This is a genomic window from Pseudomonas sp. TJI-51 (assembly GCF_000190455.2).
GTDB lineage: Bacteria > Pseudomonadota > Gammaproteobacteria > Pseudomonadales > Pseudomonadaceae > Aquipseudomonas > Aquipseudomonas juntendi.
Genome location: NZ_AEWE02000036.1, coordinates 1 through 56,687, shown reverse-complemented (window position 1 = coordinate 56,687; position 56,687 = coordinate 1). Strand labels below are relative to the sequence as shown.

The following is a 56,687-nucleotide window of genomic DNA, read 5'->3' as shown; positions in this document are numbered from 1 at the left end:
CCGCCTCTCCATCCAATGGAAGATCACCTTGCTGGCCGGCCTTTGCCTGCTGGCCATCGTCGCCTTGCTGGTGGCCACCTCGCTGACTCAGGCACAGCGCAGTGCCACGCTGGTCAACCAAGCCAACACCGCCATGCTCGACAGCAGCGCGCGGCAGCGCCTGGAGGCCCATGCCGAAACCCAGGCCCTGCGCATTCAGCGCTACTTCATGGACGCTTATCAATACGGCAATGGCTTTGCCCGCCTGGTGCAAGTGCTGCAAGCCCGAGGTGGCAACGACCTGCGCGCCGAACTCACCCGCCAGGCGCGAGCCAGCCTGGCCGGCAAACCTGACATGATCGGCCTGTACCTGGTGTTCCAACCCGATGCACTGGACCAGCAAGACAGCCAGTACCGCGGCCAGGACGCGGTGGGCAGCAACGAGAGCGGGCGCTTTTCGCTGTACTGGTCGCAGCCGCGCCCGGGCACCCTGGAGCGCGAAGCCATGCCAGAAGCGCTGCTCGGCGACGCCAGCATCGGCAGCAACGGCGCGGCGAAAAACCGCTGGCTGACCTGCCCACTGGAGACCGGCAAAACCTGCCTGCTGGAACCGTATCTGGACGAGGTCAACGGCAGCCAGGTACTGATGACCAGCATCGCCCTGCCCTTGCTGGAACATGGCAAAGTGGTGGGCGTGGTCGGCCTGGATATCAGCCTGGACAACCTGCAGCAACTGAGCACAAACGGCCGCCGCGAGCTGTTCGAGGGTCAGGGCCAGGTGAGCATCGCCAGCGCGGCCGGCCTGCTGGCAGGCAATAGCCGCGACGCCAGCATGCTCGGCAAACCCGTTGAGCCTGCAGTTGCCGCTGGCCAGTTACGGGTTGCGCACCCCTTCACGCCCATTCCCGACGCCGCCCCGTGGCAGGTATTGCTGGAAGTGCCGGAAAGCGTGCTGCAGGCGCCCGCGGTAGCCCTCAATCAGCGCCTGGATGCGCACAACCAGCGTGCCAACCTGACCAGCCTGCTGATCGGCCTGGGCGCGGCAGTGCTGGGCTTGCTGCTGGTGTGGCTCACGGCCCGCGGGGTAACCCGCCCGATCCTGGCGGTGGCTGCCCGGCTTGAAGACATCGCCAGCGGCGAAGGCGACCTTACCCGCCGCCTGGACTACGCCCGCCAGGACGAACTGGGCCAGCTCAGCGCGTGGTTCAACCGCTTCCTCGACAAACTGCAGCCGGTCATCGCCCAGGTCAAAGGCTCGCTGCAGGAGGCCCGAGGCACCGCCGACCAGTCGGCAGCCATCGCCAGCCAGACCAGCGCCGGCATGCAGCAGCAACACCGTGAAATCGAGCAAGTGGCCACCGCGGCCAACGAAATGAGCGCCACCGCGCTGGATGTCGCCCATAACGCCGCGCAGGCGGCCCAGGCGGCACGTGCCGCCGACCAGGCCAGCCAGGAAGGCCTGCAGTTAATCGACAGTACCCGCCAGGGCATCGACCGGCTGGCACTGGACATGGACACGGCCATGGCCGACGCACGCGCCCTGGAGAGCCGCAGCACTCAGATCGGCACGGTACTGGAAGTCATCCGTACCATCGCCGAGCAGACCAACCTGCTGGCACTGAATGCGGCCATTGAAGCAGCCCGTGCCGGGGAAGCCGGCCGTGGCTTTGCCGTAGTCGCCGACGAGGTGCGCGGGCTGGCACAGCGCACGCAGGTGTCGGTGGAGGAAATTCGCCAGGTCATCGAAGGTTTGCAGCAAGGCACCCAGGATGTCGTGGGCGCCATGCACGAGGGCCAACGCCAGGCGCAAGCCAGTGCCGCACGCATGGAGCAGGCCCTGCCGGCACTGCAACGCATTGGCGAGGCGGTGGCGGTGATCAGCGACATGAACCTGCAGATTGCCTCGGCCGCCGAGGAACAGAGCGCAGTGGCCGAAGAGGTGAACCGCAACGTAGCCGGCATTCGCGACGTTACCCAATCGCTGGCAGGCCAGGCAGACGAGTCGGCTCGCATCAGCCAGGCCTTGAACCGGCTGGCCAACCAGCAACAAGCGCTCATGGAGCAGTTCCGCGTCTAATCTGTAAGGGCTTCTTCGCGGGTAAACCCGCCCCCACAGGGACCCGCACTGGCCTTTGAAGCCATGCCCCTCTGTAGGAGCGGGTTCACCCGCGAAGAGGCCCTCACAGGCACCACAGCATCATCGTTTTTGCCGAGCACACCTTATGCAAACCGCCCCCCGATCTTCGTTCTTCGACATCGCCAGCGAACAGGGCCTGCTGCGCACCTCGATCGCCGTCACCCTGTTCATCGCCAGCATCGGCATCGCTTTCGGCGTGGCCTCCGGGTCGTTCTCGATCATGTTCGATGGCGTTTACTCACTGGTCGACGCCAGCATGAGCGGCCTGTCGCTGGTGGTGGTCAAGCTGATCACCTCGCATACCACCAGCGTGCAGATGTCGCGCAAGCTGCGCGAGCGTTTCACCATGGGCTTCTGGCACCTGGAGCCGATGGTGCTGGCACTCAATGGCATCCTGCTCAGCGGCGTGGCGGTCTATGCCCTGATCAACGCCGTCAGCAGCCTGCTGCAGGGCGGCCGACACCTGGAGTTCGGCATTGCCATGGTCTACGCGGTAGTGACCGTGATCTGCTGCGTGACCATCGCCCTGGTCGAGGCCCGCGCCAACCGCCAGCTGAAGTCGGACTTCGTGGCCATGGACGTCAAGGGCTGGGTGATGTCGGCCAGCATCACCGCGGCACTGCTGATCGCCTTCTGCTTTGGTTACGCGGTTCAGGGAACCTCATGGGAGTGGGTATCACCGTACATCGACCCGGCGGTACTGGCGCTGGTGTGCCTGGTGATTGTGCCGCTGCCGATGGCGGTGGTGCGCCAGGCCCTGGCGGACATTTTCCTGGTCACCCCAGGCGACCTCAAGCTGCACGTGGACGAAGTGGCCAAGGCCTTTGTCGCCCGCCACGGGTTGCAGTCCTACCGTGCCTATGTTGCCAAGGTCGGGCGCTCACGCGAGATCGAGCTGTACTTCATCGTACCCAAGGCCATGGCAGCGAAGACCATCGATGAATGGGACGCGTGGCGCAACGAGATTGGTGAAGCCGTGGGCGGTGAAGGGCCGAACCGCTGGTTGACGGTGGTGTTCACGGGCGACCCGGAATGGGCGGAATGAGCTTTCGAGAATGCCGGGCTGGCATGGCACGGCCAGCCCTGCATCTGAAACCCTGCGGCACCGCCCGCCACGGGCAGAGCCGCCTGGCGGCACGTGTCAGCGGTTGCCCATGCGCTGCAGGGTTGCAGGCTTGTAGCGGTCTTCGGAGGGCACTGGCTGGCTGAAGTCGAGCGTTTTGCTTTCCTCGTTTTCCAACTTCTGAACCATGTAGCGGCGCGCCTGCAAATCATAGAATGCGTCGACGGTGGTCCAGGTGGTGGGCACGTTGTAGAAGTTGCTCATGTAGCCTATCGATACCCGCCACAGTTCGCCGTGGCTGTCATAGCGGTCGGCAAGCGCGATTTGCCAGCTGTCTTCGTCGAGGTAGAACACCCGTTTCGAGTAGATATGCCGCGCCGTTGGCCGCAACGTGCCCTCTACCACCCACACCCGGTGCAACTCGAAGCGGGTCGGCGCACTGAGCAGGTGGCCGGGCTTGATGATGTCATCGTACTTGTACTGCGGGCTGGCGATTCGATAGTTGTTGTAGGGAATGTAGATTTCTTTCTTGCCGACCAGCTTCCAGTCATAGCGATCGGGGGAGCCGTTGAACATATCACGGTCATCAACGGTGATCAGGCCATCGGAACCGCTGTCCGGCGTGTCGTAGGAGATGGTAGGGGCGCGACGCACCCGCCGCAGCCCTGGCACGTAGCCCCAGGCCATGCGTGGCTCCGCCACCTGGTTCAGCGTTTCGTACACCAGCGACGCCTCACCCGCCATACGGGCCGGGCTACGGGCGGCACTGAGGTAATAGAAGAGGATGTTGTTCAGCGTCGAGTAACTGCCGCCTTTGACGTAGTACTTGAACAGGACGTCCTGGTCATAAGTGGCCAGGCTGTACTGCCCATTGGCTTGAACGGTGGCTTCCGAGAGTTTGCGGACCACATAGGTACCGCGGTAGCGAGCGATATGGTTCCACAGGGCCTCCACGCCGCTTTGCGGGATCGGGAACGGGATACCGCCAAATGCGTGGATGAAGCCGTTGCCGCCTTCGGCCAGCTCCGCCGTGGTCGCGTTTTGCCGGGTGTTGTCGTACACCCACTGTGGCTCGGCAGCACTGCGGCGAGTGGTATAGACCGGGTAAGACATGGTTTGCGGGTAGGCTTTGAGCAGGGCGATCTGCCCGGGGCTCAGTTTGCTTTTGTACTGCTCGACATTTTCCGCGGTGATGGTGAACAACGGTTTGTCGTCCGGGTACGGATCAACGTAATGCTGGCCTGGCACGTAACCGGCCGGGGGTTTGCTCAGGCCGCCGGTCCAGGCGGGGATGCTGCCATCGGCGTTGCCCGCGGTTTCGCCGCCCAGGGGGGTAAGGTCTTTACCCAGCCGGCTTGCCTGTTGTTCAGACACAGCGGCGTGTGCCGCGCCGAAGGCGAACAGCATAACGGTGCCAACGACGAGAGAAAGACACTTGGCATGCTTGACGTAGTATTTCATGGTTAGCCCTGCTTGAAAGAATGAATACCTCGTTAGAACGAGTACTTCACGTCCATGCTGACGTTGTCCCTGTCACGGATCAGGTTGCTTTGCCCCGCACCGGTAAACAGGGTGTATTGCAGGCCGGCTTCAAAGCGGCTCAGGTAATCAGCCTTGATGCCGAAGGTGTAGCCTTTTCGGCCTTCCATGAAACTGCCGGTCAGGTCGGAGTTGCCTTTGAAGTTGTTGGTGTGGACGAAGAACGGCGAGAGGTTCACGCCAGCGTATACGTTGGTCCAGGTGCCCTGCATGCTGAGCGTGTAGCCATACGCCTCGCGGGTCATGGGGTTGTCGGTGGTGTCTGGGGTGCCGGCGAACTTGCGCTTTACCGGGGTGGGGTTGTACCCGGTATAACTCAAGTCGCTGCCGTGGTAGGACTGGGTCGCGATTTCGGCAATGCCGACCAACGAGTTGAAGCCCAACGACGGGCCAAAGTTGTAGATGGTGCCCAGCGAGGCGTTGATCGACTTGACACGCTCGTAGTTGGAATAGACCCCGCCCCGGCAGAACGGCTTACCGCCCAGCGAGGCACACGCCTGCGCGCCGCCGAGGTTGGCGTCGTACAGCCCCGACGTACCCGCCACGCCTTGCGCGAGAAGGTCACCCACCAGGTCGTTGGTTGCACTGATTGCAATCGGCAGATTCGGCCGATAGGAAATTTCACCGAAAACCGACGCATTGTTTATCGTGGTATTGAAGCTGAGGCCGTACATGCGAACGTCCTCGACATACTCACGGCGCACATTGGCATTCTGTGACAGGTCCAGGGTTGCCAATGCCCGCGCGGCGCTGGGGCCGATTAGCGAATCAAGCGTGGTCAGATCGACGCCACGGTAGGCGCCGGTGTCGATCTGCTGCACGGGCTCCTTGGCGTGGTAATTGGCAAAATAGAAGCCGAAGTCGGTGGCATTCAAGGCCTCGGCAATATAGTGCAAGCTGATACCGTATTGCCCGCTGGCCCGAGCCTTGTCGTCCGACTGCACGTTGCTGACCTTGAAGATGCCAGTGGCGGGGTCGAGGTAGCGGCTGGCATTGAAGGGGCCTTGGCCAAGGCCGCCCGGGATCTGGGTGGCCATGCCGTACGCTGCCATTGCCGGAACCAATGCAGGGACCTGGGCGTACGCAGTGTTGCCACCCGGCCCGAAGATATCGGTGGTGGAGTAGTAGCTGCCAACCGGGTCAAGCGCCGTTTCTTTCCATTTCAACTGGTAGTAAGCGTCCATGGACAGGTTGTCGGTCAGGCCGAAATTCAGGCTCAGCGCCTCAACCGGCACAAGCACTTCCTTGACCTGAGAGCCAGGCAAGCGGTACTTGACCGCATCCACGGGGTTCGAAACGCTCACGCCTCGATAGAACAAGGACTCACCCCAGTTGAACACCTGCCTGCCGAAACGCACCGTCAGGGGGTGATCGGCCACGTCCCATGCCCCGTATACGTAGGCATCCAGAATGTCGGCAGAGCGGCCGGCGAGGTGTCGGGTACTGCGGGTAAAGCTGTCATCCTTTGGATAATTCTGGCTAGGCTCTACCACCGCCGGGTTGTTGTAGTAGTCACTGCGTTTATCCATTATCTGCGTGTCATAGAACGCCGACCCACGAACGAACAGCCCATAATTCTGGTACTTGGCCTCAAGCTCCGAGGTCAGTTTGAACACCTGCGAAACAAGCCCGGTATCGAAGTTGCGGTTGCCGTCGTTGCCATTGAGCGCATCGTTGTTTTTCGCCTGGCCTTGAACTCGCCATACCTGGCCGAAAGACACGGTATTATCCAGGGTGCCGGTGATATCGCCATCGGCGAGGGCAAATTCGAGCGCTGCAGCGGGCTGGGTGAAGGTGATAGCTGACGCAAAGCCGAGCCATGCAACCCTGCTTTTCGACCCACAAGGGTCAGCAAAACGGAAAGGTTTCATCAGTACTGCTCCTGGGATGTCTTTTTGTTTTTTTACGCACCGGAGTGACGCGACCAGAGCAAGGTCCAAACTCGAATTATCTGACGATGCATGTCATCAAGATGCGTCCAAGGCTGGCTGCTGTCAATCGTCTAGCGGCGCTGACCATTCAGTTTCGTACGCGGCTTTGTTGCTTAAATCAGTGCCTTTTTCCGTGACTGAACGGCACAGCGCTGTGCGACAGGGCCGCGCTTGTCGTGATTTAAAAATTTTGACTACAATGGAATTCAGTTTATTAGAAGGGTGGCCACAATGAGCAAAACCTCCGGGGGTGCCGAGCGCTCCTACCGTGGCGTCAGCCAAGAGCAGCGCATCAAGGCCCGCCGGGAGGCCTTCATGAAGGCGGGGATGCAGCTTTTCGGCACCCAGGGCTACCGCGCCACGACCGTGCGCGACCTGTGCAGCGAGGCGAAACTCACCGATCGGTACTTCTACGAGTCCTTCGAGGGCACGGAAGAGCTGCTGTGCGCGGTGTACGTATCGATCATGGACGACCTGGAACAACGCCTGAACCAGCTCTACCAGGACCACGACCAGGTACACCACCACGCAGGCCGCAAGTTCCTCGCCACGTTTTTCGAGGCCATGCAGGACCCGCTGGTGGCGAAAATCGTATTGGTCGAAGTGCTCGGGGTAAGCCAACGCGTCGACAACCTCTACCAGCAGAACAACTTGCGCTTCTGCAACTTCCTGTTGTCCGCGATCAACCGCACCTACGGTGGCTTCAAGCCGGTCGCCTCGGAACTGTACATGTGCATGGGCATACTCGGGGCAATAAACCAGATTGCCGTTTACTGGACCTTGAGCCAATACCGGGACCCTGTGAACGTGCTGATCGACACAGGGCTTGCCCTGATCGAAGGCTGCGCCAAGGTGCCTGGCGCAGCCCTGTACGATCAGCAGGGTGGGAAAACGGACTGATAGCTGCCCAGTTCAATGAATACCGATTTGGTCCGCGTGTGCTCGAGCAGTGCCTCGATGCCGTTCTCCTGGCCGATACCGGACAGCTTGCTGCCGGAAACGGGCATTTGAGGCGGCACCTGGCCCCAGGTATTGACCCAGCAGATACCCGCCTCCAGCGCGTGCACGATACGGTGCGCCTGGGAGATGTTCTGGGTTACCACGCCGCCCGCCAGGCCTAGTACCGAGGCATTGGCACGCGCGATCACCTCTTGCTCGCTGTCGAAGGTCAACAGGCTCATCACCGGCCCGAATATCTCTTCCTGAACAATCTGCATGTCGTCGCTGCAGTCCGTAAACACAGTCGGAAGCAAGTAACTGCCTGCCGCGAACGCCTGCCCTGCCGGCAGGTGCCCGCCACACAGCAATGTCGCGCCGGCGTCGCGACCGCTTTGAATGTAGGCCAGCACTTTCTCGCGGTGCGCCTGGCTGACCAAAGGGCCGAACCGCGTGCGCGGGTCACTGGGGTCGCCAATCGCAATATTTTCAACCCGTTTCAGGATTGCGCGCTGCAGCCTGGCCTGGATAGCGCGGTGCACGAACACCCGCGTACCACTGGTGCACACCTGGCCGCTGCTGAAGAAGTTAGCCATTACCGCAATATCTGCCGCTCGCTCGATATCGGCGTCGGGCAGAATGATCAACGGTGATTTGCCACCCAGTTCCATGGTGACCTTCTTCAATGTGCCGGCGGCGCTGGTCATCACTTTCATGCCGGTCGCGACGCTCCCGGTGAACGAAATCTTGGCGATACCTGGGTGCTCGCTGAGCGCCTTGCCCACGGCCTGATTGCCTTGCAGCACATTGAACAACCCTGCGGGTACGCCAGCCTCGACCAGCAGTTCGGCCAGGCGCAGGGTGGACAAGGGTGTCAACTCGCTGGGCTTGAACACCATGGCATTGCCAGCCGCAAGCGCGGGCGCCAGCTTCCACATGGCAATCTGAAGGGGGTAGTTCCAGGCGCCTACCCCGGCCACCACACCCAGCGGTTCTCGTCGGGTATAGGTGAACGCTGTTTCGCCCACAGGTGACTGCCGGCCTTCGATAGCCGCCATCAAGCCGGCAAAGTAGCGCATGACCGCTACCCCGCCTTTGATGTCGACCCTGGAGGTATCGAAGATTGGCTTGCCGGTATCGAGGGTTTCCAGCTGCGCCAGTTCGTCATTGCGCAGCAAGATCAGCTTGGCTGCATCCAGCATTATCGCAGTGCGCTCAGCCACCGGAAGCTTGACCCACTCGCGTTGCGCCGCGCTGGCCGACAGCACGGCGTCGTCGACCTGCCCTGCGCTGGCTTGCTCGACAGTGGCCAACAGCTGGCCGTTGGCTGGGTTGATCGAGTCGAATGTGCTGCAACCGCTGGCGTAGACCTGCCTGCCATCGATGAACTGCCCTATGGTTCTGTGCATGTTGGTGATCCTCTTGCTCAGGCAGGCTGAGTACGGGCCGGCAGGAATTTGCCATAGTGGTGCGCTACGCCAAGGTCCTTGGCGAACCCACCGTCCCTGGCATAGGCCACTCGCCCATTGACCAACGTGGCCAGCACTGCCTGGTCGTTGCGGTTGACCAACCGCCTGAGCGGGGTGTTTTCGATGAGGTCTTCGCTGACCGCGTCCAGGTCACTGTTCAAGCCCTGGGGGTCAACGATGGCGATATCTGCCCGGGCGCCCGGCCTCAGCCTGCCTGCGTCGAGCCCGTACCAGTCGGCCAGTTCGGAAGTGACACGCGCCACCCCCTCGCCCACACTCATGAAGTGGTTACCTTCCAGGTGGGCATCGCGGATATATTTCAGGAAGCGCAACGGGAAATTGTAGAAAGCCAGGCCACGAATATGCGCCCCGGAATCAGCGAAGCCGACATGGACGCTGCGGCTGCGCATGAGTTTGTGCATGACCTCGACCCGGCTGTTGCCCATAAGCGTGGTCCAGACAAGCTCGGATTTGTACTGCACCGCCAGATCGAGGAAGCAGTCGATAGGGTCCTGCTCGCGCGACCTGGCGATTTCGCCGAAATTGCGGCCAATCAGGTTTGGGTCCGGGCAGGCTGTGACATAAGCGTCGGAAAAGTCCCGTTGCCAGAGCCCTACTTTCAATACGCTGCCCAAACCCTGTTTGAATAATTCACGGAACTCGGGCTTGGTGGCTTCTGCGTACTGGTCCTCTTCGTTCTTCAGGTTGCGCAGCACCAGGCCGCCGGCAAATTCGTCGAAATTGTTGAAGTTCAGCCCCGCGCTGTAGACCCGCAGTGGCGCCGGTAGAAACTGCCATTTGAGGTTGCCGCGCAGCAGCTTTTGGGTAACCCAGCCACTCAGGCGAACCATCTTCTGCAGGCTGGGCTTCACCTTCAGGTCCAGCGCCGTGAGCAACGTGGTTTTCAGCTTTGGCCGGAACCAGCCCGAGGCAGCGAGCATCAGGCGTACCGCACTGGAGGGCTCGGCCACATCCGGGGCGCCCTGCAGGATCGCCCCGCGAGCGCGCAGCCGTTTGAACAGCCGGGCCATTTCGGCCCAGCTGGCAAAGGTCGAGGGCAGTGGGCGCGACCATGCACGTTCGCCGGCCACCCGGTCGATCTTGGTTTTCATGACCGACAGGCCAAGGAACCCCTGGTCCAAAGCTTCATCGAGCAGGGCCTCCATGCTGCGCAGTTCCTGCTCGGTCGGTGGCCGCGGCGTGGTGGCCTCGAGCAACCCCATGGCGGCAGCCCTGATATCGGAGTGGCCGATGTAGCACGCCACGTTCGGCCCTAACGGCAACCCTTCGAGGAAGGTGCGGTACTGGGCCGGCGATGACCAACGCTTATGTGTGGTTAGCAGGTCCAGTACATGGTCATGCGGGATGGACTCCACACGGCTGAACAGATCCGCGCAATCCTGCGCCGAAGCTGAAACCATGCTCAGCGAACAAAGACCCGTCGCCACGGTGGTGACACCGTGGCGGATGGATTCTTTCAATGCAGCAGAACTCAATATCTCCGCATCGTAGTGCGAGTGCATTTCCAGAAAACCGGGCATCACCCAGCAACCTTTCGCATCCAGTACCGCTGCCGCCACTGCCGGGTCAAGTGCTGATGCACTGACGGCAACAACACGCCCGCCCTGGATGCCAACATCCGCCGCCACGCCATTGTGGCTGACGCCATCGAAGACCAGGCCGTTCTTGATGATCAGGTCATAATGCATATTATTGTTCTCACATTTTGACTACGCTTGTCATCAGAATACAGGCGCGACTTGCCCTGTCAAGTGCCATACTTGCGTTTACTTGAAAGCCTGCATCTGCGTTGTCAGCACTTGCAGCATGCGCGCAGCCGCCGAGGACAACCGGCGCCCAACACGCGTTACCACGTGGGCTTCGGCCGTCAGGAAAAGTGGATGGCCCACATCCCGGCACAGCAGTTCCCCAGCGTCCAGCTCTGCTTTTATGGCGAATGCCGGCAGGAAGGCGATACCCAGCCCTGTCTTGGCGAACTGGGTGAGCGTGGCGATCGAGTTGGTGGTCATCATCGGGTCGAACCTGACTTTCTCGGCCAGCTCCAGCACATCCACCAGTTGCCTGACGCCATGCGTGGAATAGGTGACCGCCAGCGGATAGTCCAGCAACTCACGGGCACGCAGGGGCCCGTCGCCCTTGCGCAGCGGCGAGTCGGGGCTGAAGATCACTTTCATCGGCTGCACACGGCAGGCGCGAGAGACCAATTTGGGGTGGGTCGGCGGGTTGTAGACCAGCCCGATTTCGGCGTCGTCTTCCAGCACCTTGCGAATCAGCTCGTTGGTACCCGCCGAGTCGAGGCTGATTTTCACGCCTGGGTAGGCTTTGCAGAACCGCGGCAAGGGGCCGTTGAGGATGTCGTTGACGAACCCCTCACCCAGAACCAGGCTCACGTGGCCGGTTTTCATCTCCCGAAGCGACTGAAGCCGGCCCAGAAGGTCACCGAGATGCGCCTCCTGTTCGCGGTGAAACTCGATGACCTGCTTGCCCGCCTCCGTCAGCGCCACGCCCCGGCCACGCCGCTCGAGCAATACCGTCGCCAGTTCGGCCTCCAGCAGCTGGATCTGCCGGGTGACCGCCGATGGGGCGACGTTCAGCAGGTCGGCAGCCGCGCGAATGCTGCCGCAACGGGCAGCTTCGTGGAAATAGGCAATGCGTGAAAGGTTGATCAGTCGACTCATGCCGCGCCCTCGTTGATCTAACAATCAGAACAAAAAACAAGCTGACATTGATTGTAGTCACTTTCTAGGCGTCATAGCATCAACCCGGCAGGTGTACCTGCAGCCTTGCAGAACTTCAATAATGCAGGCGGTTGGCCGCACGCGATGATTCAAACGTGGGCATTGGTGCTCGGCAAACTCGCGCCATCCACCGCCGCGCCCACCCAATGCCGATGTACTTTGAATGAAGACCATAAGATGACTTCTGCTAATTTTTGCACTGCCTACCCATGGGTCGAGCGGCTCATCAGCATGGATACAACGAGCGCACTGTCGAACTTGGGTTTGATAGAAGTGGTGCGCGACTACTTCAAGTCTTACGGTATCGACAGCACCCTCATCTACGACCGTGACGGGCGCAAGGCCAACTTGTTCGCCACGGTCCCTGCGTGTGACGGGTCCACGACCGGCGGGTTGGTCTTGTCCGGCCATACCGATGTGGTTCCGGTCACCAGCCAGGCCTGGGCGTCCGACCCTTTCTCACCGACCGTACGCGACAACAAGCTGTACGGACGTGGCGCATGCGACATGAAGGGCTTCATTGGAGTCGCTCTGGAACAGCTGCCGAATATGCTGCGCACCGCGTTGAAAGCGCCGCTGCATTTTGCGCTGTCATATGATGAAGAGATCGGCTGTGCCGGTGCCCCCTCAATGGTGCAAGACCTGGTCAAGCGCGGCGTTGCACCGCAGGGTTGCATCGTTGGCGAGCCCACCGGCATGGGCATCGTCGTTGCCCACAAGGGCATCAATGCCTACCGCTGCAAGGTCAAAGGGCATGCTGCGCACTCGTCGCTGCAACCGGCCGGGGTGAACGCCATCGAGTATGCCGCGCGGCTGATTACCTTCATCAGCGACCTCGCACGGCAGTCTTCACATCACGGCCCGTTCGATGAGGGTTTCGACGTACCGTTCAGTACCGCGCAAACAGGCACGATCAGTGGCGGCATAGCAATCAATACGATCCCGGAACACTGCGAGTTTCAGTTCGAGTTCCGCAACCTGCCAGGCGTCGACCCCGAATCGATATACGCAAAAATAACCCGCTACGCCGAAGAGGTGCTTCAGCCGGAGATGAAGTCACGCGTGCATACCGCAGGAATCGTCTTCGAAAAAATCTCCAGGGCACCCGCGTTGAGCCCCAGCGAAAAAGAAGCAATCTGCACGCTGATTGCCGGCTTGCGGCAAGACACCCGTGTACGCCGGGTTTCCTATGCCACCGAGGCAGGCTTATTTCAGGAAGTTGGCGTGCCCACCATCGTTTGTGGGCCCGGCTACATCGAGCAGGCACACAAGGCCAATGAATACGTGTCGCTCGAGCAACTGGACCTTTGCAATAGCTTCCTGAACAAGCTGGTGCTCAGCCAGCAGGTTTGACACTGGCTGGCGGCCTTGACCGATCAATAACAACAAGGAAAACACGATGGGTGAGTTGCGCACGGATTTGAAAATGCAGCGCTGTGACCACGGGCGTGGCACCCGGGTAGGCAGGGGTTTCATTCTAGCCATGGCACTGTCACTGCTTGGCGTCTGGCTGGCGGTATTCGCCCCCATCCAAGTACTGCTTGCCCAGCAGATGGAAATATTGGCGCCCAACTCGAAAGAAAGCGCGCTGGGCATGGTGATGGGCATTGGCTCGGCCATCGCACTGGTCGCACAGCCTGTCATCGGCTTTCTGTCAGACAGAACCCGCTCAGTGTTCGGCCGCCGTCACCCGTGGAACTTTCTCGGCATTGTCGTCGGCGCGCTGGCACTTTACATGCTGGGCAAGCAAACGACCTGGACGGGCATCGTCGTTTATTGGGCCTTGGTACAAGTGGGCACCAGCGGGGTGTTGTGTGCAATCACCGCTGCAATACCGGACCGCGTGCCAGTTGAGCAACGGGCCATTGTCAGCGCCTGGAATGGCGTGATGTTGTCCGTGGCAGTTGTACTGGGCGCAGTCATCACCACCACGCTGGGTGTCGGCATAGCGCAAAGCTACACCGTCGTCGCGGCCATATTCGTGGTGCTTTCAATGCCATTTGTGTTGTTTACCGATGATCCGCTGGGGCAGCAGGTGCACACCGGTGAATGGCGTTGGAAGGCGTTGTTTTCGGCCTTCTGGATCAGCCCCAGAAAGCATCCGGATTTTGCCTGGGCATGGTCGACGCGCTTTCTGGTCGGCCTCAGCAGCGCCACGGGCACCCTGTTCTTTCTGTACTTTCTTCGCGACGGCCTGCGCTATGAGGCGCTTTACCCGGGTGAGCGGGCCGAAGACGGCTTGCTGAAGCTGGTGCTGATCTATACCGCTGCCGTGGTGGTCACCGCTTTCGCCTGCGGGGCCATATCGGATCGGACCGGCCGGCGCAAAGCCATCGTGACGGTGTCGGGGATGATCATGGGAGTGGCTTCGCTGTTGTTGGCCTTCTGGCAGAACTGGCCGATGGCTATGGTTTCCTCAGCGATACTCGGTGTTGGCTATGGTGCCTATGTCGCCGTCGATCAAGCGCTCATCAGCCAGGTGCTGCCCAGTTCGGCGGACCATGCCAAGGACCTGGGGATCATCAACGTTGCCATCGTCGGGCCACAGATCCTCGCCCCTGCCCTGTGCGCCATGCTGGTGACCCAGTTCGGAGGCTACCCTGCCCTCTACATGTTTGCAGGCCTGGCAGGCTTGATGGGCGGGCTGCTGGTGCTGAAAATCAAAAGTGTCCCCTGACGCAACAGGGCGCATCGGGTCATGCACACTTGGCGGTTGTCAGGCACCAGAGGCCTGACAACCCCTCATTTCCCACCGTGCGCTTGTCGGCTACGTACCAGCGCTGCTACTGCCTGCTGCATTTCCTGCCTGGCCACGCGACTGACGCCCATCATGTTCGCAAACCCATGAATGAGCCCAGCCGCCCTGCACAGGGTCACGTTCACCCCAGCGGCCGATAACAGGTGCGCATACGCCTCACCTTCATCGCGAAGTACGTCGAACTCGGCGGTGGCAATATACGTTGGTGGCAGCCCTTCAAAACTGTCGGCCAGCAACGGCGACACAGCCGGGTCGCTGTAGGCCCGGCTGGGGACATACAGCTCACGCGCCCAGTTCATCTGGTCCGCAGTCAACACATAGCCTGTTTCGAACAGCGAATAGGACGTCGACCTGTTTTCGTTGTCCAGGACCGGGTAGAACAGCAGTTGGAAGTCGGGCAAGCGCCGTTTCTGCTCTCTGAGCGTGTAGCACAACGCGGCAGCAATATTGCCACCCGCGCTGTCGCCCGCCACGGCAATGAATGCGCCAGGCGTATTGGCCGCCTGCATGTCCTTCAGCACATGCTCATAGGCTGCCAGTGCGTCATCGATGGCGGCAGGAAATGGATGCTCGGGTGCCAGCCTGTAGTCCACCGACAGTACGTGCAGCCTGGCTTCGCGCGCCAGATACCGGCAGATACTTTCACAGCTTGCCAGGCTTCCGGATACCCAGGCGCCACCGTGGAAGTAAATGAGTACGCCCTGCGCGCAGTCGTTCGTTACGAACGTCTTGACTGGAACAGGCCCGCCCTGCCCGTCGATCGTGAAGCTTCGCTCCAGGTCGACAGGTGCATCACAGCCGCCAAACACCCAGGCGTCATGGTCGGTCTGTTCGCGCACTTTATCCAGGGGCTGGTGCTGCGGGCGGGCAAGCTCGCGGTCCCCCATCAGCCTGAGAAACATCGCCACTTCGGCGCTTAACACGTGACCCGGCTGGTTGAGACGAGACCCGCCAATGGCAGATTGCAAGCGATGGGGCAGCCTGCCCAACGCCTCCACGACCCACTTCATGCCGACCTGGCTGACTGGCCTCTTCATGGATTCCCCACTCCCAGAATCAACGCCTCGATAAATACAGGCGAAACTGGCTAATCTTATGAGGCACCCTAAAGGGCTACAAGCAGAGGGCTGCAGAGATGCGTTCTAATTAATAGAGCGCGGCGGGCAAATCGGCAGTCGGTCCCGGGCGAAGCCTTTTTTGATCGGAGGGTGCTTGCTACCATCCACGCTCAACAGTCGTGGTGCGATCGGAAAGATGCTCAGAATCCTCAGAGAACAACAATTCAAGAAAGCGTTCCGAAAACTGGGCGGCAAAGTCGCCGGAGGTTCTGGTTCCTTCAGCGCCCGTGCCTGCGCAACCATTGAGCAAGGTGTAAGCCTTGGACACGTCAGGGTAGAGTCGCCATCGGTAACCATCGGAGCCCACACCTACATCAGGAGTGGCAGCACGTTATCCGTGATTTCTGCGATCGGCCGTTTTTGCTCGATCGGATCCGACTGCACACTGGGCCAGGAAAAGCATACCCACCCTACCGATTGGGTAAGCACGCACCCCTTCCAGTATGAAACGGGAGGCTTGTCCTATTCTCCAGCGCTTTCCTGGGTCACCATGGGACACGATGTCTGGGTCGGGCATGGCGCGACCATTTTGGAAGGTGTAGAGGTTGGCACGGGGGCAATCATTGCCACACGGGCAGTAGTGACAAAAAACGTGCCCCCCTATGCGATCGTTGGCGGAAACCCAGCCAAGTTCATCAAGTACCGGCATAGCCCTGAAATCATTGAGCGGCTGCTTGCAAGCCAATGGTGGAACCTGGATGTCGAGTACCTCAAACGCTTGCCCATGAACGACGCCGAGGCATTTCTCAAGGCGATTGAAAATGGTGCACCCGCCGCCCCAGTACACTACTCGAAACTCTCCATCGCCAAGCGTAGGGTGCAAGAAGCGCCGTAGTGGGTTCAGCTTTATCAAACTTTGTCGATGGCCTTTGCGTTTGCGCCTCGAAGCTACTGACCAAGCAACGGCGCGGCTACATCCCGGAGCCGCTGCTTTTCTTCATCCAGGTGCAACGATGTCTGCGCACGTTTGACCAGTAAAGCGGCATGGTGTCGGCAATGCTTGCCATACCGCTGTGGATCGAGTTCAGCCAGACTGATCAATGCCTTGATCAGCCGGATATCGATTTCCAACAGCCCTGCCCCGTCCCGTGCGATCAATGTAAAGAAGTCATCGAATAAATCGTGCACTTCGATGCACCGAACATGAACGCGCAGACACTTCTCATCGACGTCATCAGAGGCCGGGGATTGCATCGACCACTTGGAAAAACACCTGACTCCACGGCCGATCACATCGATCACGGTCCCGGAATCATTGGTCGCCGGAGACAAGGCGCGCGAGGCGATTTCGGTTAGAACCGCAAGGCCGAAGCGTGGATCCTGGTCAAATGAGCGGCGTACACCCACCGTGACCGCGCGCAGGATTTCAGCCGCCAGCGCCGAGCCCTGTGGAGGGGGCGAAGCTGTGGGTAGCAGCCGCGCTATGGGCGCGCCAATGTGAACAAAGGTGCCTGGCAGTACTTCCAGGTAGATCTTGAGCTGGTGCTTCTCGGCCACTGCCGCCAGGCCGCTGATATCGATGTGCTGCACGTAGCCGGTGTCGGTACTGGCAATCGTGAGCGCGCTAGAGGGCAGCACGAAGGATTCGGGGTAAGGGGCACCACCCAGATAGGGCCAGCGGGCGCGATGCTCCAGGGCAGCCAGTGTCGCGGCCTCGACCCGATCAATTGTCTCGCCGACTCTTCCAAGCGTGGATAGGTGACCGATCCAGCGCAACAGCGTGTACACGATCAGGACGATCATCAACAGGGTCACTGCAAAAAGCACCACCCGCCCCTGAGCCCCATAAGCACCGGTACTCAGCGCGATGATGCCGACCAGGCTGAACAGAAACGAGCCAATGAACGTGGCCAGTGCATTCTGCGTTGTCGAATCTTCCATCACCAAGGTGGTCGCCCTGGGTGTCACGCCATTACTGGCAGCACCGTAGGCAGAAACGATGATACTCAAGGAAAACGTGGTCACCGCCAGCATGCTGGAGGCGATGATGCCGAGTATCTTGTCGACCGAGTCTGCACCGATCTTCGCAGGCAGCGATGGCGGTACGAAGTCGCGCAAGGCGATGGCGAGCAAGGCCGTGACAACGCCAGCAAGCGAAAACAGCGTTGTCCGAAACCACAGGCGTTTTGTCACTTGACGCAGGACCCAGCTCAACCGAGTGATCATTGTTTCTATCCTTATGGTGGTCAACGCTTCCCGGGCCGAATGCTGTGCCCGAACTAACGATTCACGCGAGGCCGCTTTCGATACGACAACGGCGTCTCACCCGTCCATCGCTTGAAGGCTTTGATGAAACTGGTCGGATCAATGTACCCAAGGCGGGCAGAAATCTGTTCCACCGATAGCACATATTCGCGCAAGAACTCCCTGGCCAGCGCATATCGCACCTCATCGCGCATAGCGATCCAGCATGGCCCGGCACTGATTTTCCGCTGCTTTCAATGTCAGTTCATTGGCCTGTGCGAGCGGTTCCATGAGCGCTTGCGTATTCAGGATGGCCAGATGGGACGGTGCATTGAATTGCGCCCGCACGCGACAGAATCCCTCGTACCACTACCAAAGGCGCTGAGTTCACCCTGGACGGAGAGCTGGCAGAAGGCTGGCAGGCATCTGCCGGTTATGCCTATGCGGTCAGCACCGATGCTGACAACCAGCGTATCGTTACCAACCTGCCTCGTCACAGTCTCAAGACCTTCACCAGCTATTGCCTGCCGGGGATTCTGGACAAGCTCACCGTTGGCGGCGGTGTGAACTGGCAGAGCAAAACCGGTGCCGACCTGCACACCTTCACCCAAAGTAGCTATGCCGTCACCAACCTCCTGGCTCGCTACGACTTCAACCAGCATCTGAGTGCGTCAGTCAATCTAAACAACGTGTTCGACCGTGAATACCTGAGCTATGCCGGCGACCACGGTATGTACAGCGCTCCAAGAAATATCATGACGGGGTTCAAGTGCAACGTCTGACGCTCGCGCACTTCGTGCTGATCCCGCGCTATCGGTTTCAATCCAGTATTGACGCCCGCAAATCCAAGGGCAATCGGCTCTGCTGGGAATCGGTGGCTCGGGAGCGCGCCTCTGTGGCGCTCGACTAATGGTTTCTCGGCGGTTTGATCCAGACAGAGGGGGCGATTATGCAGCTACCGATCGACAGCTATTGGTCAATAGCTCTCGTGGTGAAGGACCACCTATCAACTGCCGAACGAGCGTGAACGCTGGAAAGTTGGCCTCGGAGCTATCATCCAAAAGTTGCTTGAGTACCTCGGCGGGGCCCGTCGTGATTTCTCGCTAAACCTGGCACCTCGTGGCAGCCACTTTCTCGAGCAGGCATGGGCAATGCTTGCCATGGTTCGCTACGGCACCGTCACCAGCTACGGTCAACTGGCCAAGAGCATGGGCAAACTGACGCTGCCAGAGCCATCGGCATGGCCAATGCGGTCAACCCGATTTCGATCATCGTGCCCTGCCACCGCGTGATCGCCGCCAACGGAAAGCTAAGCGGCTACAGCGGCGGTTTGGACAAGAAACGGGACCTGCTGCCCCTCGAAGCCGAGCATACCCGCGTGGACCTTCTTCAGGCCGCATTTAGCTGAGGCGCTTTCCGGGAGACCTAACTGGCCGCAGCATAGCAGGCAATTTTGCAGGCGCCGCTCGTGGGTCCTACCAGTCTTTGAAAGCCAGCACTCCGCTATCTGGGCACACCCTAGGCAAATTCGATATCCTGAATGCGCACATTGTCAACAGCGTTGTCCTGGGCGGTGAGCTGGTGATCGTGGGCGATTCCAACACACCCTCATGTACCAGCCACGAAGCGTCTCTGATGGCCCAGGCTGCTCAGATCCACGCTGGACTACTTACCAGTGGGGTGGATGCGGATGATTTCTTCCTGGAACACTTCGACTTACTGCAAAGTGTGCTTGCCAGCGCTTCAATGGGAGTTGGTGCAGTCGGTGACGGCTGGAGCAGGCATCTGCAAAATATCAAGGACACACTTGAGGAGATCGAAAAACTCCATCGCGATTACCTCGGCTCTGGCACCTTGAGTGCCCGCGACGCGTTTTATGCCAAGCGCACCGCTTTGTTCATGAAGCTCGAAAAGCATTTGGGGAGCCTGGCCGCGTACGGTTCAGGGTTACGTAATCAGGGAAAGATCAAACAAGCATTAAATATCTCGACCCGCAGCTATCTCCACACAGGTGAGATTGCCGGCTATGCCGATAAGGTATCTGGCGTTGCCACAGCCTCCAACCTAGTTAAGAAAGGCACGTACATCGGCACTGCGCTGGATGTGGCCGCCACAGGCTTGTCGATTCATAAAGCCTGCACAATGGGCCGGGAAGAGCAGTGCCGCCGCGCCAAATATGTTGAAAGCTCGGCGTTGATAGGTGGCCTGGGAGGCGGCAGCATCGGGGGGGCTGCGGGAGGTATGGTAGGAACTGGTGCTTGTGTAGTCGTTCTGGGGGTTAGTACAGGCGGCCCAGGAGCGCTGGCTTGTGCTGTAATAGGCGGTGCAGTAGGCGGTAAAATCGCCGGTGACTTCGGGAGCGATAGAGGCGAAAAGGTAGGTGAATTTTTATATCGTGAGGTATCGGAGTGAATGCAGTAGACCCTGGATTGATTGCGCTGTTTATCCTTGCACCCATAATTCTGTTTATGATCGTGCTGTGTTACATCGCACATAAGTACACTAAGTACTTTGAGTCGTTTCTTCCGAACTGTACGTACGTGACCGGCAATAAAAAAACATTCCAGCATGCAGGCTTACTTGGCAAAGTCATGCGCACGGGATCGATCGCTCTGGTGCTGGCGATACCGACAATCTTTTTGCGCAGAGGCTTAATTGACTTAAATGAAGTTAAACGTTTCCCGCCCAAAATGAAACGATTATTGGTGAGCATGTTAGCCATCCAAATCGTGCTGGTCATTGCGCTTACCATTTCCCATTATGCAGATCGCTGAAAATAATTGACTGGCATTACCGGGACGATGGCCAGATAGATGGCCTCGTCCCAGCTGGCCAACTCCAATCATTTTCAGTCCTAGTTAGAAGCGTAAAAATTCCTTTTAGATGAGCTGTCTACACTTTTAAGGCATCGCTCGTGATACCTCTGGTGGTAAGGACTGAGCTTCGCCGCCATCTCACCTGCCCCTCCCATCTGTCTAGTGTCCACACAAACAACCGGCAAAAATTGCCGCGCGCTTCTTGGAGCTCCTTGACTACTAAAATCAAGGCTCCTGTTAGCTATGGTTCGGGACGCGGTGATCATCAGGTCATATGCCTTGCTCAGCGCGTGCTGCAAGGCATCGCTCCCAGTGACCACACGATGGACTGTAAAGCCTGCCTCTGTCAGCCCTTGCTGCAGGTATGCCCCGTTTTTTGGCCTATCTTCGGCCGCGAGTAACTTCATCAGTTGCGCCCCCTCGGATGCCCTTCGTCTACAGCAAAAGCGGCACCCAACTCGAAGCTGACGGGAAAGTAATCTCGGGCTCAGCTTGCTGACAGTCCGGGTGGCTAGCTTTAGCACTGTGAAAGGCCGGTTGCCGCCCAAAGCGCAAAGCACCCCGGCCATGAGAGCTGCTGAGCTGAGCTTACAGAACTGTAATCACCCCGGAATCTGAACTGTGGCAGCTTGCGGGTATGTCCTCCCTCAATTCTGGTGCTTTGTCGAAAGCTGCGAAGTTTGGGAGAGCTCAATTCATCAGATGGTTGCGGATCTCGCAGCTTGGATATCAGCGATCTACCTGACTGGAACGCAACGGCATGCAAAGCAAAACCACTCGACGTTCATTCGTCAAAGGCCTGGCTGCTACCGGACTACTGGGTGGGATAGGTATGTGGCGCGCGCCGGTCTGGGCCGTAACTAGCCCTGGCCAGCCTAACATAGTGACCGGCACCGACTTCGATCTCTACATCGGGGAGCTCCCGGTGAACATTACCGGTGCAGCTCGAACGGCAATGGCTATCAACGGGTCGCTACCCGGACCGGTACTCCGTTGGCGAGAAGGCGACACAGTCACGCTGCGGGTGCGTAATCGCTTGAAGCAAGATACGTCTATCCACTGGCACGGCATCATTCTACCGGCAAACATGGACGGCGTGCCGGGCTTGAGCTTCCATGGCATCGCACCGGACGGCATGTACGAGTACAAGTTCAAGGTCCATCAGAACGGCACCTACTGGTACCACAGCCATTCGGGCTTCCAAGAGCAGGTTGGTGTTTACGGTGCCCTGATAATCGATGCGATGGATCCCGAGCCTTTCACCTACGACCGTGACTATGTCGTCATGCTGAGTGACTGGACTGACGAAGACCCGGCACGGGTTATGTCCAAGCTAAAAAAGCAGTCGGATTACTACAACTTTCACAAGCGTACCGTTGGCGACTTCGTCGACGACGTGAGCGAAAAAGGTTGGTCTGCCACCTTAGCCGATCGAAAGATATGGGCTGAGATGAAGATGAGCCCAACCGACCTCGCTGATGTGAGCGGGTACACCTATCTCATGAATGGCCAAGCGCCAGACGGAAACTGGACGGGCCTCTTTAAACCAGGCGAGAAAATCCGGCTTCGCTTTATCAACGGCTCGGCGATGACGTATTTCGATGTGCGAATTCCCGGTTTGAAGATGACCGTTGTCGCAGCGGACGGACAGTACGTACAGCCTGTGTCGATCGATGAATTCCGGATTGCCGTTGCCGAAACCTACGATGTCATTGTCGAGCCTGAAAACGAGCAGGCTTACACCATCTTTGCTCAGTCCATGGATCGCACCGGCTATTCAAGGGGTACTTTGGCTGTCCGTGAGGGCCTGCAGGCCCCGGTACCGACGGTAGACCCACGTCCCCTGATCTCCATGGGCGACATGGGGATGGATCATGGCAGCATGGGCGGCATGGACCACGGCAGCATGGCCGGAATGGACCATGGCAAGATGGCTGGTATGGACCACGCCAATAGGGCCGCTAGCGGTGCCATGCAAAGCCATCCCGCCTCCGAATCAAACAACCCCCTGGTCGATATGCAGACCATGACGCCAACGCCGAAGCTGAACGATCCGGGAATCGGGCTTCGCAATAACGGGCGTCGGGTTCTCACGTATTTGGATTTGCGTAGCACCTTCATTGATCCTGACGGCCGTGAACCGGGCCGGACCATCGAGCTGCACCTTACCGGCCATATGGAGAAGTTCGCTTGGTCTTTCGATGGCATCAAGTTCTCTGACGCAGAACCGCTGCGGCTCAAGTATGGGGAGCGTCTGCGAATTACCTTGGTGAATGACACCATGATGACTCACCCCATCCACCTGCACGGAATGTGGAGTGACTTGGAGGATAAAGAAGGCAACTTCATGGTCCGAAAGCATACGATCGATATGCCGCCTGGCTCGAAACGAAGCTATCGCGTTACTGCAGATGCGCTCGGGCGCTGGGCCTATCACTGCCACCTCATGTACCACATGGAGATGGGCATGTTCCGAGAAGTCCGCGTGGACGAATGAACTGGAGATACGAGATGAGCAAACCAATGAAACGAAGCGCCTTTTTCCTGTCTACTGCGATGGTTGGCCTGCTGGCAGCCTACGCCCCGGCTTCCTGGGCCAATGAAAACCATGACCAGCACTCTCAAAAGTCGTCCGACGCAACACAATCGCACGGTTCGAAGAGCAAGCAAGCTCAGGGCATGGACCATGACTCCATGGAAGGCATGGATCACGGCAAAATGATGGAAGCGCATGGCAGCGAAAAAGCTGAGGCAGGAAAAAATGGCCAATAGCGTTCCACGACCATCGCTGCTGGTATTGGCCGCTTCGCTAGGCGTGCTGGGCGTTTCGCCCAGCTTCGCCGCTGAAATGGATCATTCCGGGATAGATCACTCGGCAATGGAGCACGGTGCGATGCAGATGGACGACGTCTCATCACAAAATACCCTGCCAGGCATGGACCACAGCCAGATGGACGCGAGCAAGCAACCTACGCAGCCCGCCTCCGCTGATCACAGCAAAATGGGCCATGCGCAGCCCAAAACGAATGCGGCCTCGATGATTCACGGCAACATGGACCATGGAAGCATGAACGGCATGGACCACGGGTCCATGAAAGGCATGGATCATGGCGCGATGGATCATTCCAAGATGGGACACGGCAAGGTTGATTCACCGAGCACAACCAGCCGTACGCCAATCCCGGTACTCACTGATGCCGACCGCCAGGCTGCCTTCCCCCCGCTTGAGGGGCACAAAATGGATGACAGCGGTACCAACAGCTTTTTCTTGGTTGACCAGCTGGAATACCAGGATGCTGACGCCGGTAGCACGCTTGCCTGGGACGCATCCGGTTGGGTGGGCGGTGACATCAACAGGCTCTGGATTCGCTCGGAGGGCGAGCGTACCAATGGGGTTACTGAAGATGCCGAGCTACAGCTCCTCTATGGCCGCTCCATAAGCCCTTGGTGGGATGTTGTCACCGGCGTCCGACAGGACTTCAAACCGGAAGATCCCCAGACCTGGGCCGCGTTCGGTATTCAGGGTATGGCGCTGTATGACTTCGAAGCGCAAGTCACGGCGTTTATCGGTGAGAACGGTCAAACCGCTGCCCGCCTGGAAGGTGAGTACGACATCCTGCTGACTAATCGTTTGATCCTTCAGCCAACCGCTGAGGCCAATTTCTATGGCAAGAACGATCCGGAACGCGGCTTCGGCTCTGGCCTGGCAAATACGGAAGTTGGGCTACGGTTGCGGTACGAAATTGTCCGCCAGTTCGCACCGTACATAGGCGTCACCTGGAGCCGTTCCTACGGCAAAACCGCCGACTTCATCCGGGATGAAGGTGGGGATGTGGACGAAGCTCGGTTTGTTGCCGGTATTCGGATGTGGTTTTGAGAACTCACTATGAAAAGGACAATTACAACACGGGTGACGGCGGATGCTGTAGGTAGCGCTGCAATGCTTGGCGCTGCTTGCTTCGGTCTCGTGAACGTTGGTGCGGATGTCCCGCGCGTCCCCCGCTGTACAAGCGTTTTTGGCCATGGCGCGTGATCGCTCATTTGAAGTCCGTGCACGCGACATAGACGTCCCAGATCTTGAAGGCCCTACTCATATCCAAGCAGGGGCAGGCAATAACAACGCCATGTGTATCGGATGCCACCTCGCTCCTGGGGTGCAGAAAACAGAACTCAGCCAAGCCCTCTACCCCTCTCCACCAAACCTCACCGAGATCGGCGTAAATGGCGATCCTGCAGCTGCATTCTGGACCATCAAGCGCGGTATCGAAGCCACAGGATGACTGCTTGGGGCAACAGCATGGCAGCTCGCAGTCAGCGTCCGGCGAACTCACCTTCCGAACACCAGCATCAAGGGCGATGGGTCTGAATCAACGCTGAACATCCTGAAGCAATGGAGAAGGATGACGCTTGTACCAATCGCTAGCCCGCTCATAAGCGTGTGCGAGTTGCAGGACCGAAAGGTCGGCCTGATACCGGCCGATAATTTGCAGGCCCATTGGAAGCCCGCTTTCACTGAAACCTGCTTGTACATTTGCTACCGGGCAGCCAGACAATGTGCCAGGGATGACGACCTCCATCCAGCGATGATAGGTGTCCATGGTGATGTCGTTGATAGCCGTCGGCCATGGCAGCGTTTTGTCAAACGGGAAAACCTGGGCACTGGGTAATAGCAAGTAGTCGTACTGCTCGAAAAGCCGCGAGATGGACCGATACCAGTCGCTGCGCGCTACCGATGCGGCGAACACTTCACTGGCTGACAGTTTCAGGCCATTTTCTACCTCCCAGCAGGCTTCCGGCTTGAGCTGAGCGCGCTTTTGCGGGTCGGCATAGGCCGCGCCCAACGAGCCGGCCACCATCCAGTGGCGCAACGTGCGCCAACTGCCCCAAAGCTTCTGGGGGGCGAAGTCTGGTTGTACGGCTTCGATATGGCAGCCTAAACCTTCAAAGTCAGCAAAGGTTTTCTCGCACAGCTCAAGAATGCCCCGTTCCATCGGCAGGTAACCGTTGAAGTCGCCAAGCCAGCCAATGCGCGTACCTTTGAATTCGCGCTCTAGAGGCATGGCGAAGACTGTACCGGATTCGCTGATCGACAACGGTGCTCGCGCATCCCCACCGGCCTGCACCGATAGCAGCAACGCCGCATCCTTCACACTGCGCGCCATCGGGCCTTCGTAACCAAGCTGGTCGAAAAACAGATCCGCACTGTCATCGAACGGCACACGCCCCTGGGAAGGTCTGAACCCGAAGATGTTATTGAACGCCGCCGGGTTACGCAGCGAACCCATCATATCGCTGCCATCGGCCACGGGTACCAGATGCATCGCCAGTGCTGCCGCCGCGCCGCCGCTGCTGCCTCCCGCCGTTTTGCTCAGGTCATACGCGCAAGCGGTAGGGCCGAACAACGGGTTATAGCTTTGCGAACCAAGCCCGAACTCCGGGGTGTTGGTTTTGCCAATTATGATCGCGCCAGCAGCCTTGATCCGCTCGACCATGATGCCGTCGCGCTCGGGCAGGTAATCCTTGAACAACGGTGAACCGAAGGTGGTACGTATCCCTTGCGTCAGTGACAAGTCCTTGATCGCATGAGGCAGGCCATGCATCCAGCCGCGGTATGCACCACGGGCCAGTTCGGCGTCGCGCGCATCGGCTTGAGCCAACAGGCTTTCAGGTGATTGCAGGCTGATCAGCGCATTCACCAGTGGGTTGAAACGTTCGATATGGGCGAGGTAAGTCTGCATGACTTCTCGGCAAGACACCTGGCGCAGGCGAATACGTTCGGCGAGCTCATGGGCCTGCAGCAGGACCAGTTCGCTGATGTGATTGGAATTCATGACTACGGCGCCTTTCAGACGGCTGGAGAAACACCCCGGCCTCGTGCCGGGGCGGCAGTGATCAACGCATCAGGCTGGTCCAGAGACGATCGGCCAGACGGATCGCGCCCTCGCCACAGGTCTTGCTGAACACCACGTGGGTGCCCTCGGGAATGTGCAATTCCGGTGCTTCCTTAAGCGACGCATCGAGAAACGGTTCAACGCCTTTGATCGGGCTTTGGTGCTTGAGGAAACGCTGCGTCATCGCCGAGTTTTCCGGCTGGCTGAGGAAAGCGATGAATGCCTTGGCATTCTCCGGGTGCTTGGCACCGGCGGGGATGACCATATTGTCGACCCATGCCAGTACGCCTTCTTTCGGGTAGAGATACTTCAGCGTCGGCTTCATCTCCCGCGCACGCATGGATGAGCCCCCCCAGAACATCGACATATCGATTTCACCCGAGGCAAGGTTTTCACGAATCGACCCCGCCTTTGAACTGTACGTCTTCACGAACGGCTTTTGTGCCTTGAGCAAGCTCAGAACCTGCTGCATCTGCTTCGAGTCTTCGCTGCACAACGGAATGTTCAGGTACAGGCTGGCCATGTCGACCATGTCACTGACCGAATCGAACATGTTGATCCGCCCCTGCAACTCGGCGGGCGGCTCATATAGAACCTTGTAGCTGTCGGCAGGGCCTTTATAACGTGCGGTGTCCAGCACGATGCTGGTAGTGCCCCAGATGAACGGCATCGAATATGCACCGTCCGGGTCCCAACCCGGATTTTTCAGGTTATCCACTACGCTGGCGTAATAGGGCTGTTTCACCGGGTCGAAGCGCTCCAGCAGGTTTTCCTTGATCAAGATCGGGATGAACTGGTGCGACGGAATCGCCACGTCATACCCCGCACCGCCTTGCTTCAACTTTGCCAGCAGGGTTTCGTTGGAGTCATAGGAATCGACCGTGACCTCAATCCCAGTCTGCTTCTGGAATTTGGCGAGAATCTCTGGCGAGAAATAACCGCTCCAGCTGACCACGTTGAGTTTTTCCGCGGCCTGCACACTGCCGGCCATGACCAGCGGCACACTAACGAACAAATAAGTACCAACGCTTTTTATCCACTTGTTCATGCTATTTCCCCACAGCTCCTAAAAAGTTCAGACGTTCTTTTTGCCCAGCAGGTAAGAGAGGCAGACAAACAGCACCGAGACCCCCAGGATCAGGGTCGACACGGCATTGACGTCGGGTGTCACGCCCATGCGCAACAGGCCGAAGATGAAAATCGGCAAGGTGGTCGTGCCCGCCTGCGAGACCATCATCGAGATCACGAAGTTATCGAGCGAGACGATGAAGGCCAGCATCAGCCCGGAGAAAATCCCCGGCATCAGCAGCGGTAAGGTGACCTTGCGGAAGGTTCGCCACGGCCCGGCGTAGAGGTCCCCGGCAGCCTGTTCCAGGGACAGGTCCATGTCGTTGAGCCGCGCACGAATGGGCAGGTAGGCGAAAGGAATGCAGAACACCGTATGGGCGATGATCAAGTTGCCGTAGCCGAGCGACAGGCCGATGGTGGAAAACAGCGCCAGCGTTGCCACCCCCACGACAATTTCCGGAAGTACCAACGGCAGCATGATCGCGCCCATCGACAGTTGCAGCCCTTTGAACTTGGCGCCCCGTGAAGTACCAAGGGCGGCAAGGGTGGCAAGCGCCGTGGCGATCATGCTCGCGCACACGGCGATCAGCAAACTGTTGCCGGCAGCCTGGCGCAAGGCCTGGTTGGCGAAAGCAGCGCGATACCAGTCAAGGCTGAAACCGGTCCAGACAGTCGCCGACTGATTAGCGTTGAACGAGAACACCACAAGCACCACGATCGGTGCATAAAGGTACAGGTAGAACAGGAGACTGAAGCCACCAAACCCGGGAAAGTCTCGTATGCACAACCCTTGGCGATTGAACAGAGCAAGCATTACGCACCTCCTTTGGCGATGCGCTGGCGCTCGGCGCGCAGGGCATAGATGGTCAGTACCAGCATCACGGCAGCCATCAACACCAGCGAGAGTGCGGCGCCAAACGGCCAGTTACGCGCATCACTGAATTGCCGGAATATCAAGTTGCCGAGCATCATCCGCGTACCACCGCCGAGCAGTTCCGGGGCGATCATCGCACCTAGGCAAGGCACGAAAGTAAGGATGGCCCCAGCGAGAATGCCCGGTTTGGCGATTGGCAAAACCACTTTGCGCAGGGTGCGTACGCGCCCTGCGTACAGGTCTTGAGCAGCTTCGAGCAAGCGAACATCCATCTTTTCCAGCGTCGCGTAGATCGGCAACACCACGAACGGTGCATAGGTGTAGACCAGCCCCAGCAGCACGGCACCGTCGGTGTACAGCAACTGCAACGGCTCATGGATAACGCCCATTCCCATCAAACTGTTATTCACCACCCCGGTGTTGCGCAGCAGCAGAATCCACGCATACGTGCGAATCAACAGGTTGGCCCAGAACGGTACGGTGATCAGGAAGATCAGCAGGCCACGCCGATGGGCCGGCTGCATAGCCAGCCACACCGCCACCGGAAAACCGATCAATAGCGTGATGACCGTGGTCAGGCCGGCGATGCCGACCGAGCGCAGGGCAATGACCAGGTAGGAGTCGGCGAAGACCAGGCTGTCGTCCATTTGCCGTTCAAACAGCAGCGAAATGTAAGCATCGACGCTGAATGCCTTGTTCACCCCGCCGTAGGGGTTGGCTTCCATCAGGGAATAGCCGACGACGATCAGAATCGGCACGATCAGAAACAGGCCGATGGCGAGCAGTGCCGGGCTGACCCCGAGTAAACTGTGCAAACGCTTGCGGCGTTCCAGCGTGTTGGCAATCGGTAAGGCGTGCATGACAACTCCTCGGGCTCAATCGTGCAGGACGCTGGCGCTTCCCTGATCGAACAGCAGACCGGCCTGACTGCCGACGACAAAGCGCAGGCTCTGGTCGACGCTGTTGGGGGTGCGTACGGTGAGGCGCGCCCCGTCGCTGAGGCTGACCTGATATTGCAGGTCGGTACCCAGATAAATCTGCGCTTCGATCCGGCACGGCAGTGCCGCTTCAGTATCGGCAGGCACCAGGTGGAGCCGCTCAGGGCGCACCGAGAGGGTCACCCGGGCCCCGACGGTTACGTCTGCGCACGCTTGCGCCGGTAACGGATGACCGGCTGGGCCGGTAAACCATGCCTGGCCCGCCTGTGCATGGGTGACAGTGCCTTCGATGAAGTTGGTTTCACCAATGAAGTCGGCGACAAAGCGATTGCGCGGCCGCTCGTAGATGTCCTCCGGTCTGCCAACCTGCTGGACTTCGCCTTCGGACAATACGGCGATACGGTCGGACATGGTCAGCGCCTCCTCTTGGTCGTGCGTGACGAAGATGAAGGTGATACCGGTCTTGGCCTGAATGCTTTTAAGCTCTTCGCGCATGGCTTGGCGCAGCTTTAGGTCGAGTGCCGACAGCGGCTCATCGAGCAGCAGAACTTTTGGATGCGGTGCCAGTGCACGGGCCAGCGCCACACGTTGCTGCTGACCGCCAGACAACTGAGCAGGCTTGCGATTGGCAAAGCGTTGCATCTGCACCAGCGCGAGCATCTCGTCAACCCGGTCGGCGACCTGTGCTTTATTGAACATTTTGCCCATGGGGTGTGATTCAAGGCCGAACGCCAGGTTCTCGGCGATGGTCATGTGCGGGAACAGTGCATAATGCTGGAACACTGTGTTGACCGGGCGCTGGAACGGCGGAAGATCGGCGATGTTCTCGCCGTAAAGCATGATCTGGCCTTCGGTAGGGAACTCGAAGCCAGCGATCATCCGCAGCAGGGTGGTTTTGCCGCAGCCAGAAGGGCCGAGCAGGGTAAAGAATTCGTTATCGTGAATGTCCAACTCGACGTTTTTCAATGCCACCGGGCCGGTGTTCGGATCACCGTAGACCTTGCGGACCGAGCGGATCGACACCGCCAGCGTTTGCAGCGAATGCAGGGCATTCATGCGTAACCTCCGATTCCCCCATCGCCTACGGTTGCGCTGCGGATCAGGCAATCAGTCGGGCCATGGATGTTATTTTTTTGGCAGGATCGAAAATGCGAACGGGGTGAAAACAGTTTTTTTGTTCTGCTGTGGCTCGATTATCAGTTAGGGCTTGCGCGGGGCGATACTTCAATTTAAACATGGCGGCTGTTAGTTAATTTAATAGCAAAGGTGCCAGTAACATGTCAGCCCACCGCCTGCCGCCGCTCAATGCGGTGCGTGCATTTGATGCAGCCGCCCGTCTGGGCAGTTATGTGGAGGCCTCCAAAGCTCTGCACGTGACCCAGCCGGCGATTGGCCGACACGTAAAGTTGCTTGAAGACTGGCTAGGCATTCAACTGTTTGAGCGTACCTCTCGCGGTGTCAACCTTACCCCGGCTGGGGAGAAGTACCACCGCAAGATCGCTGCCGCCCTGCAGTTGATCATGGAAGCCGGCAAGGAAGCGCAACCCAAAGAGGCCGAACGCTGGCTGCGGATCATGGTGGTACCGGGGTTTGCCAAGCGCTGGCTGATGCCTCGTATTGAACGCATGCGCCAGTTACGGCCGGGTTTGAAGTTCGCAATTGAACCCAATTCGACATTCACCGAGGTAGACAAAAAAACGACCGACCTTGGTATTGTCTATGGCATGGAGAACGAGTATGCGAACTGCCGCGCCACCCTGGTCTGCCCGAGGGTTTTCCCAATCTGCACCCCGGCCTACCTCGCCAGTGTCGGGCCTCTTTCAGCGCCAGTGGACCTTGTGAAACATAACCTTATCCACGTCGATAACGGTGAGTGGTGGAATCTCTGGTTTACCGCTCACGGTTTAGAGTTTCACCTCGATTCAGATATTCTCTACGTCAACAATGACCATGCCTTATCCGTGGCTGAAAGCGGTCAGGGTATTGCGCTGGCTAACGAAGTACTGGTGAGAAACGAGCTCGATGCAGGCAGGCTGGTAAAGGCGGTGAATACTGAAGTGAGGCTCGAGAGTTACAGGGTACTGACGCCATCTGGCGAGCTTTCCGAGGACGCCAACTGGTTCATAGACTGGCTCCAGACGGAACTGAACAATGAATTTGGAAGCTAGGTGAATTCAGCCTGGCGAGCGTACGTTTGGGCAATACGTGATATGCCTGGGCGAAAAACCATGATCTGCCTCCGCTAAGAGCCTGTCTTACATGATTTTTCTTTGAGCACTGGGTGCAGGTTGGTCAGGCGTGAAGGCAGGTACTTACGCTGAATGAACCAAAGAAAAAGCCCGCGAACCTGTGCAGGCTGCGGGCTAATTCATATTGATGTCACACTGAAGCGCCTCGAGGTTCGCTCCAGACGGCTGCAAGACTAGAAACTGGCTGGCAAGCCCCCTCTCAAGCACTCACGAACCGCTGTGAATATGGTGGGTCGTGTAGGATTCGAACCTACGACCAATTGGTTAAAAGCCAACTGCTCTACCAACTGAGCTAACGACCCGTTGGATGGCGCGTATAATACTGATTTCTAACGGGAAATCAATACCCTCTGATCAGTTCAAGCGTAGCGCGTCGGGTCGTCGACACCGGCAGCCCTGAAGCCATCGGCACGCAGGCGGCAACTGTCGCACTTGCCGCAGGCACGCCCTTCATCGTCGGCCTGGTAGCAGGAAACAGTCAGGCTATAGTCCACGCCGCGGGCCATACCGGCCTGCACGATTTGCGCCTTGCTCATGTTCTGCAGCGGCGCCTGGATCCGGAAGCCCTGCCCTTCGACCCCGGCCTTGGTCGCCAGGTTGGCCATGCGCTCGAACGCTTCGACGAACTCAGGGCGGCAATCCGGGTAGCCGGAGTAGTCCACGGCGTTCACGCCAATGAAGATATCACGCGCCTCCAGCACTTCAGCCCAACCCAGCGCCAGCGACAGGAACACGGTATTGCGCGCTGGCACATAGGTCACCGGAATACCTTCACCGGGGGTTTCCGGCACGTCGATGCTGCTGTCGGTCAAGGCCGAACCACCAATACCGTCCAGGTTCAAGCCAATGACCTTGTGCTCGACCACGCCCAAGTCGCGGGCCACGCGGGCGGCGGCGTTCAGCTCGGCGCGATGGCGCTGGCCGTAATCGAAGCTCATGGTATAGCAGCTGTAGCCGTCGGCCTTGGCCATGGCGACCACCGTGGCCGAGTCCAGGCCACCGGACAACAGGATGACTGCGCGTTTTTCTGTCATGTGTATTTACTCCTCAATCAACGCCCGGGTTCGTCGTTCCACAGCAGCTTGTGCAACTGCAGCTGGAAGCGCACGGGCAGGTTGTCGGCGACGATCCAGTCTGCCAGGTCGCTGGCGCTCACCTGATGATGGCTGGGTGAAAACAGCACTTCACCGGCACGCTCGGCCAGGTTGTATTGGATCAGCTTGGAAACTGCCCAGTCGTAATCCTCGCGGGAACAGATGACGAACTTGACCTGGTCGTTGCGGGTCAGCTGGTCGATGTTCGAATAGAGGTTACGATGCGACTCTTCGGAACCTGGGGTCTTCAGGTCTACCACACGACTGACCCGGGTGTCGGTGCCGGCGATATCCAACGCGCCACTGGTCTCCAGCGACACCTCGTAGCCCGCATCGCACAGCCGCTGCAGCAGCGGCAGCGCATTCGGTTGGGCCAGCGGTTCGCCACCGGTGACACACACGTAGCGCGGCCTGAAGCCGGCCACTTGCTCAAGGATCGAATCGAGGGTACGAACGGTACCGCCACTGAATGCGTAGGCACTGTCGCAGTACTGGCAGCGCAGGGGGCAACCGGTGAGCCGCACGAATACCGTGGGCAGCCCAGCCGTTCGTGTTTCACCCTGCAAAGAGTAAAAGACTTCGGTGATGCGTAATGTGTCTTGCATGCTCGCCACGGGCGTGACAGCTAAACAGGCTGCCCGCCTCCGTCAGGCACTGCCGCGGACTCGACATCGCGTTATCCGCAGCAGCGTGTTTACGAAAAAAGGGCCGTGATTCTAACGAAAAAACCCGCGACTGGCGCGGGTTTATTTCAAACGCTACTGCAAAGGGCCTTAGAGCTTTTGCAGGTCACGCTGTGCCAGTTGCGCGGCAGAGGTGCCGGGATACTGGGTGATGACCTGTTGCAGGATGCTCTTGACCTTGTCGGTGTGGCCCATGCGGCGCTCGACGTCGGCCAGTTTGTAAAGCGAGTCTGGCACCTTGCTGTGCTTGGGGTACTTTTGGCTGACCTGGGCAAACGCCTGGCTGGCGCCTTGCAAGTCACCCTTGGCCAGGTTCACCTCACCCAACCAGTACTGGGCATTGCCGGCGTACTGGCTGTTCGGGTATTTGCGCAGGAAGGCGGTGAACGCCTGGCTGGCCTTGTCGAAGTCTTTTTGCTTGATCAGGTCGAAAGCTGCATCGTAGTAGAGCTTCTCTTTCGCCGGATCACCGGGCTCGCTACTGGCGGCCGGTTGTTGCGCAGCAGCACCGGCTGCTGCACCGGAGGCGGCATTGGATGCACCACCGGAGGAATTGTCAGGGGTTGCGGCAGGTGCAGCACCACTGTTGATGCGACGGTCCAAATCCTGGTACCGCTCCAGGTTTTCCTGCTTCATGCGCGACACATCGTTTTGCAGCTCTTCGATGATGCCTTGCTGGCGGGAAAGCTGGTCCTGCATCTGTTGCAGCTGCATGAACAGCTGGCCCTGTGCAGAGGCAGGGGCCGAAGCCCCCGACCCGGCATAGGCGCCGCTCGTGCCATAACCCGCGGGCGGATAACTGCCTGCGTTGTCATCTACTACAGGGACCTCAGCCCAGGCCGCGAGCGGCAGGCTGAGTGCGAGGACGGTTACTACACGGCGGCACATACGCATAAGAACTTACTTACGCAGTTCTACGCGACGGTTCTGAGCCCAGGACTGCTCGTCGTTGCCGGTAGCAACTGGACGCTCTTCGCCGTAGGAAACCACTTCCAGCTGAGCAGGGGAAACACCCTGCAGAACCAGGTAGCGCTGAACGGCTTTCGCACGACGCTCACCCAGAGCCATGTTGTACTCGCGGGTGCCGCGCTCGTCGGTGTTACCTTCCAGAACAACGCGGTTGCCGTTGGCTTTCAGGTCCTTGGCGTGAACGTCCAGAGCGCGCATGGCTTCTGGCTTCAGGTCCGAGCTGTCGTATTCGAAGTAGAAGGTGGTGATTGCGCGCAGGGCGGCTTCTTCGCTCAGGGAGCCGTCGACAGCGCCAGTGTTGGCACCGTAGCCAGCGTTAGGATCTACAGCAGCGCCTTCGCCTGCGTTGTCACCGCCCTTCGAGGAGCAACCTACAGCTACGGCCATGGCCAGAGCCAGCGCAGCAAATTTACCAAACTTCAGCATTTCCATCGTGAAACTCCTAATGAAACCCCAGTGTGTTAAGCAAAACGTATTACGCCGCAATCAGTTCAGGTAAGGGGACCAGGACGGTTCTCTGACTTCGCCTTGAGCGGTAGGAAGTGGGAGCCTCACGCGGCCATTAAGCGACACGAGCATCAAGACTCCCCGGCCCTGCTGGCGGGTGGCGTAGATTAGCATGGTGCCGTTTGGCGCAACAGTGGGAGACTCATCAAGACTTGTTTCCGAGAGAATCTTTACACTTCCGCGCTGCAAGTCCTGTGCCGCCACTTTGAAGTTGGTAAAGCCCTGTTGGCGATGAATCATCACCAGGGTTTTCTCGTCTGCCGAAAGTTTCGGGTTGGCGTTGTAGTTACCCACGAAGGTTACGCGCTCGGCACCACCCCCACTGACCGACTGTTTATAGATCTGCGGTTTGCCGCCCCGGTCGGAGGTGAAGTAAATGGTGTTGCCGTCTTTACCCCAGAACGGCTCGGTGTTGATACCAGGGCCGGCGGTTACGCGGCTGATCTGGCGAGAGGCCATGTTCATCACGTAGATGTCCGGGTTGCCGTCCTTGGACAGCACGAAGGCCAGGCGCGAACCGTCAGGCGACCAGGCTGGCGCGCCGTTCAGGCCCTCGAAGTTGGTCACCTGTTCGCGGCGGCCGGTATCGATGTTCTGCACGAAGATGCGCGGGCGCTTCTGTTCGAACGATACGTAGGCAATACGCTTGCCATCCGGTGCGAACCGCGGCGACAGGATAGGCTCGCGCGATTGCAGCAGGGTGACCGCACGTGCACCGTCGTAGTCCGAGCGCTGCAGGGTGTAGCGGGTATTGTTGGTGGAGAAGCGCTCGGCAGTCACGTACAGCATGCGGGTCGAGAACGCACCCTTGATGCCGGTGAGCTTCTCGAACGACTGGTCTGCAATGTAGTGCGCCATGTCGCGCAACTGGTCGGTGCTGCCCGCCACGCTACCGGTCAGCACTTGCTGCTCGGTGGCGACGTTGAACAGCGCGTACTGCACCTGCAGGCGACCACCCGACGGCACGATGCTACCGACCATCACATACTGGGCGCCCAGGGCTTTCCAGTCACGGAAAATCACTTCGCTGGCCTGCGACGGCTGGCTGATCATGTTCTGCCGCGGAATCGGTGAATAGTAGCCAGAGTTGCGCAGGTCGTTGCCGATGATGTCGGCAATGTCTTCAGGCAACACGCTACCGCCCTGCATACCGAACGGTACTACCGCGATGGGCGTGGCCCGGTCGCTGCCGCTGGTGACCAGGATGTTCTTTTCCTCTGCCACCGCCAAGCCTGCCACGCAGCAGAGCAAGACCAGCAGTCCTCTCAGACGTTTAATCACAACGCTAGATCCTCAGGTGTAAATGTCATCTTGAACGAACGATAACGGTTGAAATCGCTCGGCTTCATACCCTGCATCTCGGTCAAACGACCAATGTTCTTGACCGCAGCCACCGCCGAACTGTCGAACGGGCCGTCACCACTGGAACGGACCACGCTGACACTGGTAACGGTACCGTCCGGCAACATGCTTACCTGCAGGGTCACCGTCATGCCCTTGCGCGCGGAAGGCGGACGCGCCCAACCCTCGGCCGCGCGCATGCGGATCAGGTCGTCGAAATCGCCGGCCACCTGGTCACCTTGCTCGTCAGCCAGGGCCTGCTGCCGCTCGGTGGTATCGGACAACAGCTCGGCCAGGGCCTGGGCTTTCTTGTCTTCTGCCGCCTTGCGAGCCGCTTCCTGTGCCTTTTTCTTCTGGGCGTCTGCAGCGGCCTTCTTCTTGGCCTCTTCAGCTGCCTTTTTCTTCGCGTCCTCGGCCGCCGCTTTCTTCTTGGCGTCCTCGGCTGCTTTCTTCTTGGCCTCTTCGGCTGCCTTTTTCTTGGCGTCCTCGGCGGCTTGTTTCTTCGCCTCTTCAGCGGCCGCTTTCTTGGCCTCTTCTTCGGCTTTTTTCTTCGCTTCGTCCTCGGCCTTCTTCTTGGCGATGTCAGCCTGTTGCTTCTCGGCGGCTTTCTTCGCCTCCTCGGCCTTCTTGGCTTCGGCGGCTTGCTTGGCCTTGGCGGCTTCGGCGGCCTTGGCCGCGTCCTCGGCTTTTTTCGCTTCGGCGGCTTCGCGAGCCTCTTCGGCCTTTTGAGCGGCGTCGGCTTTCTTTTGTTCCGCAGCCTTGATGGCCTCCTGCTCGACCTTCTTCTGCTCCAGCTGCTCGACTTCAGTCTGACGCGACGCGGTTTTCTTCGCTTCCCCGGCAATCTTCTGGTTGGTCTGGGTGGTCGCCTGGCTCTTGGACTTGAGCTGGTACAGGGTAGCCTGGACGATTGGCTTGGAAGGCGGCAGCTCAGGCGTCATGGCAAAACTGACGAACAGCAAGCCGAACACCAGCACATGCAGACCGATGGCCCAGACACTGGGCCAGAAGTAGCTTTCCGAGGCGGATGGCTCTCGCTGTTGCATCAGGGCGCCTCGGTAATCAGGCCAACGTTACCGACACCGGCCTTCTGCAACCCGCCCATGGCACCCATGACCGCGCCATAGTCGACCGCCTTGTCACCCCGAATGAATACCTGGGTCTGCTTGCCCTGGTCACGGCCGGCGGCAATGATCTTGGTCACGGCATCGGTCATGGCCGGCAGGGTCATGGCCTTGTCCATCTGCTTGTCGGTATCGACTTCGCTGCCGAGGTTCCAGTAATAGGTCTTGTCGGCCTTGATGGAGATGGTGAGGATCTGGACGTTGTTGTCCTGCGGCAAGGCTTCGCTGGAAACCTTGGGCAGGTCTACCTTCACGCCCTGGTTGAGCATGGGCGCCGTCACCATGAAGATGACCAGCAGCACCAGCATCACATCGATGTAGGGCACCACGTTCATCTCGGCGACGGGCTTGCGTTTGTGGCGAACTCGGGCCATGGGCTTCTACCTGATTACTCTTCGCTGGTGTGCACTTTACGGTGCAGGATCGCCTGGAACTCGTCGGCGAAGGTGTAGTAACGGCCGATCAGCACTTCGCTGCGCGCGGCAAAACGGTTGTAGGCAATGACCGCCGGAATTGCCGCGAACAGGCCGATGGCCGTAGCCACCAGGGCTTCGGCGATACCCGGGGCAACGGTGGCCAGGGTCGCTTGCTGGGCGCTGGCCAGGCCGCGGAAGGAGTTCATGATGCCCCATACGGTACCGAACAGGCCGATGTACGGGCTGGTGGAACCGACGGTGGCCAGGAACGGCAGGCTCTGCTCGAGCTTTTCTTCTTCGCGCGAGATGGCCACGCGCATGGCACGGCCCACGCCTTCCATGACAGCATCCGGGTCTACACCCGGCTGCTGGCGCAGGCGCGAGAACTCTTTGAAGCCGGCACGGAATACTTGCTCCACGCCGGAATCCGGGTCTGGGTTGCTGCCTGCCTGACGGTACAGCTTGGACAGGTCGATGCCCGACCAGAAGCGCTCTTCGAAGGCATCCAGCGCACGACGACCGGCGCGCAGCATGGCGCTGCGCTGGAAGATCATGATCCATGAGGTGACCGAGGCGGCCACCAGGGTCAGCATTACCAGCTGAACCACCACGCTGGCATTGCTGACCAGACTCCACATGGAGGTATGGTCGACGACGTTAGCTTCCACGCTTATTCTCCTGCGTTCGATTGATTACCCGAGCCGTCCGCCGCAAAAGCGTCGCGCAGCTGGGGGGGTATGGCTCGGGGTTTGAAAGTGTCAGCACGCACTGCGGCCACCAGGAACTGCCCCTCGCAGAGCAGCGTTTCATCGTTTTCGCGCCAAACCTGCTGGACGAAACGCAGGCTGGCGCGATTGAGTTCAAGTACTTGCGCGGTGACCCGCAGTTGGTCGTCCAGCCGCGCCGGCGCGTGGTAGCGCGCTTCGCTGGAATGGACCACGAACAGCAGATTGTCTTCGGCCAGTTGCGACTGGGAGAACCCCAGGTGCCGCAGGCGTTCGGTGCGCGCGCGCTCCATGAATTTCAGGTAGTTGACGTAATACACCACGCCACCGGCATCGGTATCCTCGTAATAGACGCGACAACGGTGTACGAACGGTTCCAGGCCATTTTGCGCGCGCATACTCTAGTGCTTACTCCTCGGCTTGCCAATCCGCTGTGGCAACTGTTTTTTCGTCATTAATGTCTTATTGCCAGCAACCATTCGGCGTGCCTGCGGTAGGACCACGAAAAGTCGGTTTCGATCTGTCATTCATCGCCCGGCTCCGAATAATTTGCGCCCTCCCCCAGGCGCCCTGGAATATTCAGGCCGAAGTGCAGGTAGGCATGCCGTGTGACGACGCGGCCACGCGGCGTGCGCATGATGTAACCCTGCTGAATCAGGTAGGGCTCGAGTACGTCTTCGATGGTATGGCGCTCTTCGCTGATGGCCGCCGCCAGGTTGTCGACGCCCACCGGGCCACCATCGAACTTCTCGATCATGGTCAGCAACAGGCGACGGTCGGAATGATCAAAACCGCGCTCGTCGACGTCCAGCAGGTTCAACGCCATGTCAGCCACGGCCTTGGTGATCTGGCCCTTGCCGCGCACCTCGGCGTAGTCACGCACGCGGCGCAGCAGGCGGTTGGCGATTCGTGGCGTGCCACGGGCACGGCGGGCAATTTCGTAGGCACCCAGGTCCTCGATGGCCAGGCCAAGAATATTGGCCGAGCGGCTGACGATGGTGGCCAGGTCCTTGTCGCTATAGAACTCCAGGCGCTGGACGATGCCGAAGCGGTCACGTAGCGGGTTGGTGAGCATCCCGGCACGGGTAGTTGCACCGACGAGGGTGAACGGCGGCAGGTCGAGCTTGATCGAACGGGCCGCTGGCCCTTCGCCGATCATGATGTCGAGCTGGAAGTCTTCCATGGCCGGGTACAGCACCTCTTCGACAACCGGCGACAACCGGTGGATCTCGTCGATGAACAGCACGTCGTGCGGTTCGAGGTTGGTCAGCATGGCCGCCAGATCGCCCGGGCGCTCCAGAATCGGCCCAGAGGTGCTCTTCACCGAAACGCCCATTTCATGGGCGATGATGTTGGCCAGGGTGGTCTTGCCCAAGCCTGGGGGGCCGAAGATCAGCGTGTGGTCGAGCGACTCGCTGCGCCCGCGAGCAGCCTGGATGAACAACGACATCTGCTCGCGCACCACCGGCTGACCGATGTACTCGCTCAGGATCAGCGGCCGGATCGCACGGTCCTGGACTTCTTCACGGTCGCGGCCACTGGCGGCGATCAGGCGGTCGGCTTCGATCACTTGGCAATCATCCCTTTCAGGCTGCGGCGGATCAGTTCTTCACTGCTCAAGCCGGCCTTGTCCTTGATCGCGGCAATCGCCTTGCTGGCTTCCTGCGGCTTGTAGCCCAGCGAGACCAGGGCACTGATTGCATCGGCCTCGGCGCTTGATGCGCTGGCGGCCGGCAACGGCCCATCCGACACCAGGGTAAACATGGCCGGCGAGGTTTCCCAGGCCTTGAAGCGGTCCTTGAGTTCGACCAGCAGGCGTTCGGCGGTTTTCTTGCCGACCCCCGGCACGCGTACCAGGGCCGAAGTATCCTGGGCCTGCACGCAACGTACCAGCTCGTCGACCTCCAGCCCGGACATCAACGCCAGGGCCAGCTTGGGCCCTACGCCGTTCAGGCGGATCAACTCGCGGAACAGCTCGCGCTCGCGCTTTTCGGCAAAACCATAGAGCAGGTGGGCGTCTTCGCGCACCACCAGATGGGTATGCACAGTGACGGTTTCGCCCACTTTGGGCAGACGGTACAGCGTGGTCATGGGCACTTCGAGCTCGTAGCCCACGCCATTGACGTCGATAATCAGGTGCGGCGGCTGTTTTTCCGCCAGGGTGCCGCGCAAACGTCCAATCACGTTCCGATCCTTCCTCTCGGGGAGCCGGTCAACGACCGCTCAACCCTATCAGCAAATGCGGCGGGTGAATGCTTCACCCGGACAAATTTTGTATCTGCGCATGAAGCGCTCAAAGACGCAAGCGCCCGCCACGTCGGCGTGCGGTGGCCAGGCCATGGGGCACCAGGCTGGAACGGGTATGGGCATGGCACAGGGCAATGGCCAGCGCATCGGAGGCATCGATCTGCGGCTTTTGCGTCAGTTTCAGCAGGTGCATGACCATCATCATCACCTGTTCCTTATTGGCCCCACCGGTGCCGGCCACGGCTTGCTTGACCTGAGTGGCGCTGTATTCAGCGATTTCCAGGCCGGCTTCGGCAGCGGCAACGATAGCAGCGCCGCGCGCCTGGCCGAGCTTCAGCGCCGAGTCGGCGTTGCGGGCCATGAACACCCGCTCGATGCCCATGGTTACCGGGCCGTGCTGGGTGATGATTTCACTGACACCACGAAAAACGATCTGCAGCCGCTCGTGCAGCTCGCCGCTGCCGGTGCGGATACAACCCGACGCCACGTAATCGCAACCACGGGCGGTCTGGCGGACGACGCCGTAGCCGGTGATTCGCGAGCCGGGGTCGATACCTAGAATCAGAGTCATAGTGCCTGTCGTAAAAAACTAACGTTGCAAGACCATAGGGGCCGCTGCGCGGCCCATCGCCGGCAAGCCAGCTCCCACAGGTACTGCACAGGCTTCAAGGATTGCGCGGTACCTGTGGGAGCTGGCTTGCCGGCGATGGGCTGCACAGCAGCCCCAATAGCAGCCTTGACTCGGCGAGTCTGCAGACCTTAGCCGAGGTTTTCCATGATCTCGTCGGAAATCTGGGCGTTGGAGTAGACGTTCTGCACGTCATCCAGGTCTTCGAGCATGTCGATCAGCTTGAGCACCTTCTCGGCACCCTCGTGGTCAAGTTCGGCACTGGTGGTCGGCTGCATCACGATTTCCGCGTCAGCGGCCTTGAAGCCGGCCTCTTCGAGGGCGGTACGCACGGCATAGAAACTGTTGAACGAGGTGAATACCTCGAACGAACCGTCCTCGTTGGCTACCACGTCGTCGGCATCGGCCTCCATCGCCGCTTCCATCAACGCGTCTTCGTCCACGCCCGGCGCAAAGCTGAGCTGCCCCTTGCGCTCGAACAGGTAGGCCACCGAGCCATCGGTACCGAGGTTGCCGCCACACTTGGTAAAGGCATGGCGCACGGCGGCGGCGGTACGGTTGCGGTTGTCGGTCATGGCTTCGACCATGATCGCCACGCCACCCGGGCCGTAACCTTCGTAGCTGAGCTCTTCGACGTTGTCGCTTTCGTTGGTGCCCGCACCACGGGCCACGGCGCGGTCGATGATGTCGCGGCTCATGTTGGCGCCCAGGGCCTTGTCCAGCGCCAGGCGCAGGCGCGGGTTGGATGCCGGATCAGGGCCGCCCTGCTTGGCAGCAACCGTCAGTTCGCGGATCCACTTGGTGAAGACCTTGCCTCTCTTGGCATCCTGGCGCTCTTTGCGGTGCTTGATGTTCGCCCACTTGGAATGACCAGCCATAACGACTCCGTTTTCCTTGAATCACAAACAGCCCCGCCCCATGACGGGGCGGGACGGGAAAATGCCTGCGCCGAAACGCAAAGGCGCATCCATGTGGATGCGCCCGGGACTGCTTATTCGACCTTGGTCTGTTCACGCAGTCGGATGTGCAGCTCGCGCAGGGCCTTGGCGTCGACCAGGCCAGGGGCCTGGGTCATGACACACGCGGCGCTCTGGGTTTTCGGGAAGGCAATCACTTCACGAATCGACTGGGCGCCAGTCATCAGCATGACCAAGCGGTCCAGGCCGAAGGCCAGGCCACCGTGAGGCGGTGCACCGAACTTCAGGGCGTCGAGCAGGAAGCCGAATTTCTCTTCCTGTTCTTCGGCTTCGATACCCAGCAGGCGGAACACGGCCTGCTGCATCTCTTTGCGATGGATACGGATCGAACCGCCACCCAGCTCGGTACCGTTCAGCACCATGTCGTAGGCACGCGACAGCGCGGTAGCCGGGTTGGCCTCGAGCTCTTGCGGGGTGCACTTCGGCGCGGTGAACGGGTGGTGCAGCGCGGTGAAGCTGCCGTCTTCGTTCTCTTCGAACATCGGGAAGTCGACGACCCACATCGGTGCCCACTCGCATGTCAGCAGCTCGAAGTCGTGGCCCAGGCGGATACGCAGCGCGCCCAGCGCTTCGCTGACCACCTTGAACTTGTCGGCACCGAAGAACACGATGTCGCCGTCTACGGCGCCAACGCGATCGAGGATGGTGTTGAGGTTGGCCTCGGGGATGTTCTTGACGATCGGCGACTGCAGGCCTTCGACACCCTTGGCGCGCTCGTTGACCTTGATGTAGGCCAGGCCCTTGGCACCGTAGATGCCGACGAACTTGGTGTACTCGTCGATCTTGCTGCGCGGCATGCTGGCGCCGCCTGGCAGGCGCAGGGCGGTTACACGGCACTTCGGATCGTTGGCCGGGCCGGCGAACACCTTGAAGTCGACATCCTTGAGCTGGTCGGCAACGTCAACCAGTTCCAGCGGGTTACGCAGGTCTGGCTTGTCGGAACCGTAGCGGCGCATGGCTTCTTCGAAGGTCATGTGCGGGAATTCGCCGAATTCCAGGTCGAGCACTTCCTTGAACAGCTTGCGGATCATGCTTTCGGTCAGGCCCATGATCTCGTTTTCATCGAGGAAGCTGGTCTCGATGTCGATCTGGGTGAATTCCGGCTGGCGGTCGGCACGCAGGTCTTCGTCACGGAAGCACTTGGCGATCTGGTAGTAACGGTCGAAGCCGGCCACCATCAGCAACTGCTTGAACAGCTGTGGCGACTGCGGCAGGGCGAAGAAGCTACCGGCGTGGGTACGGCTAGGCACCAGGTAGTCGCGCGCGCCTTCCGGGGTTGCACGGGTGAGGATTGGGGTTTCGACGTCGAGGAAGCCATTTTCGTCAAGGAAGCGACGGATGCTGCTGGTGATGCGCGAGCGCAGGCGCAGCTTGTCGGCCATTTCCGGGCGACGCAGGTCGATGAAGCGGTAGCGCAGGCGGGTTTCTTCGCCGACGTCGGAGTACTCGTTCAGCGGGAACGGTGGCGTTTCTGCTTCGTTGAGCACGGTCAGCTGGTAGCCGAGGATTTCGATGGCACCGGACGCCATGTTGGCATTCACTGCACCCTCAGGGCGCTTGCGAACCTTACCGGTCAGTTGCACGACGTATTCGCTGCGCACGCGGTCGGCAGCGGCGAAAGTTTCGGCGCGATCCGGGTCGAACACGACCTGGGCCATGCCTTCGCGGTCACGGATGTCGAGGAAGATCACCCCGCCGTGGTCGCGGCGCCGATGGACCCAGCCGCAAAGGGTGACTTCCTGGCCGTCCAGGCTCTCGTTCAGTTGGCCGCAATAATGGCTGCGCATCATGATGGTGGTTTCGCTTCTCGTGATTCGTGTATTCGGTGGAGGCCTTGGCCGCCCGGAGGGCTAATACTGCAAGACCCGGTCACAGCATTCAACTCAGTCGGCCTTGTCGCCGCCTGCCAGATTCTTTTTCGCCCCGGTCTTGAAGTCGGTTTCGTACCAACCATTACCGCTCAGGCGGAAGCCTGGGACCGACAGCAGCTTCTTCAGCGCTGGCGCCTGGCAGGCCGGGCAATCGGTCAGCGGCGCGGCGCTGATCTTCTGCAGCACTTCCATACGGTGCTCGCAGGATCCACATTGATAGTCATACAAGGGCATGGGTGTCTCTCGTCAACCAAAACGCTGGCTGCGGGGGCAGCAAAAAGCGGGATTATATATGGTTAGCAAGCACTGCGCAGCCCGCCAGGCGATCAGCGCGCACTTGGCGGGTTCTGCAGCCACGCCACGCAGATGACCCGGATCAGGCCGCTGAAGTTGCGCACGCCACCCTGGCGCAGGTGGATCTCGCGGTCAACGTAGGACAGCACCGCGCTGACCGAGCAACGGTTGGCGGCGGCAATGCGCTCGAGGATCTGCCAGTAGACGGCCTCCAGGCGCAGGCACGTGGAAAAGCCGTTGAGGCGCACGGAGCGCGACACCGGCTGGATCTGCAACATGTCGAAATCCGCCTTGAACGGATCGATGCACGGTTTCCCCGGCCAACGCCCCTGGCCATTTACACGCTTGCTCGCTTGCATCATGCGCCACACTTCCTCGTCACAGGTACCAGGTGGCCTATGAAGCGCTGATGGGCGCGGTTAAAGCAGCGGCAAAGTGTTCCTGCACAAACACTGATTGTCATGCACGACGCGGCCCCTGTGGGAGCGGGCGAGCCCGCGAACACCGGCGTAGCCGGTGCCAGCCACCGCGCTGGATTCTTCGCGGGCACGCCCGCTCCCACAGGGTCCGCATCGTGCTTATGAATCGAGTTCTCTGCGCGACAGCGCAGCCCGTAGGGCTGTGTTATCTCCCACAGGGTTATGTGACAGCCTGGGTAATTATTTGCCGTCGAGCAAAACCCGCAGCATCCACGCGGTCTTCTCGTGCACCTGCATGCGCTGGGTCAGCAGGTCGGCTGTCGGCTCGTCACTGACCTTGTCGACTACCGGGAAAATACTGCGCGCAGTGCGCACCACAGCCTCCTGCCCTTGCACCAACTGGCGGATCATCTCTTCCGCAGCGGGTACCCCTTCCTCCTCCTTGATGGACGAGTGCCGGGCATAGAATGCGTACGACCCCGGCGCCGGGAAACCCAGGGCCCGGATGCGCTCGGCGATGGAATCCACCGCCAGTGCCAATTCGTTGTACTGCTCTTCGAACATCAGGTGCAGGGTGCGGAACGACGGCCCTGTGACGTTCCAGTGAAAGTTATGGGTTTTCAGATACAGCACGTAGGTATCCGACAACAAGCGGGACAGCCCATCAACGATGGATTTGCGATCTTCTTCACTGATACCGATATCGATTGCCATGAAGTTCCCCTTTGCATAAGGCTTGAGACTCAAGCGGGCGACGACCACTGTAGCAATACTTGGCGCCTGTCGCATGTGACATGGCGCAACACATCGCCCGCCGGGCGGCCTGCGGTTTGAGTAGCCTGCGGCTTTACTGTTAAATAGGCAGCGTGCCACCCGTGCGGACTGTTATTGCCGGGTGCATAGGCTGGCCTGCCACGTGTTTGCGCTCTACACATCATGCGCACCGTGCTGCCCGCTCTTCCTGTGATCGGCCTTATCAACTGTGAGCCAACCCCATGTTCAAGATCGTCCATCTGGTGACGGGCGTGGCAGCTTTGCTGCTATCGCTCATACCCAGCCTGAAAACCGAAGCAACCCCCTTCCTCCTGCAACCCGACGCGGTCTACCTGGCACTGCTTGGCCTGCTCAACCTGGTCCTGGCGCCAGTCGTGCCCCTGTATTACCGAGGCGCGCGCCAGCAACTGCAGCACCTGGCCTGCGCCTTGCTGGTAGTTGCCGTGGTGCTACAGACCCTGACACTGCTGGCCCGCCCGGAAATGGGCAACCTGGCAGCACTGGTCTGCGCCACGCTGGCCGTCGCCCTGCACCTGGCCGTGGGCTTTGCGCGCAGCCCGCGCAAGCCACGCAACAGCCAGCACACCGCCCCAGATACCGGTAACCGCGATACCGGCACCGTGAAGTGGTTCAATACGTCCAAAGGCTTTGGCTTCATTTCCCGTGATTCGGGTGATGATATCTTCGTGCACTTTCGCGCCATTCGCGGGGAGGGTCACCGCATCCTCGTCGAAGGCCAGCGCGTGGAATTCTCGGTGATGCACCGCGACAAAGGCCTGCAGGCCGAGGATGTGGTGGCCGTGACCCGCCGCTGATACCGCCAGCCCCAGCACGAATGCCCCCACAGGCCTGACTACCGCCCTGTGGGGGCCCCTGCACCCGATCAGAACAGTGATCAGCGCATCAATAATGCGGCGGCGGCGCCTCGTCCCCTTCGCTACCGAATTGCCCCACCATCTCTTCATGACGCTTTATCAGCTCGGTCACCTGCAGCTGCAGGCGCTCGATCACCTTCGCCTGCTCTACCACCACATCATTCAATGCCTGGAGGGTGTCATCCTGGAACGCCTGGCGGGTTTCCAGTTCGATCATGCGCATTTCCAGTGACATGTCAGGCCTCCTGATAACCGGCCAGCCCCAGGTCGCGCACACGCTGGCGTACCGCCTGCAGTTCGGCATCGGTATAGGCCACTGGCGGGCACTTGCCCCAGACCGGGGCGGGCCAGGCAGCGTCGTCACGGCGGCGCACGATCACATGCATGTGCAACTGGCTTACCACATTGCCCAAGGTTGCCACGTTCATCTTGTCGGCGCCGTAGCTGGCCTTCAACGCTTCTGCCAACAGGGTGGTCTCCTGCCACAGTTGCTGCTGCTCGTGCACATCCAAATCGAACAACTCACTCACCTCAGCACGCTTGGGCACCAGGATGAACCACGGGTAATTGGCATCCTTGCTCAGCAGCAGCTGGCACAGCGCAAACTCACCCAGCACCAGGGAATCCTGCTGCAGACGCGAATCGAGGACGAACACGGCATATCTCCTTAAAACAAAACGACCCGCATGGCGCGGAAAACATGGGTGGCAAGAATACCCTGCACAATCCCGGTAACACAGCGCTACTTTTCGCACCAAAATGAGGCCATCTACCCACCCCTCCCGCACCTGCCACCCCACAAACGACTCTGGATGAACAAATGGCGGTAACACATTGACTTTTATGAGCGCGCTTTAAATTTTAATGATTCTCGAACTCAACAATAGCAAAACGGCGCTCGACCCCGTGTTTACGGCACTTTCCGACCCTCGGTAGGGGGTTTTGTGAAAATTTCATGAACTGTTGCGAATTTTGAGCACGCTTGTTGCATTCCTTTCACGCCAAGTCGGCACGGCATCTGCAATGGCAGGTGTACGCGACAAATAACAACAGCGGCATTGGTTACCAGGGAGTTTCTTCAGCTGGCGTCGGTAGTTACCGATTCATGGCGGCTAAAGAAGCAGCGCTGGGGTTATACGGCCCTAAATTGGGGCGTGATTTGCGACATGGAAATACCTGAGCGCGACATGGTGGAAAAGTTCCGTAAAGAGTCTCTATCGCCGTATCGCCAAGAACAGTCAGCGTGCTATACATTTTCGCCGACATAACAAGAAAGAGCTGCTCCATATAACTAAAACACTTGGACGCAGCGGTACTCTTCCTAAAAACCAAAGGAGCAAATCACGATGCGCGTGATGAAGTGGAGCATGATCGCCCTGGCCGTTACGGCAGGGACCTCGCAGTTGGCAATGGCCTCCGCACAAGATGAGTCCAAAGGTTTCATCGAAGACAGCAAGCTGAACGTCAAGACCCGCATGCTGTATTTCAGCCGTGACTTCCGCAACAACGCGCCTGGCAGCCAGAGCCGCGTGGAAGAAACCGGCCTTGGCTTCCTGGGCACCTTCGAATCCGGCTTCACCCAAGGCACCGTAGGCTTCGGCGTCGACGCCATCGGCATGCTCGGCCTGAAGCTGGACAGCGGCCGCGGCCGCGCCGGCACCGGCCTGTTCCCGACTGGCTCGGACGGTCGCTCGCAAGATGATTACTCGGAAGCGGGCGGCGCTGTGAAAATGCGCATCTCCAACACCGTACTGAAGTGGGGCGACCAGTTCACCGCACTGCCAGTATTCGCAACCGACGACAGCCGCTTGCTGCCAGAAGTTGCCGAAGGTGGCCTGATCACCAGCAACGAAATCGACGGCCTGACCCTGCACGCTGGTCACTTCACTGCGCTGAACGCCCAGGCCCAGACTTACCACGACAGCCTGCGGCTGACCGAGGCCAATGTCTTTGGTGGCACCTATGCCCTCTCCGACAACCTCAGCACCAGCGTTTACTACTCGCGTGTCGAAGACCACTTCCGCAAGTGGTACGGCAATATCAACTGGGCGCTGCCGATCAGCGACAAGCAAGGCCTGGTGTTCGACTTCAACATCTATGACACCAAGTCCATCGGCAACAACCTGACCGGTGCATTCGTCAGCAAGTCCGACGGCAGCAACGAACTGGACAACATCGCAGCCAGCCTGTCGGCCGCGTACAACGTCGGCGCCCACACCTTCACCCTGGCCTACCAGAAGGTCACCGGTGACGGCGACTACGCCTACGGTGTAGACGGTGGCGGCACGGTCTTCCTGGCCAACTCCGTGGCCCGTTCCGACTTCAACGCCGAAGACGAAAAATCCTGGCAGGCTCGCTACGACCTGAACTTCGCTGAATTCGGCGTACCCGGCCTGACCTTCATGACCCGCTATGTACGTGGTACCGGTGCAACCACCCGCACCACCGACAGCGGCAAGGAATGGGAACGCGACATCGACGTCAAGTACGTGATGCAGAGCGGCCCGGCCAAGGACCTGAGCTTCCGCGTCCGTCAAGCCACCTACCGTTCGGCCGATGGCGTTTACTACGGTTCGCCTTCGATCGACGAACTGCGCCTGATCGTGGAGTACCCGCTGAGCATCCTGTAAGCCTGGCTTGCAGTGCCCCGCACCTGAAAAGCCCGGCGACCTCGCCGGGCTTTTTCTTGGCTGACAAGCGTCACGCCCTGGGGCATCCTGTACGCCTTCGTTTCACCCCCGTACAATGCGGGGCTATTTCAACGTCTTAGGCAATCGACACGGCTAACCATGCGCACCAGTCAATATTTGCTCGCCACCCAGAAAGAAACCCCTGCCGATGCAGTGGTCATCAGCCATCAGCTCATGCTGCGTGCCGGCATGATCCGCAAACTGGCCTCCGGCCTGTACACCTGGCTGCCGATGGGCCTGCGGGTAATGCGCAAGGTCGAGGCCGTGGTACGTGAGGAAATGAACGCCGCCGGTGCCCTCGAAGTGCTGATGCCAAGCATCCAGCCCGCCGAGCTGTGGCAGGAGTCCGGCCGCTGGGAACAATACGGCCCGGAACTGCTGCGCCTCAAAGACCGCCATCAGCGTGACTTCTGTGTCGGCCCAACCCACGAAGAAGTGATCACCGACCTGGCCCGTAACGAGCTGTCCAGCTATAAACAGCTGCCGCTCAACATGTACCAGATCCAGACCAAATTCCGCGATGAAATCCGCCCGCGCTTCGGCCTCATGCGTGGCCGCGAGTTCATCATGAAAGACGCCTACTCGTTCCATGCCGACCAGGCTTCCTTGCAGGAAACCTATGACCGCATGCACCAGGCCTACAGCAACATATTCACGCGCCTGGGCCTGGACTTTCGCCCTGTGCAGGCCGACACCGGCTCGATCGGCGGCAGCTACTCGCATGAATTCCACGTACTGGCCGAGTCTGGCGAAGACGACGTGATCTTCAGCGACAGCTCCGACTACGCCGCCAACATCGAAAAGGCCGAGGCCATCCCACGGGAAACCGTGCGCCCTGCGCCTACTGAAGAGCTGCGCCTGGTCGATACGCCAAACGCCAAGACCATTGCCCAGCTGGTGGAAAACTTCGGCCTGCCGATCGAGAAAACCGTCAAGACCCTGATCGTGCGCGGCGCCGAAGAGGGCAAGCTGGTGGCCCTGATCGTTCGTGGCGACCACGAGCTGAACGAAATCAAGGCCACCAAGCTGGAGCAGGTTGCCGACCCGCTGGTAATGGCCACCGAAGCCGAACTGCGCGAGGCGATCGGTGCCGGCGCCGGCTCGCTGGGCCCACTGAACCTGCCGCTGGAATGCATCATCGACCGCTCGGTGGCGCTGATGAGCGACTTCGGTATTGGTGCCAACATCGATGACAAGCACTATTTCGGCGTGAACTGGGAGCGCGACCTGCCAGTGCCACAGGTAGCCGACCTGCGCAATGTGGTTGAAGGCGACCCGAGCCCGGACGGCCAAGGCACCCTGATCATCAAGCGTGGCATCGAAGTCGGGCATATCTTCCAGCTGGGCACCAAGTACAGCGAGGCGCTGAAGTGCCAGGTGCTGGGCGAGAACGGCAAGCCGGTCGTGCTGTCGATGGGTTGCTACGGCATCGGTGTATCGCGCGTGGTGGCAGCCGCCATCGAGCAGAGCTACGACGACAAAGGCATCATCTGGAACGACGCCCTGGCCCCGTTCCAGATCGCCCTGGTACCGCTGCGCTACGAAACCGAAGCGGTTCGCGAGGCAACCGACAAGCTGTACGCCGAACTGACCGCCGCCGGCTTTGAAGTACTGCTGGACGACCGTGACAAGAAGACCAGCCCCGGCATCAAGTTCGCCGACATGGAGCTGATCGGCATCCCGCACCGCATCGTGGTCAGCGATCGCGGCCTGGCCGAAGGCAACCTGGAGTACAAGCACCGCACCGAGCAGGACGCCCAGCCGTTGCCGCTCAATGAAGTGCTGACCTTCCTGCAGGCCCGCGTTCGCCGCTGATAACCAATGCACGAGTAATCATGTTCAAGCGAAGTACCTTTACCCGGGGGGGCGCTGCACTGTGCGGCGCCCTGCTCGTCAGCGGCTGCGCCAACCAGATGTCCCAGCGCAGCGACCATGAGGAGCGCGTGGAGCGCAAGCTGCTCGCCCACACCCTGCAGATCGATGTCGGCGAGCCGAAGGTGATGGAACTGCCGCAACGGCGTGTGCGCGTGCATGAGCAAAAGCGTTTCGAAGTGACCGAGTTCGAAGTCACCCGCCGCTATGATCGCTACACGCCTTACCAGCCCTGGCGGGAGATCTACGAGATCCCGCTGGGTGCGGTGGCCGTTGTGGCGGGGGTTGGCGCCAACGTGGTCAATGTCTTCGCTTTGGGCAACCTGCCGCAAAGCATGACCCACGACTGGCTCAGCTATGGAGTGGACGGCCTCAACCCGTTCATGAACGTAGCGTCCAATGGCCGCGCCCAGCAGAACCTCGCCGGGATCAGCGAAGTGCAGAAAAGCCAGCGTGAAGAATCCACCAGCATGCCGTGGAGCGAACGCTTGGTCGAGGTCAAGGCTGGCAAAATGACTCACGAGCTGACCACCGACCGTAGCGGCGTACTGCGCCTGAACCTGCTGGACAGCCCGTTTTCGGAGCAGAACCTCAACCACGTCGGCACCCTGCACCTGCAAGTGCTCGACGAGGACAACGGGGTCCGTGGCGACGCCAGCCTGCTGGTCAGCGCCACCCTGCGCAACAAGCTCCATGAGGCCCATGAGCTGATCTTCGATGACCTCGAAGATGACGATGTCAGCCAGTGGGTACACCGGGTCAAGCGCCTGTCCGAGCTGGGCCTTGAAGAAGAAGCCAGCGAAATGGAACAGAGCCTGATCGAGCTGACCCGCAACGACCCGGAGCTGCAGCAGGAGTTTCTGCAGTCGCTGACCAAGGCTACCGGGCGATTGGTGGCTGACCCGGGGGCGCAATAACCCGGCCTCTAGCGCGATTACCCTGTAGGAGCGGCCTTGCGTCGCGATGGGCTGCGCAGCAGCCCCAGGCATTCGGCATTGCTGCTTGAATTGCCGGGGCTGCTGCGCCGACCACCGCGGCGCAAGGCCGCTTCTTTATATAGGCGCAAACAGCTCCAGCTGTTCATGCGCCCCGCGCAGATCGCGCAACCTTACCCCTACCCCCAACAAACGCACCGGCTTGCCACCGCGGGCGAACGCCTGCCCCAGCAATTGCCGGTAACTTTCCAGGTCCCTGCCCGCCCCGGCCTGTTCCAGCGTGGTTTGGCTGAAGTCATGGAACTTGACCTTGACGAAGGGTTTCTCTGGCCGGTAACTGCTGTCCATGCGGGCGATGCGTTCGTTCAGGCTTTCCAGCAGCTCCGGCAAACGCGCCAGGCAACTGGCCAAGTCCGGCAGGTCGGTGTCGTAGGTATTTTCCACGCTGACCGACTGGCGCCGGCTATCGTTGTGCACCGCACGCTCGTCAATACCTCGCGCCAGCCCCCACAACCGCTCACCGAAACTGCCGAACTCGCGCACCAGCGCCAGGCGCGACCAGTCACGCAGTTGCAGGCAGGTTTCGATACCCAGGCGCGTCAGTTTGTCTGCCGTGACTTTGCCCACGCCGTGCAGCCTGGCCACTGGCAAGGCCGCAACGAATGCCTCGACCTCATCGGGGGTAATCACGAACAGCCCGTTGGGCTTGCGCCAGTCGCTGGCGATCTTGGCCAGGAACTTGTTTGGCGCCACCCCCGCCGACACGGTGATATGCAGGGTACGCGCGACTCGCCGGCGAATATCCTCGGCAATACGGGTAGCGCTGCCCGAATACCATTGGCTGTCGCTGACATCCAGGTAGGCCTCGTCCAACGACAAGGGCTCGATCAGCTCGGTGTAGTCACGAAAGATGGCATGAATTTCCCGCGAGGCTTCGCGATAGGCCTCGAAACGCGGCTTGACGATCAACAAGTCCGGGCACAGTTTCAGCGCGTGGCGCGATGCCATGGCCGAGCGCACACCGTAGGCACGCGCTTCATAATTACAGGTGGCGATCACGCCACGGCGCTCTGCCGAGCCGCCCACTGCCATGGGCCGCCCGGCCAGGCGCGGGTCGTCACGCATCTCGATCGCGGCATAGAAGCAATCGCAGTCAACGTGGATGATCTTGCGCAAAGACATGGATGACCGTCAGCACTGTAAATTCATACAGATAGTATCGCATGGGGCCGCCCGTTCAACAGCTGACCCGCATGCCCACGCGATAATCGGCCTGAAAGGCCCGCCGCGCCTGAGCCGCATGCAGGTGTGATGCGCTAAGGGTTTGAACAAAAAAGGTTTTTTCAAAACAATTGCTTGACACCAGCGCGCAAATCCGTAAAATTCGATCTCACAGGCGCGGGATGGAGCAGCCTGGTAGCTCGTCGGGCTCATAACCCGAAGGTCGTCGGTTCAAATCCGGCTCCCGCAACCAGTTTCGAGAAAAGGCCACTGTTCACGCAGTGGCCTTTTTCTTTGCCCATGAAAAAGCGATTTTTCAAAAAGTCTCGGTAAATCAAAAAGTAGCGCTTGACACACACGCTGCAAACTGTAGAATTCGCCCCACTGACGCGGGATGGAGCAGCCTGGTAGCTCGTCGGGCTCATAACCCGAAGGTCGTCGGTTCAAATCCGGCTCCCGCAACCAGATTCAAGATAAGGCCACTGTTAACACAGTGGCCTTTTTCTTTGCGCTTGAAAAAGGTCTGGAGCCGGAGCGTGAAAACACTTGACACCAGACCGGCAAACTGTAGAATGCGCACCTCTGACGCGGGATGGAGCAGCCTGGTAGCTCGTCGGGCTCATAACCCGAAGGTCGTCGGTTCAAATCCGGCTCCCGCAACCATATTCGTCAGAACAAACCCCGCCTGTGTAACAGCAGCGCGGGGTTTGTTGCGTTTGTCTCCTGCCACTCGTATGACCGGGTCTACCGACCCAACCTGCGGTGTTGAGGGCTCATCCTCAGGATGAACTATCTTTAACGCTGCCGGACGACTGCAAGTCATGTTGTCCGGAGTAATATCCGGATACGTTTTCCAAAGGGACTTTCACTTGGCCGCACCTCTCCTCCACCTCGCGCTGCTAGCCCGGGGCAATTCATGACTACGCACAACCCCGAACCCCAGGTACCGCTCGCCACGGTGCTGCCAGGTGCGGTACAGCGCCTGCCGTTGCTCGAACGCCTGAGCCGCTACCGCCAGCCCATCGGCCTTGCGGTGACCCTGCTGCTGTTCACCATGGCCCTGATCGCTTGCCGCCACTTGCTCAGCGAGCTGGACATCTACGCCTTGCACGACGCCATGCTCAGTGTGCCGGCGCAGTCGTTGCTGGGCGCTTTTGTCGCGACGGTGGTCGGCTTCGTGATCCTGCTGGGCTATGAGTGGTCGGCCAGCCGCTATGCCGGGGTGAAGCTGCCGGCACCTACCCTGGTGCTGGGTGGTTTCAGTGCGTTCGCCATCGGCAACGCCATCGGCCTGTCGATGCTCTCGGGCGGCTCGGTGCGCTACCGCTTGTACGCCCGCCATGGGCTGGGCGCTGGCGAGGTCGCACGCATGACCGTTTTTGCCAGCCTGTCGCTGGGCTGCGCGCTTCCGCCCCTGGCCGCCCTGGCGACCTTGAGCGATCTGCGGGCTGCATCCAGCGCACTTGGCCTGGCCCAGGGCCTGCTGGCAGGCATCGCCAGTGCGGTGCTGGTCGCCTCTGCCCTGCTGGTCATCGGCTTGTACCGTCGGCGCCTTGCCGAACAGCCACTGGCCAATAACCTGCTGGTGCAACTGGGGCGCCGCACCTTGCGCCTGCCGGATGCCCGCCTGACTGCCCTGCAACTGCTGATCACTGCACTGGATGTGGCAGGGGGCGCCNNCGGGGGGGGCCCCCTGCCGCTACCGTGCTGTACCTGCTGCTGCCCGAAGCGCCCCCGTTCGGCGCGTTCGTGCTGGTGTATCTGCTGGCCTTGGCGGCAGGTGTGCTCAGCCATGTACCGGGCGGGGTCGGGGTGTTCGAGGCGATTCTGCTGGCGGCCTTTGCCAACCAGCTGGGTGCGGCGCCGCTGGCTGCCGCATTGCTGCTGTACCGGTTGATCTACGTAGTGGTGCCGCTGCTGCTGGCCTGCGTGTTGCTGTTGGCGAACGAAGCCCGGCGCCTGCTGTTCGCCCAGCAGGCCATGAAGGCCGCCTCGGGCCTGGCTGCGCCTATCCTGTCGATCCTGGTGTTCCTGTCCGGTGTGGTGTTGCTGTTCTCCGGCGCCACCCCGGAAATCGACACGCGCCTGGAGCACATGGGCTTTCTGGTGCCACACCGGCTGATCGATGCATCGCACTTCGGCGCCAGCCTGATCGGCGTGCTGTGCCTGCTGCTGGCCCAAGGCCTGCGTCGGCGCCTGTCGGCCGCCTGGATGCTGACAATCGTATTGTTGCTGGTCGGTGCCCTGCTGTCGTTGCTCAAAGGCTTCGACTGGGAAGAGGCCAGCCTGCTGACCTTTACTGCCACCTTGCTCGCCGTGTTCCGGCGCTCGTTCTACCGCCCCAGCCGGTTGATGGAGCTGCCGTTCTCGCCGGTATTTCTGGTCGCAAGTGCCTGTGTTGTCGGGGCCTCGGTGTGGCTGCTGCTGTTCGCCTACCAGGATGTGCCCTACAGCCATCAGCTGTGGTGGCAGTTTACCCTCGACGCCGACGCCCCCCGCGGCCTGCGCGCCGCCATGGGCAGCGCCTTGCTGTTGGCGGCCCTGGCACTGACCTGGCTGCTGCGCACCGCACCACCGGTGATCCACCTGCCTGACGAAGAAGAACTGCAGCGTGCCAACCGCATTCTGCTGGCTTCCGACCAGCCTGACGGCGGCCTGGCACTCACCGGCGACAAGGCCTTGCTGTTCCACCCACGGGACAATGCATTCCTCATGTACGCCCGGCGCGGCCGTAGCCTGGTGGCACTGTACGACCCGATCGGCCCGGCCCAGGAACGGGCCGAGATGATCTGGCAGTTCCGCGACCTGTGCGACCTGCACCATGCGCGGCCGGTGTTCTACCAGGTACGCGCGGAAAATCTGCCGTTTTACATGGACATTGGCCTGACCGCGCTGAAACTGGGTGAAGAGGCCCGGGTCGACTTGCGCCGCTTCGACCTCGAAGCCAAGGGCAAGGAAATGAAGGACCTGCGTTATACCTGGAACCGCGGCGGACGCGATGGCCTGAGCCTGGAAATCCACGAGCCTGGCCAAGCCCCACTGGCAGAACTGAAGGAAATCTCCGATGCCTGGCTCGGCGGCAAGAACGTACGCGAGAAAGGCTTCTCGCTGGGGCGCTTCAGCCCGGACTACTTGCAGCACTTCCGGATTGCCCTGATTCGCTTCCAGGGCCGCCCGGTGGCCTTTGCCAACCTGCTGGAAACCCACAGCCACGAACTGGCCAGCCTGGACCTGATGCGCGCCCACCCCGAGGCCCCCAAGCTGACCATGGAGTACATGATGATCGGCTTGATCTTTGTCTAGTCCTGAAATAGGT

The 56,687-nt window shown here is 60.0% G+C and carries 52 protein-coding genes, 4 tRNA genes and 5 pseudogenes (1 of these 61 running past the window's edge); 25 read left to right on the top strand and 36 right to left on the bottom strand.

Annotation, left to right across the window (positions count from 1 at the left end):
* The 3 genes and pseudogenes from G1E_RS30170 to G1E_RS08325 form a co-directional block, all read left to right on the top strand.
* Positions 1–1,198, top strand: a pseudogene (locus G1E_RS30170) (HAMP domain-containing protein) (its annotated part extends 11 nt beyond the left edge of the window); the annotation flags it as partial.
* A 102-nt stretch (positions 1,199–1,300) separates the two neighbouring features.
* Positions 1,301–2,056 carry a methyl-accepting chemotaxis protein gene (locus G1E_RS30165; RefSeq protein WP_370593800.1) on the top strand — a complete coding sequence of 252 codons (756 nt, stop codon included), beginning with the start codon at positions 1,301–1,303 and terminating at the stop codon, positions 2,054–2,056.
* Positions 2,057–2,201: 145 nt separating this feature from the next.
* Complete coding sequence (locus G1E_RS08325; RefSeq protein ID WP_009684086.1) at positions 2,202–3,161, top strand: cation diffusion facilitator family transporter; 960 nt, start codon at positions 2,202–2,204, stop codon at positions 3,159–3,161.
* A gap of 96 nt (positions 3,162–3,257) precedes the next feature.
* Here G1E_RS08325 and G1E_RS08320 read toward each other — a convergent pair whose 3' ends face one another.
* Both G1E_RS08320 and G1E_RS08315 read right to left on the bottom strand, forming a co-directional pair.
* Positions 3,258–4,586: a DUF1329 domain-containing protein gene (locus G1E_RS08320; protein ID WP_047149758.1), complete on the bottom strand. Its 1,329-nt coding sequence runs from the start codon at positions 4,584–4,586 to the stop codon at positions 3,258–3,260.
* Positions 4,587–4,672: 86 nt separating this feature from the next.
* Entirely contained in the window at positions 4,673–6,589 is a 1,917-nt protein-coding gene (locus tag G1E_RS08315) for a DUF1302 domain-containing protein (protein ID WP_009684084.1), read from the bottom strand.
* A 291-nt stretch (positions 6,590–6,880) separates the two neighbouring features.
* Here G1E_RS08315 and G1E_RS08310 point away from each other — a divergent pair, with 291 nt between their 5' ends.
* On the top strand, positions 6,881–7,549 hold the full coding sequence (locus G1E_RS08310; protein ID WP_009684083.1) for a TetR/AcrR family transcriptional regulator: 669 nt from the start codon (positions 6,881–6,883) through the stop codon (positions 7,547–7,549).
* Here G1E_RS08310 and betB read toward each other — a convergent pair.
* The 3 genes from betB to G1E_RS08295 form a co-directional block, all read right to left on the bottom strand.
* A complete protein-coding gene (betB, locus tag G1E_RS08305; RefSeq protein WP_047149757.1) occupies positions 7,525–8,994 on the bottom strand; it encodes a betaine-aldehyde dehydrogenase in 1,470 nt (489 codons plus the stop codon). The two genes, G1E_RS08310 and betB, sit on opposite strands and share 25 nt — an antisense overlap.
* A 17-nt stretch (positions 8,995–9,011) precedes the next feature.
* Positions 9,012–10,763 (bottom strand): amidohydrolase family protein, encoded by a 1,752-nt coding sequence (locus tag G1E_RS08300; protein ID WP_009684081.1) that lies wholly within the window; start codon positions 10,761–10,763, stop codon positions 9,012–9,014.
* Positions 10,764–10,841: 78 nt separating this feature from the next.
* Complete coding sequence (locus G1E_RS08295) at positions 10,842–11,753, bottom strand: LysR family transcriptional regulator (protein ID WP_009684080.1); 912 nt, start codon at positions 11,751–11,753, stop codon at positions 10,842–10,844.
* A gap of 105 nt (positions 11,754–11,858) precedes the next feature.
* On the opposite strand from G1E_RS08295, the gene argE reads away from it, so the two are divergent.
* Complete coding sequence (gene argE, locus G1E_RS08290) at positions 11,859–13,166, top strand: acetylornithine deacetylase (RefSeq protein WP_225785996.1); 1,308 nt, start codon at positions 11,859–11,861, stop codon at positions 13,164–13,166.
* A gap of 46 nt (positions 13,167–13,212) precedes the next feature.
* A complete protein-coding gene (locus G1E_RS08285) occupies positions 13,213–14,490 on the top strand; it encodes an MFS transporter (RefSeq protein ID WP_009684078.1) in 1,278 nt (425 codons plus the stop codon).
* Between the two features lie 65 nt (positions 14,491–14,555).
* On the opposite strand, the gene G1E_RS08280 is transcribed toward G1E_RS08285, so the two are convergent.
* Positions 14,556–15,569, bottom strand: a complete 1,014-nt coding sequence (locus G1E_RS08280) for an alpha/beta hydrolase (protein ID WP_165944141.1) — start codon at positions 15,567–15,569, stop codon at positions 14,556–14,558.
* Between the two features lie 256 nt (positions 15,570–15,825).
* Between G1E_RS08280 and G1E_RS08275 the strand changes: the two genes are divergently transcribed.
* Positions 15,826–16,524 carry a CatB-related O-acetyltransferase gene (locus G1E_RS08275; protein WP_009684076.1) on the top strand — a complete coding sequence of 233 codons (699 nt, stop codon included), beginning with the start codon at positions 15,826–15,828 and terminating at the stop codon, positions 16,522–16,524.
* A gap of 53 nt (positions 16,525–16,577) precedes the next feature.
* Here G1E_RS08275 and G1E_RS08270 read toward each other — a convergent pair whose 3' ends face one another.
* The 3 genes from G1E_RS08270 to G1E_RS28265 are packed head-to-tail and all read right to left on the bottom strand — an operon-like array spanning position 16,578 to position 18,221.
* A complete protein-coding gene (locus G1E_RS08270; RefSeq protein WP_009684075.1) occupies positions 16,578–17,855 on the bottom strand; it encodes a DUF2254 domain-containing protein in 1,278 nt (425 codons plus the stop codon).
* A gap of 53 nt (positions 17,856–17,908) precedes the next feature.
* On the bottom strand, positions 17,909–18,088 hold the full coding sequence (locus tag G1E_RS30160) for an AraC family transcriptional regulator (protein WP_047149756.1): 180 nt from the start codon (positions 18,086–18,088) through the stop codon (positions 17,909–17,911).
* Positions 18,078–18,221, bottom strand: coding sequence for a hypothetical protein (locus tag G1E_RS28265; RefSeq protein ID WP_157050330.1), 144 nt, complete (start codon positions 18,219–18,221; stop codon positions 18,078–18,080). Before G1E_RS28265 ends, G1E_RS30160 begins: the two co-directional genes overlap by 11 nt.
* A 17-nt stretch (positions 18,222–18,238) precedes the next feature.
* On the opposite strand from G1E_RS28265, the pseudogene G1E_RS27420 reads away from it, so the two are divergent.
* The 5 genes and pseudogenes from G1E_RS27420 to G1E_RS08245 form a co-directional block, all read left to right on the top strand.
* Positions 18,239–18,655: pseudogene (locus G1E_RS27420) on the top strand (TonB-dependent receptor domain-containing protein); the annotation flags it as partial.
* Positions 18,643–18,783, top strand: coding sequence for a hypothetical protein (locus tag G1E_RS28960; RefSeq protein ID WP_155273755.1), 141 nt, complete (start codon positions 18,643–18,645; stop codon positions 18,781–18,783). The pseudogene G1E_RS27420 and the gene G1E_RS28960, both read left to right, overlap by 13 nt.
* A gap of 234 nt (positions 18,784–19,017) precedes the next feature.
* Positions 19,018–19,281 (top strand): methylated-DNA--[protein]-cysteine S-methyltransferase, encoded by a 264-nt coding sequence (locus G1E_RS27415; RefSeq protein WP_082437915.1) that lies wholly within the window; start codon positions 19,018–19,020, stop codon positions 19,279–19,281.
* Positions 19,282–19,358: 77 nt separating this feature from the next.
* Positions 19,359–20,285: a hypothetical protein gene (locus tag G1E_RS08250; RefSeq protein WP_220465812.1), complete on the top strand. Its 927-nt coding sequence runs from the start codon at positions 19,359–19,361 to the stop codon at positions 20,283–20,285.
* The gene (locus G1E_RS08245) at positions 20,282–20,647 is read left to right on the top strand and encodes a hypothetical protein (protein ID WP_033690622.1); all 366 of its coding nucleotides are present in this window, start codon (positions 20,282–20,284) and stop codon (positions 20,645–20,647) included. The genes G1E_RS08250 and G1E_RS08245 overlap by 4 nt, the downstream gene beginning before the upstream one ends.
* 302 nt (positions 20,648–20,949) lie before the next feature.
* On the opposite strand, the pseudogene G1E_RS27410 reads toward G1E_RS08245, so the two are convergent.
* Positions 20,950–21,096, bottom strand: a pseudogene (locus G1E_RS27410) (DNA-binding response regulator); the annotation flags it as partial.
* A gap of 353 nt (positions 21,097–21,449) precedes the next feature.
* Between G1E_RS27410 and G1E_RS08240 the strand changes: the two are divergent.
* The 4 genes and pseudogenes from G1E_RS08240 to G1E_RS27405 all read left to right on the top strand — a co-directional run.
* Positions 21,450–23,186 carry a copper resistance system multicopper oxidase gene (locus tag G1E_RS08240; RefSeq protein ID WP_009684070.1) on the top strand — a complete coding sequence of 579 codons (1,737 nt, stop codon included), beginning with the start codon at positions 21,450–21,452 and terminating at the stop codon, positions 23,184–23,186.
* Between the two features lie 14 nt (positions 23,187–23,200).
* Positions 23,201–23,461 carry a hypothetical protein gene (locus G1E_RS08235; protein WP_009684069.1) on the top strand — a complete coding sequence of 87 codons (261 nt, stop codon included), beginning with the start codon at positions 23,201–23,203 and terminating at the stop codon, positions 23,459–23,461.
* Positions 23,451–24,566, top strand: coding sequence for a copper resistance protein B (locus G1E_RS08230; protein ID WP_009684068.1), 1,116 nt, complete (start codon positions 23,451–23,453; stop codon positions 24,564–24,566). Before G1E_RS08235 ends, G1E_RS08230 begins: the two co-directional genes overlap by 11 nt.
* Before the next feature lie 9 nt (positions 24,567–24,575).
* Positions 24,576–24,989, top strand: a pseudogene (locus G1E_RS27405) (cytochrome c); the annotation flags it as partial.
* 67 nt (positions 24,990–25,056) lie between these two features.
* Here G1E_RS27405 and G1E_RS08225 read toward each other — a convergent pair.
* The 5 genes from G1E_RS08225 to G1E_RS08205 form a co-directional block, all read right to left on the bottom strand.
* Complete coding sequence (locus G1E_RS08225; RefSeq protein ID WP_047149755.1) at positions 25,057–26,520, bottom strand: amidase; 1,464 nt, start codon at positions 26,518–26,520, stop codon at positions 25,057–25,059.
* A gap of 61 nt (positions 26,521–26,581) precedes the next feature.
* The gene (locus G1E_RS08220; RefSeq protein ID WP_009684066.1) at positions 26,582–27,628 is read right to left on the bottom strand and encodes an extracellular solute-binding protein; all 1,047 of its coding nucleotides are present in this window, start codon (positions 27,626–27,628) and stop codon (positions 26,582–26,584) included.
* A 27-nt stretch (positions 27,629–27,655) separates the two neighbouring features.
* On the bottom strand, positions 27,656–28,462 hold the full coding sequence (locus G1E_RS08215) for an ABC transporter permease (protein WP_009684065.1): 807 nt from the start codon (positions 28,460–28,462) through the stop codon (positions 27,656–27,658).
* Positions 28,462–29,382: an ABC transporter permease gene (locus G1E_RS08210; RefSeq protein ID WP_009684064.1), complete on the bottom strand. Its 921-nt coding sequence runs from the start codon at positions 29,380–29,382 to the stop codon at positions 28,462–28,464. Before G1E_RS08210 ends, G1E_RS08215 begins: the two co-directional genes overlap by 1 nt.
* 15 nt (positions 29,383–29,397) lie before the next feature.
* Positions 29,398–30,516: an ABC transporter ATP-binding protein gene (locus tag G1E_RS08205; protein WP_009684063.1), complete on the bottom strand. Its 1,119-nt coding sequence runs from the start codon at positions 30,514–30,516 to the stop codon at positions 29,398–29,400.
* Positions 30,517–30,737: 221 nt separating this feature from the next.
* On the opposite strand from G1E_RS08205, the gene G1E_RS08200 reads away from it, so the two are divergent.
* On the top strand, positions 30,738–31,628 hold the full coding sequence (locus G1E_RS08200) for a LysR substrate-binding domain-containing protein (RefSeq protein ID WP_009684062.1): 891 nt from the start codon (positions 30,738–30,740) through the stop codon (positions 31,626–31,628).
* Between the two features lie 307 nt (positions 31,629–31,935).
* Here G1E_RS08200 and G1E_RS08195 read toward each other — a convergent pair.
* The 18 genes from G1E_RS08195 to G1E_RS08110 form a co-directional block, all read right to left on the bottom strand.
* Positions 31,936–32,011 (bottom strand) — tRNA-Lys (locus G1E_RS08195).
* Positions 32,012–32,068: 57 nt separating this feature from the next.
* Positions 32,069–32,743, bottom strand: a complete 675-nt coding sequence (queC, locus tag G1E_RS08190; protein ID WP_009684061.1) for a 7-cyano-7-deazaguanine synthase QueC — start codon at positions 32,741–32,743, stop codon at positions 32,069–32,071.
* Positions 32,744–32,760: 17 nt separating this feature from the next.
* The gene (gene queE, locus G1E_RS08185) at positions 32,761–33,408 is read right to left on the bottom strand and encodes a 7-carboxy-7-deazaguanine synthase QueE (protein ID WP_009684060.1); all 648 of its coding nucleotides are present in this window, start codon (positions 33,406–33,408) and stop codon (positions 32,761–32,763) included.
* A gap of 168 nt (positions 33,409–33,576) precedes the next feature.
* Positions 33,577–34,380: a tol-pal system protein YbgF gene (gene ybgF / locus G1E_RS08180; RefSeq protein ID WP_029887417.1), complete on the bottom strand. Its 804-nt coding sequence runs from the start codon at positions 34,378–34,380 to the stop codon at positions 33,577–33,579.
* A 6-nt stretch (positions 34,381–34,386) separates the two neighbouring features.
* A complete protein-coding gene (pal, locus tag G1E_RS08175) occupies positions 34,387–34,887 on the bottom strand; it encodes a peptidoglycan-associated lipoprotein Pal (protein ID WP_029887416.1) in 501 nt (166 codons plus the stop codon).
* 54 nt (positions 34,888–34,941) lie between these two features.
* Positions 34,942–36,243 carry a Tol-Pal system beta propeller repeat protein TolB gene (gene tolB, locus G1E_RS08170; RefSeq protein WP_009684057.1) on the bottom strand — a complete coding sequence of 434 codons (1,302 nt, stop codon included), beginning with the start codon at positions 36,241–36,243 and terminating at the stop codon, positions 34,942–34,944.
* On the bottom strand, positions 36,240–37,349 hold the full coding sequence (tolA, locus tag G1E_RS08165; protein ID WP_047149754.1) for a cell envelope integrity protein TolA: 1,110 nt from the start codon (positions 37,347–37,349) through the stop codon (positions 36,240–36,242). The genes tolB and tolA overlap by 4 nt, the downstream gene beginning before the upstream one ends.
* Positions 37,349–37,801: a protein TolR gene (gene tolR, locus G1E_RS08160; protein ID WP_003254760.1), complete on the bottom strand. Its 453-nt coding sequence runs from the start codon at positions 37,799–37,801 to the stop codon at positions 37,349–37,351. Before tolR ends, tolA begins: the two co-directional genes overlap by 1 nt.
* Positions 37,802–37,815: 14 nt before the next feature.
* Positions 37,816–38,511 (bottom strand): protein TolQ, encoded by a 696-nt coding sequence (gene tolQ / locus G1E_RS08155; RefSeq protein WP_009684054.1) that lies wholly within the window; start codon positions 38,509–38,511, stop codon positions 37,816–37,818.
* A 2-nt stretch (positions 38,512–38,513) separates the two neighbouring features.
* Positions 38,514–38,966, bottom strand: coding sequence for a tol-pal system-associated acyl-CoA thioesterase (gene ybgC / locus G1E_RS08150; protein WP_009684053.1), 453 nt, complete (start codon positions 38,964–38,966; stop codon positions 38,514–38,516).
* A 125-nt stretch (positions 38,967–39,091) separates the two neighbouring features.
* Positions 39,092–40,138 (bottom strand): Holliday junction branch migration DNA helicase RuvB, encoded by a 1,047-nt coding sequence (gene ruvB, locus G1E_RS08145; protein ID WP_009684052.1) that lies wholly within the window; start codon positions 40,136–40,138, stop codon positions 39,092–39,094.
* Positions 40,135–40,752, bottom strand: a complete 618-nt coding sequence (gene ruvA, locus G1E_RS08140; RefSeq protein ID WP_009684051.1) for a Holliday junction branch migration protein RuvA — start codon at positions 40,750–40,752, stop codon at positions 40,135–40,137. Before ruvA ends, ruvB begins: the two co-directional genes overlap by 4 nt.
* 109 nt (positions 40,753–40,861) lie before the next feature.
* Positions 40,862–41,386, bottom strand: a complete 525-nt coding sequence (gene ruvC / locus G1E_RS08135; RefSeq protein ID WP_009684050.1) for a crossover junction endodeoxyribonuclease RuvC — start codon at positions 41,384–41,386, stop codon at positions 40,862–40,864.
* 188 nt (positions 41,387–41,574) lie between these two features.
* Positions 41,575–42,321, bottom strand: coding sequence for a YebC/PmpR family DNA-binding transcriptional regulator (locus G1E_RS08130; protein ID WP_009684049.1), 747 nt, complete (start codon positions 42,319–42,321; stop codon positions 41,575–41,577).
* 113 nt (positions 42,322–42,434) lie between these two features.
* Positions 42,435–44,210, bottom strand: a complete 1,776-nt coding sequence (gene aspS / locus G1E_RS08125) for an aspartate--tRNA ligase (RefSeq protein WP_029888030.1) — start codon at positions 44,208–44,210, stop codon at positions 42,435–42,437.
* A gap of 93 nt (positions 44,211–44,303) precedes the next feature.
* Positions 44,304–44,525, bottom strand: a complete 222-nt coding sequence (locus G1E_RS08120) for an FmdB family zinc ribbon protein (protein ID WP_009684047.1) — start codon at positions 44,523–44,525, stop codon at positions 44,304–44,306.
* A 92-nt stretch (positions 44,526–44,617) separates the two neighbouring features.
* Complete coding sequence (locus tag G1E_RS08115) at positions 44,618–44,947, bottom strand: ribbon-helix-helix domain-containing protein (RefSeq protein WP_009684046.1); 330 nt, start codon at positions 44,945–44,947, stop codon at positions 44,618–44,620.
* 297 nt (positions 44,948–45,244) lie between these two features.
* Positions 45,245–45,718, bottom strand: coding sequence for a Dps family protein (locus tag G1E_RS08110; protein ID WP_009684045.1), 474 nt, complete (start codon positions 45,716–45,718; stop codon positions 45,245–45,247).
* A gap of 281 nt (positions 45,719–45,999) precedes the next feature.
* Between G1E_RS08110 and G1E_RS30065 the strand changes: the two genes are divergently transcribed.
* Positions 46,000–46,593, top strand: a complete 594-nt coding sequence (locus G1E_RS30065) for a cold-shock protein (protein ID WP_009684044.1) — start codon at positions 46,000–46,002, stop codon at positions 46,591–46,593.
* Between the two features lie 88 nt (positions 46,594–46,681).
* Here the strand turns inward: G1E_RS30065 and G1E_RS08100 are convergent, their stop codons facing one another.
* Together G1E_RS08100 and G1E_RS08095 are read right to left on the bottom strand one after the other, a co-directional pair.
* The gene (locus G1E_RS08100; RefSeq protein WP_009684043.1) at positions 46,682–46,888 is read right to left on the bottom strand and encodes a SlyX family protein; all 207 of its coding nucleotides are present in this window, start codon (positions 46,886–46,888) and stop codon (positions 46,682–46,684) included.
* A 1-nt stretch (position 46,889) separates the two neighbouring features.
* A complete protein-coding gene (locus G1E_RS08095; protein WP_009684042.1) occupies positions 46,890–47,309 on the bottom strand; it encodes an HIT domain-containing protein in 420 nt (139 codons plus the stop codon).
* 690 nt (positions 47,310–47,999) lie between these two features.
* On the opposite strand from G1E_RS08095, the gene G1E_RS08090 reads away from it, so the two are divergent.
* From G1E_RS08090 to G1E_RS08080, 3 genes are all read left to right on the top strand, one after another.
* Positions 48,000–49,283: an OprD family porin gene (locus G1E_RS08090; RefSeq protein WP_009684041.1), complete on the top strand. Its 1,284-nt coding sequence runs from the start codon at positions 48,000–48,002 to the stop codon at positions 49,281–49,283.
* 159 nt (positions 49,284–49,442) lie between these two features.
* A complete protein-coding gene (locus tag G1E_RS08085; protein WP_009684040.1) occupies positions 49,443–51,158 on the top strand; it encodes a proline--tRNA ligase in 1,716 nt (571 codons plus the stop codon).
* A gap of 20 nt (positions 51,159–51,178) precedes the next feature.
* Positions 51,179–52,132 (top strand): hypothetical protein, encoded by a 954-nt coding sequence (locus G1E_RS08080; RefSeq protein WP_009684039.1) that lies wholly within the window; start codon positions 51,179–51,181, stop codon positions 52,130–52,132.
* A 135-nt stretch (positions 52,133–52,267) separates the two neighbouring features.
* On the opposite strand, the gene dinB is transcribed toward G1E_RS08080, so the two are convergent.
* Complete coding sequence (dinB, locus tag G1E_RS08075; RefSeq protein WP_161892868.1) at positions 52,268–53,326, bottom strand: DNA polymerase IV; 1,059 nt, start codon at positions 53,324–53,326, stop codon at positions 52,268–52,270.
* A 221-nt stretch (positions 53,327–53,547) separates the two neighbouring features.
* Here dinB and G1E_RS08070 point away from each other — a divergent pair.
* The 4 genes and pseudogenes from G1E_RS08070 to mprF all read left to right on the top strand — a co-directional run.
* Positions 53,548–53,624 (top strand) — tRNA-Met (locus G1E_RS08070).
* A 135-nt stretch (positions 53,625–53,759) separates the two neighbouring features.
* Positions 53,760–53,836 (top strand) — tRNA-Met (locus G1E_RS08065).
* A 121-nt stretch (positions 53,837–53,957) separates the two neighbouring features.
* Positions 53,958–54,034: transfer RNA gene (locus G1E_RS08060), tRNA-Met, on the top strand.
* Between the two features lie 253 nt (positions 54,035–54,287).
* Positions 54,288–56,665, top strand: a pseudogene (gene mprF, locus G1E_RS08055) (bifunctional lysylphosphatidylglycerol flippase/synthetase MprF); the annotation flags it as partial.
* Between the last annotated feature and the right edge of the window lie 22 nt (positions 56,666–56,687).

What these genes read in the sequence shown, in the direction of transcription:
- ybgC (WP_009684053.1), bottom strand. Translation starts at nt 38,966, where the DNA reads ATGCGCGCGCAAAATGGCCTGGAACCGTTCGTACACCGTTGTCGCGTC.
- G1E_RS08275 (WP_009684076.1), top strand. Translation starts at nt 15,826, where the DNA reads ATGCTCAGAATCCTCAGAGAACAACAATTCAAGAAAGCGTTCCGAAAA.
- G1E_RS30065 (WP_009684044.1), top strand. Translation starts at nt 46,000, where the DNA reads ATGTTCAAGATCGTCCATCTGGTGACGGGCGTGGCAGCTTTGCTGCTA.
- queC (WP_009684061.1), bottom strand. Translation starts at nt 32,743, where the DNA reads ATGACAGAAAAACGCGCAGTCATCCTGTTGTCCGGTGGCCTGGACTCG.
- G1E_RS27415 (WP_082437915.1), top strand. Translation starts at nt 19,018, where the DNA reads ATGGGCAATGCTTGCCATGGTTCGCTACGGCACCGTCACCAGCTACGG.
- G1E_RS08110 (WP_009684045.1), bottom strand. Translation starts at nt 45,718, where the DNA reads ATGGCAATCGATATCGGTATCAGTGAAGAAGATCGCAAATCCATCGTT.
- G1E_RS08295 (WP_009684080.1), bottom strand. Translation starts at nt 11,753, where the DNA reads ATGAGTCGACTGATCAACCTTTCACGCATTGCCTATTTCCACGAAGCT.
- G1E_RS30165 (WP_370593800.1), top strand. Translation starts at nt 1,301, where the DNA reads ATGCAGCAGCAACACCGTGAAATCGAGCAAGTGGCCACCGCGGCCAAC.
- G1E_RS08100 (WP_009684043.1), bottom strand. Translation starts at nt 46,888, where the DNA reads ATGTCACTGGAAATGCGCATGATCGAACTGGAAACCCGCCAGGCGTTC.
- G1E_RS08230 (WP_009684068.1), top strand. Translation starts at nt 23,451, where the DNA reads ATGGCCAATAGCGTTCCACGACCATCGCTGCTGGTATTGGCCGCTTCG.
- G1E_RS08285 (WP_009684078.1), top strand. Translation starts at nt 13,213, where the DNA reads ATGGGTGAGTTGCGCACGGATTTGAAAATGCAGCGCTGTGACCACGGG.
- ybgF (WP_029887417.1), bottom strand. Translation starts at nt 34,380, where the DNA reads ATGCGTATGTGCCGCCGTGTAGTAACCGTCCTCGCACTCAGCCTGCCG.
- G1E_RS08225 (WP_047149755.1), bottom strand. Translation starts at nt 26,520, where the DNA reads ATGAATTCCAATCACATCAGCGAACTGGTCCTGCTGCAGGCCCATGAG.
- tolR (WP_003254760.1), bottom strand. Translation starts at nt 37,801, where the DNA reads ATGGCCCGAGTTCGCCACAAACGCAAGCCCGTCGCCGAGATGAACGTG.
- tolA (WP_047149754.1), bottom strand. Translation starts at nt 37,349, where the DNA reads ATGCAACAGCGAGAGCCATCCGCCTCGGAAAGCTACTTCTGGCCCAGT.
- betB (WP_047149757.1), bottom strand. Translation starts at nt 8,994, where the DNA reads ATGCACAGAACCATAGGGCAGTTCATCGATGGCAGGCAGGTCTACGCC.
- G1E_RS08090 (WP_009684041.1), top strand. Translation starts at nt 48,000, where the DNA reads ATGCGCGTGATGAAGTGGAGCATGATCGCCCTGGCCGTTACGGCAGGG.
- aspS (WP_029888030.1), bottom strand. Translation starts at nt 44,210, where the DNA reads ATGATGCGCAGCCATTATTGCGGCCAACTGAACGAGAGCCTGGACGGC.
- G1E_RS08320 (WP_047149758.1), bottom strand. Translation starts at nt 4,586, where the DNA reads ATGCTGTTCGCCTTCGGCGCGGCACACGCCGCTGTGTCTGAACAACAG.
- G1E_RS08325 (WP_009684086.1), top strand. Translation starts at nt 2,202, where the DNA reads ATGCAAACCGCCCCCCGATCTTCGTTCTTCGACATCGCCAGCGAACAG.
- G1E_RS08200 (WP_009684062.1), top strand. Translation starts at nt 30,738, where the DNA reads ATGTCAGCCCACCGCCTGCCGCCGCTCAATGCGGTGCGTGCATTTGAT.
- G1E_RS30160 (WP_047149756.1), bottom strand. Translation starts at nt 18,088, where the DNA reads ATGCGCGATGAGGTGCGATATGCGCTGGCCAGGGAGTTCTTGCGCGAA.
- queE (WP_009684060.1), bottom strand. Translation starts at nt 33,408, where the DNA reads ATGCAAGACACATTACGCATCACCGAAGTCTTTTACTCTTTGCAGGGT.
- pal (WP_029887416.1), bottom strand. Translation starts at nt 34,887, where the DNA reads ATGGAAATGCTGAAGTTTGGTAAATTTGCTGCGCTGGCTCTGGCCATG.
- G1E_RS08220 (WP_009684066.1), bottom strand. Translation starts at nt 27,628, where the DNA reads ATGAACAAGTGGATAAAAAGCGTTGGTACTTATTTGTTCGTTAGTGTG.
- G1E_RS08120 (WP_009684047.1), bottom strand. Translation starts at nt 44,525, where the DNA reads ATGCCCTTGTATGACTATCAATGTGGATCCTGCGAGCACCGTATGGAA.
- G1E_RS08235 (WP_009684069.1), top strand. Translation starts at nt 23,201, where the DNA reads ATGAGCAAACCAATGAAACGAAGCGCCTTTTTCCTGTCTACTGCGATG.
- G1E_RS08115 (WP_009684046.1), bottom strand. Translation starts at nt 44,947, where the DNA reads ATGATGCAAGCGAGCAAGCGTGTAAATGGCCAGGGGCGTTGGCCGGGG.
- G1E_RS08300 (WP_009684081.1), bottom strand. Translation starts at nt 10,763, where the DNA reads ATGCATTATGACCTGATCATCAAGAACGGCCTGGTCTTCGATGGCGTC.
- G1E_RS08215 (WP_009684065.1), bottom strand. Translation starts at nt 28,462, where the DNA reads ATGCTTGCTCTGTTCAATCGCCAAGGGTTGTGCATACGAGACTTTCCC.
- G1E_RS08270 (WP_009684075.1), bottom strand. Translation starts at nt 17,855, where the DNA reads ATGATCACTCGGTTGAGCTGGGTCCTGCGTCAAGTGACAAAACGCCTG.
- G1E_RS08085 (WP_009684040.1), top strand. Translation starts at nt 49,443, where the DNA reads ATGCGCACCAGTCAATATTTGCTCGCCACCCAGAAAGAAACCCCTGCC.
- ruvC (WP_009684050.1), bottom strand. Translation starts at nt 41,386, where the DNA reads ATGACTCTGATTCTAGGTATCGACCCCGGCTCGCGAATCACCGGCTAC.
- G1E_RS08310 (WP_009684083.1), top strand. Translation starts at nt 6,881, where the DNA reads ATGAGCAAAACCTCCGGGGGTGCCGAGCGCTCCTACCGTGGCGTCAGC.
- G1E_RS08210 (WP_009684064.1), bottom strand. Translation starts at nt 29,382, where the DNA reads ATGCACGCCTTACCGATTGCCAACACGCTGGAACGCCGCAAGCGTTTG.
- G1E_RS08240 (WP_009684070.1), top strand. Translation starts at nt 21,450, where the DNA reads ATGCAAAGCAAAACCACTCGACGTTCATTCGTCAAAGGCCTGGCTGCT.
- G1E_RS08205 (WP_009684063.1), bottom strand. Translation starts at nt 30,516, where the DNA reads ATGAATGCCCTGCATTCGCTGCAAACGCTGGCGGTGTCGATCCGCTCG.
- G1E_RS08080 (WP_009684039.1), top strand. Translation starts at nt 51,179, where the DNA reads ATGTTCAAGCGAAGTACCTTTACCCGGGGGGGCGCTGCACTGTGCGGC.
- G1E_RS08315 (WP_009684084.1), bottom strand. Translation starts at nt 6,589, where the DNA reads ATGAAACCTTTCCGTTTTGCTGACCCTTGTGGGTCGAAAAGCAGGGTT.
- G1E_RS08130 (WP_009684049.1), bottom strand. Translation starts at nt 42,321, where the DNA reads ATGGCTGGTCATTCCAAGTGGGCGAACATCAAGCACCGCAAAGAGCGC.